The 56,211-nt window shown below is 61.2% G+C and carries 56 protein-coding genes and 1 tRNA gene (2 of these 57 running past the window's edge); 43 read left to right on the forward strand and 14 right to left on the reverse strand.

Going from position 1 to position 56,211, the window contains the following annotated elements:
- The 4 genes from trkA to hflX form a co-directional block, all read left to right on the forward strand.
- Positions 1-1,134 carry the 3' portion of a Trk system potassium transporter TrkA gene (gene trkA / locus JDO7802_RS13455; RefSeq protein WP_055086380.1) on the forward strand. It extends 249 nt beyond the left edge of the window, so the window shows 1,134 of its 1,383 coding nt (coding positions 250-1,383); its start codon lies off the left edge, out of view; the stop codon is at positions 1,132-1,134.
- The gene (locus tag JDO7802_RS13460; RefSeq protein WP_055086383.1) at positions 1,134-2,645 is read left to right on the forward strand and encodes a potassium transporter TrkG; all 1,512 of its coding nucleotides are present in this window, start codon (positions 1,134-1,136) and stop codon (positions 2,643-2,645) included. The genes trkA and JDO7802_RS13460 overlap by 1 nt, the downstream gene beginning before the upstream one ends.
- A gap of 143 nt (positions 2,646-2,788) precedes the next feature.
- On the forward strand, positions 2,789-3,040 hold the full coding sequence (gene hfq, locus JDO7802_RS13465; RefSeq protein ID WP_055086385.1) for an RNA chaperone Hfq: 252 nt from the start codon (positions 2,789-2,791) through the stop codon (positions 3,038-3,040).
- Positions 3,006-4,400 carry a GTPase HflX gene (gene hflX, locus JDO7802_RS13470; protein ID WP_083481167.1) on the forward strand — a complete coding sequence of 465 codons (1,395 nt, stop codon included), beginning with the start codon at positions 3,006-3,008 and terminating at the stop codon, positions 4,398-4,400. Before hfq ends, hflX begins: the two co-directional genes overlap by 35 nt.
- 204 nt (positions 4,401-4,604) lie before the next feature.
- Here hflX and JDO7802_RS13475 read toward each other — a convergent pair whose 3' ends face one another.
- A complete protein-coding gene (locus JDO7802_RS13475; RefSeq protein WP_144430617.1) occupies positions 4,605-5,561 on the reverse strand; it encodes a hypothetical protein in 957 nt (318 codons plus the stop codon).
- Between the two features lie 381 nt (positions 5,562-5,942).
- On the opposite strand from JDO7802_RS13475, the gene JDO7802_RS13480 reads away from it, so the two are divergent.
- From JDO7802_RS13480 to tsf, 3 genes are all read left to right on the forward strand, one after another.
- The gene (locus tag JDO7802_RS13480; RefSeq protein ID WP_055086390.1) at positions 5,943-6,500 is read left to right on the forward strand and encodes a lipid-binding SYLF domain-containing protein; all 558 of its coding nucleotides are present in this window, start codon (positions 5,943-5,945) and stop codon (positions 6,498-6,500) included.
- A gap of 314 nt (positions 6,501-6,814) precedes the next feature.
- Positions 6,815-7,639 (forward strand): 30S ribosomal protein S2, encoded by an 825-nt coding sequence (rpsB, locus tag JDO7802_RS13485; protein ID WP_055086391.1) that lies wholly within the window; start codon positions 6,815-6,817, stop codon positions 7,637-7,639.
- A 77-nt stretch (positions 7,640-7,716) separates the two neighbouring features.
- Entirely contained in the window at positions 7,717-8,592 is an 876-nt protein-coding gene (tsf, locus tag JDO7802_RS13490; protein ID WP_055087256.1) for a translation elongation factor Ts, read from the forward strand.
- Between the two features lie 318 nt (positions 8,593-8,910).
- Here the strand turns inward: tsf and JDO7802_RS13495 are convergent, their stop codons facing one another.
- Positions 8,911-9,636, reverse strand: coding sequence for a LuxR family transcriptional regulator (locus JDO7802_RS13495; protein ID WP_055086392.1), 726 nt, complete (start codon positions 9,634-9,636; stop codon positions 8,911-8,913).
- Between the two features lie 387 nt (positions 9,637-10,023).
- Here JDO7802_RS13495 and JDO7802_RS13500 point away from each other — a divergent pair, with 387 nt between their 5' ends.
- Positions 10,024-11,658 (forward strand): DEAD/DEAH box helicase, encoded by a 1,635-nt coding sequence (locus tag JDO7802_RS13500; RefSeq protein ID WP_187298144.1) that lies wholly within the window; start codon positions 10,024-10,026, stop codon positions 11,656-11,658.
- A gap of 710 nt (positions 11,659-12,368) precedes the next feature.
- Positions 12,369-12,653: a DUF6522 family protein gene (locus JDO7802_RS13505; protein WP_144430618.1), complete on the forward strand. Its 285-nt coding sequence runs from the start codon at positions 12,369-12,371 to the stop codon at positions 12,651-12,653.
- A gap of 23 nt (positions 12,654-12,676) precedes the next feature.
- Here the strand turns inward: JDO7802_RS13505 and JDO7802_RS13510 are convergent.
- Positions 12,677-12,766 (reverse strand) — tRNA-Ser (locus JDO7802_RS13510).
- 329 nt (positions 12,767-13,095) lie between these two features.
- Here JDO7802_RS13510 and rplU point away from each other — a divergent pair.
- The 9 genes from rplU (at position 13,096) to JDO7802_RS13555 (ending at position 20,756) form a co-directional block, all read left to right on the forward strand.
- Positions 13,096-13,932, forward strand: a complete 837-nt coding sequence (rplU, locus tag JDO7802_RS13515; RefSeq protein ID WP_055086397.1) for a 50S ribosomal protein L21 — start codon at positions 13,096-13,098, stop codon at positions 13,930-13,932.
- A 6-nt stretch (positions 13,933-13,938) separates the two neighbouring features.
- Positions 13,939-14,208 (forward strand): 50S ribosomal protein L27, encoded by a 270-nt coding sequence (rpmA, locus tag JDO7802_RS13520; RefSeq protein ID WP_055086399.1) that lies wholly within the window; start codon positions 13,939-13,941, stop codon positions 14,206-14,208.
- Positions 14,209-14,305: 97 nt separating this feature from the next.
- Positions 14,306-14,878 carry a GNAT family N-acetyltransferase gene (locus JDO7802_RS13525; protein ID WP_245624194.1) on the forward strand — a complete coding sequence of 191 codons (573 nt, stop codon included), beginning with the start codon at positions 14,306-14,308 and terminating at the stop codon, positions 14,876-14,878.
- Entirely contained in the window at positions 14,875-15,477 is a 603-nt protein-coding gene (locus JDO7802_RS13530) for a LysE family translocator (RefSeq protein WP_055086400.1), read from the forward strand. The genes JDO7802_RS13525 and JDO7802_RS13530 overlap by 4 nt, the downstream gene beginning before the upstream one ends.
- Positions 15,474-16,040: a GNAT family N-acetyltransferase gene (locus tag JDO7802_RS13535; protein WP_083481169.1), complete on the forward strand. Its 567-nt coding sequence runs from the start codon at positions 15,474-15,476 to the stop codon at positions 16,038-16,040. Before JDO7802_RS13530 ends, JDO7802_RS13535 begins: the two co-directional genes overlap by 4 nt.
- A 79-nt stretch (positions 16,041-16,119) precedes the next feature.
- Positions 16,120-17,178 carry a GTPase ObgE gene (gene obgE / locus JDO7802_RS13540; protein ID WP_055086401.1) on the forward strand — a complete coding sequence of 353 codons (1,059 nt, stop codon included), beginning with the start codon at positions 16,120-16,122 and terminating at the stop codon, positions 17,176-17,178.
- A complete protein-coding gene (gene proB, locus JDO7802_RS13545) occupies positions 17,163-18,260 on the forward strand; it encodes a glutamate 5-kinase (protein WP_055086402.1) in 1,098 nt (365 codons plus the stop codon). The genes obgE and proB overlap by 16 nt, the downstream gene beginning before the upstream one ends.
- An 18-nt stretch (positions 18,261-18,278) precedes the next feature.
- Positions 18,279-19,538 (forward strand): glutamate-5-semialdehyde dehydrogenase, encoded by a 1,260-nt coding sequence (locus tag JDO7802_RS13550; protein WP_055086404.1) that lies wholly within the window; start codon positions 18,279-18,281, stop codon positions 19,536-19,538.
- A 24-nt stretch (positions 19,539-19,562) separates the two neighbouring features.
- Complete coding sequence (locus JDO7802_RS13555) at positions 19,563-20,756, forward strand: trans-sulfuration enzyme family protein (RefSeq protein WP_055086406.1); 1,194 nt, start codon at positions 19,563-19,565, stop codon at positions 20,754-20,756.
- Positions 20,757-20,853: 97 nt separating this feature from the next.
- On the opposite strand, the gene JDO7802_RS18300 is transcribed toward JDO7802_RS13555, so the two are convergent.
- Positions 20,854-21,006, reverse strand: coding sequence for a hypothetical protein (locus JDO7802_RS18300; protein ID WP_187298145.1), 153 nt, complete (start codon positions 21,004-21,006; stop codon positions 20,854-20,856).
- 223 nt (positions 21,007-21,229) lie between these two features.
- Between JDO7802_RS18300 and JDO7802_RS13565 the strand changes: the two genes are divergently transcribed.
- The 9 genes from JDO7802_RS13565 (at position 21,230) to JDO7802_RS13605 (ending at position 31,469) form a co-directional block, all read left to right on the forward strand.
- Complete coding sequence (locus JDO7802_RS13565; protein ID WP_055086409.1) at positions 21,230-22,258, forward strand: sensor histidine kinase; 1,029 nt, start codon at positions 21,230-21,232, stop codon at positions 22,256-22,258.
- A 177-nt stretch (positions 22,259-22,435) separates the two neighbouring features.
- Entirely contained in the window at positions 22,436-23,470 is a 1,035-nt protein-coding gene (locus JDO7802_RS13570; protein WP_055086410.1) for a substrate-binding domain-containing protein, read from the forward strand.
- 75 nt (positions 23,471-23,545) lie between these two features.
- Positions 23,546-25,009 carry a phosphate ABC transporter permease subunit PstC gene (pstC, locus tag JDO7802_RS13575; protein WP_055086411.1) on the forward strand — a complete coding sequence of 488 codons (1,464 nt, stop codon included), beginning with the start codon at positions 23,546-23,548 and terminating at the stop codon, positions 25,007-25,009.
- Complete coding sequence (gene pstA / locus JDO7802_RS13580) at positions 25,006-26,355, forward strand: phosphate ABC transporter permease PstA (RefSeq protein WP_055086413.1); 1,350 nt, start codon at positions 25,006-25,008, stop codon at positions 26,353-26,355. Before pstC ends, pstA begins: the two co-directional genes overlap by 4 nt.
- A 16-nt stretch (positions 26,356-26,371) precedes the next feature.
- Positions 26,372-27,169 (forward strand): phosphate ABC transporter ATP-binding protein PstB, encoded by a 798-nt coding sequence (gene pstB, locus JDO7802_RS13585; RefSeq protein ID WP_055086415.1) that lies wholly within the window; start codon positions 26,372-26,374, stop codon positions 27,167-27,169.
- Between the two features lie 10 nt (positions 27,170-27,179).
- Positions 27,180-27,896: a phosphate signaling complex protein PhoU gene (phoU, locus tag JDO7802_RS13590; RefSeq protein WP_055086417.1), complete on the forward strand. Its 717-nt coding sequence runs from the start codon at positions 27,180-27,182 to the stop codon at positions 27,894-27,896.
- Positions 27,896-28,582, forward strand: coding sequence for a phosphate regulon transcriptional regulator PhoB (phoB, locus tag JDO7802_RS13595; protein ID WP_055086419.1), 687 nt, complete (start codon positions 27,896-27,898; stop codon positions 28,580-28,582). Before phoU ends, phoB begins: the two co-directional genes overlap by 1 nt.
- Before the next feature lie 201 nt (positions 28,583-28,783).
- A complete protein-coding gene (locus JDO7802_RS13600; RefSeq protein ID WP_055086421.1) occupies positions 28,784-29,917 on the forward strand; it encodes an aminotransferase class I/II-fold pyridoxal phosphate-dependent enzyme in 1,134 nt (377 codons plus the stop codon).
- 229 nt (positions 29,918-30,146) lie between these two features.
- Entirely contained in the window at positions 30,147-31,469 is a 1,323-nt protein-coding gene (locus tag JDO7802_RS13605; RefSeq protein WP_055086423.1) for a tyrosine-type recombinase/integrase, read from the forward strand.
- Positions 31,470-31,616: 147 nt separating this feature from the next.
- Here the strand turns inward: JDO7802_RS13605 and JDO7802_RS17705 are convergent, their stop codons facing one another.
- From JDO7802_RS17705 to JDO7802_RS17715, 5 genes are all read right to left on the reverse strand, one after another.
- A complete protein-coding gene (locus tag JDO7802_RS17705; protein ID WP_222836404.1) occupies positions 31,617-32,231 on the reverse strand; it encodes a hypothetical protein in 615 nt (204 codons plus the stop codon).
- A 113-nt stretch (positions 32,232-32,344) separates the two neighbouring features.
- Positions 32,345-35,356 carry an HsdM family class I SAM-dependent methyltransferase gene (locus JDO7802_RS13610; protein WP_055086424.1) on the reverse strand — a complete coding sequence of 1,004 codons (3,012 nt, stop codon included), beginning with the start codon at positions 35,354-35,356 and terminating at the stop codon, positions 32,345-32,347.
- Positions 35,357-35,410: 54 nt separating this feature from the next.
- The gene (locus JDO7802_RS17710) at positions 35,411-35,740 is read right to left on the reverse strand and encodes a hypothetical protein (RefSeq protein ID WP_222836405.1); all 330 of its coding nucleotides are present in this window, start codon (positions 35,738-35,740) and stop codon (positions 35,411-35,413) included.
- 89 nt (positions 35,741-35,829) lie between these two features.
- The gene (locus tag JDO7802_RS13615; protein ID WP_055086426.1) at positions 35,830-36,711 is read right to left on the reverse strand and encodes a nucleotidyl transferase AbiEii/AbiGii toxin family protein; all 882 of its coding nucleotides are present in this window, start codon (positions 36,709-36,711) and stop codon (positions 35,830-35,832) included.
- Positions 36,708-37,532, reverse strand: coding sequence for a type IV toxin-antitoxin system AbiEi family antitoxin domain-containing protein (locus JDO7802_RS17715; protein WP_083481170.1), 825 nt, complete (start codon positions 37,530-37,532; stop codon positions 36,708-36,710). The genes JDO7802_RS13615 and JDO7802_RS17715 overlap by 4 nt, the downstream gene beginning before the upstream one ends.
- A gap of 116 nt (positions 37,533-37,648) precedes the next feature.
- Between JDO7802_RS17715 and JDO7802_RS13625 the strand changes: the two genes are divergently transcribed.
- From JDO7802_RS13625 to JDO7802_RS13635, 3 genes are read left to right on the forward strand one after another with little or no spacing between them, the layout of a single operon-like run.
- Entirely contained in the window at positions 37,649-38,662 is a 1,014-nt protein-coding gene (locus tag JDO7802_RS13625; protein WP_222836406.1) for a hypothetical protein, read from the forward strand.
- A 35-nt stretch (positions 38,663-38,697) separates the two neighbouring features.
- The gene (locus tag JDO7802_RS13630) at positions 38,698-39,270 is read left to right on the forward strand and encodes a hypothetical protein (RefSeq protein ID WP_144430619.1); all 573 of its coding nucleotides are present in this window, start codon (positions 38,698-38,700) and stop codon (positions 39,268-39,270) included.
- 9 nt (positions 39,271-39,279) lie between these two features.
- Complete coding sequence (locus JDO7802_RS13635) at positions 39,280-40,191, forward strand: pPIWI-associating nuclease domain-containing protein (protein WP_222836407.1); 912 nt, start codon at positions 39,280-39,282, stop codon at positions 40,189-40,191.
- Positions 40,192-40,302: 111 nt separating this feature from the next.
- Here the strand turns inward: JDO7802_RS13635 and JDO7802_RS18030 are convergent, their stop codons facing one another.
- From JDO7802_RS18030 to JDO7802_RS13650, 3 genes are all read right to left on the reverse strand, one after another.
- The gene (locus JDO7802_RS18030; RefSeq protein ID WP_144430620.1) at positions 40,303-41,691 is read right to left on the reverse strand and encodes a hypothetical protein; all 1,389 of its coding nucleotides are present in this window, start codon (positions 41,689-41,691) and stop codon (positions 40,303-40,305) included.
- Between the two features lie 82 nt (positions 41,692-41,773).
- Positions 41,774-43,639 carry a hypothetical protein gene (locus tag JDO7802_RS13645; protein WP_055086437.1) on the reverse strand — a complete coding sequence of 622 codons (1,866 nt, stop codon included), beginning with the start codon at positions 43,637-43,639 and terminating at the stop codon, positions 41,774-41,776.
- A gap of 11 nt (positions 43,640-43,650) precedes the next feature.
- Positions 43,651-43,881, reverse strand: a complete 231-nt coding sequence (locus JDO7802_RS13650) for a hypothetical protein (protein ID WP_245624195.1) — start codon at positions 43,879-43,881, stop codon at positions 43,651-43,653.
- A gap of 332 nt (positions 43,882-44,213) precedes the next feature.
- Here JDO7802_RS13650 and JDO7802_RS13655 point away from each other — a divergent pair, with 332 nt between their 5' ends.
- The 6 genes from JDO7802_RS13655 to JDO7802_RS13680 all read left to right on the forward strand — a co-directional run bounded on the left by JDO7802_RS13655 (position 44,214) and on the right by JDO7802_RS13680 (position 51,623).
- On the forward strand, positions 44,214-45,407 hold the full coding sequence (locus tag JDO7802_RS13655) for a hypothetical protein (RefSeq protein ID WP_055086441.1): 1,194 nt from the start codon (positions 44,214-44,216) through the stop codon (positions 45,405-45,407).
- A 135-nt stretch (positions 45,408-45,542) separates the two neighbouring features.
- Positions 45,543-47,594 carry a ParB/RepB/Spo0J family partition protein gene (locus tag JDO7802_RS13660; RefSeq protein WP_055086442.1) on the forward strand — a complete coding sequence of 684 codons (2,052 nt, stop codon included), beginning with the start codon at positions 45,543-45,545 and terminating at the stop codon, positions 47,592-47,594.
- A gap of 207 nt (positions 47,595-47,801) precedes the next feature.
- The gene (locus JDO7802_RS13665) at positions 47,802-48,848 is read left to right on the forward strand and encodes a DUF7146 domain-containing protein (RefSeq protein WP_055086443.1); all 1,047 of its coding nucleotides are present in this window, start codon (positions 47,802-47,804) and stop codon (positions 48,846-48,848) included.
- A gap of 350 nt (positions 48,849-49,198) precedes the next feature.
- The gene (locus tag JDO7802_RS13670; RefSeq protein ID WP_055086445.1) at positions 49,199-50,125 is read left to right on the forward strand and encodes a DUF2493 domain-containing protein; all 927 of its coding nucleotides are present in this window, start codon (positions 49,199-49,201) and stop codon (positions 50,123-50,125) included.
- Between the two features lie 124 nt (positions 50,126-50,249).
- Positions 50,250-50,720 carry a hypothetical protein gene (locus JDO7802_RS13675; RefSeq protein ID WP_187298146.1) on the forward strand — a complete coding sequence of 157 codons (471 nt, stop codon included), beginning with the start codon at positions 50,250-50,252 and terminating at the stop codon, positions 50,718-50,720.
- A gap of 567 nt (positions 50,721-51,287) precedes the next feature.
- Positions 51,288-51,623 carry a DUF736 domain-containing protein gene (locus JDO7802_RS13680; protein ID WP_055086447.1) on the forward strand — a complete coding sequence of 112 codons (336 nt, stop codon included), beginning with the start codon at positions 51,288-51,290 and terminating at the stop codon, positions 51,621-51,623.
- Positions 51,624-51,751: 128 nt separating this feature from the next.
- On the opposite strand, the gene JDO7802_RS13685 is transcribed toward JDO7802_RS13680, so the two are convergent.
- Entirely contained in the window at positions 51,752-52,642 is an 891-nt protein-coding gene (locus JDO7802_RS13685) for an abortive infection family protein (protein ID WP_055086449.1), read from the reverse strand.
- A 118-nt stretch (positions 52,643-52,760) separates the two neighbouring features.
- Positions 52,761-52,994: a helix-turn-helix domain-containing protein gene (locus JDO7802_RS13690; protein WP_055086451.1), complete on the reverse strand. Its 234-nt coding sequence runs from the start codon at positions 52,992-52,994 to the stop codon at positions 52,761-52,763.
- Positions 52,995-53,170: 176 nt separating this feature from the next.
- On the opposite strand from JDO7802_RS13690, the gene JDO7802_RS13695 reads away from it, so the two are divergent.
- The 7 genes from JDO7802_RS13695 to JDO7802_RS13720 form a co-directional block, all read left to right on the forward strand.
- A complete protein-coding gene (locus JDO7802_RS13695) occupies positions 53,171-53,443 on the forward strand; it encodes a DNA -binding domain-containing protein (protein WP_055086453.1) in 273 nt (90 codons plus the stop codon).
- Between the two features lie 138 nt (positions 53,444-53,581).
- A complete protein-coding gene (locus JDO7802_RS18855; RefSeq protein WP_222836408.1) occupies positions 53,582-53,752 on the forward strand; it encodes a transcriptional regulator domain-containing protein in 171 nt (56 codons plus the stop codon).
- 88 nt (positions 53,753-53,840) lie between these two features.
- Positions 53,841-54,314, forward strand: a complete 474-nt coding sequence (locus JDO7802_RS13700; RefSeq protein WP_055086455.1) for a DUF2285 domain-containing protein — start codon at positions 53,841-53,843, stop codon at positions 54,312-54,314.
- Positions 54,315-54,490: 176 nt separating this feature from the next.
- Positions 54,491-54,775, forward strand: coding sequence for a helix-turn-helix transcriptional regulator (locus tag JDO7802_RS13705; RefSeq protein WP_055086457.1), 285 nt, complete (start codon positions 54,491-54,493; stop codon positions 54,773-54,775).
- Positions 54,772-55,236 (forward strand): DUF2840 domain-containing protein, encoded by a 465-nt coding sequence (locus tag JDO7802_RS13710; protein WP_055086459.1) that lies wholly within the window; start codon positions 54,772-54,774, stop codon positions 55,234-55,236. The genes JDO7802_RS13705 and JDO7802_RS13710 overlap by 4 nt, the downstream gene beginning before the upstream one ends.
- Entirely contained in the window at positions 55,233-55,745 is a 513-nt protein-coding gene (locus tag JDO7802_RS13715) for a S26 family signal peptidase (protein WP_055086461.1), read from the forward strand. Before JDO7802_RS13710 ends, JDO7802_RS13715 begins: the two co-directional genes overlap by 4 nt.
- A 4-nt stretch (positions 55,746-55,749) precedes the next feature.
- On the forward strand, positions 55,750-56,211 hold the 5' portion of the coding sequence (locus JDO7802_RS13720) for a lytic transglycosylase domain-containing protein (protein ID WP_055086463.1). 288 nt of this gene lie beyond the right edge of the window; the window shows 462 of its 750 coding nt (coding positions 1-462); it begins with the start codon at positions 55,750-55,752; the stop codon falls past the right edge of the window.

Below are 56,211 nucleotides of genomic sequence, written 5' to 3' on the forward strand. Positions count from 1 at the left end.
CAGGTGGCCCATTCGATCTTTACCGTGCCGCGCAAGATCGCGCGCCTGCGGGCGCAATCCTATCTGGCCGCCGTCCGGTCTGACCTCTACCGCCGCGATCACCTTCCCATCGACGTCGTCATCTCCCCCGAGCGGGAAGTGGCGGAGGCCGCGCTGCGCCGCCTGCGCGCGCCCGAGGCCTTCGACGTGGAGGAATTCATAGAGGGCACGGCCCAATTCCTGGGTCTGCGCCTGGATGCGGAATGCCCGGTCCTCGACACGCCGCTGCGCCAATTATCCGAATTGTTCAGCACCCTGCGGGCGGTCGTCGTGGGGGTGCGTCGTCGGGGCGGTCGGCTGTTTGCGCCCGACCCCGGCGATCAGCTGAAGGCCGGGGATGAGATCTATGTCCTGACCCATTCCGCGGATCTTTCCCGCACGCAGGAAATTTTCGGCAAGAAGGTCAAAAAACAGGAGCGTGTCATCATCATCGGCGGCGGCAACGTCGGTCTGGCCGTGGCCCAGGCGCTGGAAGCCGCGCCCGAGCGGATCCGCGCCAAGATGATCGAACGCAACCGCACCTGCGCCGAACGCGCCGCCGAAGCGTTGGAACGGACGATCGTGCTGTCGGGCGACGGCCTCGACATCGAACTGCTGCGCGAGGCCAGCATCGACCGCGCCGATGCCGTCCTGACCGTGACCGACGACGACAAGACCAACATGCTGGCCGCCGTGCGCGCCAAGGCAATGGGGTGCAACAAGACCATCGCGCTGATCAACGACCCGACGCTGGTGCCGCTGCTGGGCCCGTTGGGCATCGACGCTTACGTCAATCCGCGCCAGACCACCGTGTCGTCCATCCTGCGCCATGTCCGCCACGGACGGGTGCGCAACGTCTATTCCGTCGGCGACGCCGAGGCCGAGGTGATCGAGGCACAGGTCATGTCCACCTCCCCGCTGACCGGCAGCGTGATCCGCGATCTGGACTTCCCCGAAGGCGCCCTGATCGGCGCGATCCGCAAGTCGGACGGAAAATACGTGCGCCCCGAAGGCAAGACCCGGATCGAGGAAGGCGACGTCGTCGTCATCTTTGCCCTTACGGCCGACGTGCCGGAGGTGGAGCGGCTTCTGCAAGTGCAGGTGGACTTCTTCTGATGCCCCTGTCGGTGCGCCGCGTGCCGCTTCTCGTCCTTCTGGCGCTGACATTCGCGGCCAGCATGTATCTCCCGGCGCTCCATGCGCTGGTCCTGGACGCGCACCGCGAGGCGCAGGCGTTCTTCTATTCGGGTACGCTGCTTCTGGTGCTGCTGTCGGCGATCGCGATCGCCACGTCGCGCGACCGATCGCGCAATCTGACGCGCAGCCATCTGATTGCGATGTTCGGGGCCTTCACCCTTCTGCCCGCAATGGCCGTCGTGCCGCTGCTGGAGATTGTGCCGAACACCCGCACCCTCAACCTCTACGTCGAGATGGTCGCGGCGATCACCACCACCGGGGGCAGTCTGTTCGCGCCGGACCGTCTGTCCGACAGCACGCATCTGTGGCGCGCCCTGGTGGCGTGGCAGGGCGGGTTCGTCGTCTGGGTCGCCGCAATTTCGATCCTGGCACCGCTGAACCTCGGCGGATTCGAGGTTGCCGAAAGCCGCACCACCCGGACCGAGGAAATGCGCGGCGGCCCCACGTCCGCGGCCCCCGACACCCGCGTGCGACGGGCGCTGACGACGCTGGGCCCGATCTATCTGGCGCTGACCACGATCCTTTGGTCCGTCCTCGTCATCGCGGGGGAAGATGGCACCACGGCCATCATCCACGCCATGTCCACCATGGCGACGTCGGGCATCAGCGACGGCACCACCATCGCCGGCAGCAGCGCGGGCCTGGTTGGCGAAGTCGCCGTGGCCGCTTTCCTGATCTTCGCGATCACCCGGCAGTCCTTCACCACGGACATGAACCGCGACCACATCCGCCACTTGGCCGACGACCGCGAATTGCGCATCGCGCTGATGATGGTCGCCGCCGTCACCGTTCTTCTGTTCGTTCGCCACTGGATCGGCGCGCTGGAGGTGGGGGCGATTTCCAACAGCGACGCCGCGTTCGGCGCGATCTGGGGGTCGGCCTTCACGGCGCTGTCGTTCCTGACCACCACCGGATTCGAATCCGTTCACTGGCAGCGGGCGCAGGATTGGTCGGGCCTCGGCGCACCATCGGTCCTGCTGCTGGGTCTGGCGATCTTCGGGGGCGGCGTGGCGACGACGGCGGGCGGCGTCAAACTGCTTCGGATTTACACGCTTTACGCCCATGGCCGGCGTGAAATGAACCTGCTGGTCCACCCCAGTTCCGTCGCCACCTCCCGCGGCGCGCTGCGCCGAATCCCCCCCGGCGGGATCGAGGCGGCGTGGATCTTCTTCATGCTGTTCGCGACCTCCATCGCGGGCGTGACGCTGGCCCTGACCTTGACCGGCCTGGGGTTCGAGGGGGCGCTGACCGTCGCCATCGCCTGCCTGACGACGACTGGCCCCCTGGCCGAGGTGGTGCTGGGCAGCAAGGGCGCGCTCAACGCCCTGCCAGACGCGGCCAAGATCATCGCCGCGCTGACCATGGTTCTGGGCCGGTTGGAGGCGCTGGCCCTGATCGCGCTGCTCAATCCCGACTTCTGGCGCGACTGATTTTCTGGCATCTCGGCACGCCGGCAACCCATTGGCGCCAAACCGCCAGCGGGGGGTGGACCCCTGCGATCTATGTCCGCATAACGTCACCAAAGGAAACAGACGCCCACTGCAAGGGCGCGGATAGCAAGGACCAGGACGACATGGCCGACAAACAGAATCTTCAGGACGCTTTCCTCAATCATGTGCGCAAGGCAAAGGTGCCGGTCACGATCTTTCTGATCAACGGCGTGAAGCTTCAGGGCGTCATCACCTGGTTCGACAATTTCTGCGTTCTGCTGCGCCGCGATGGTCAATCGCAACTGGTCTACAAGCACGCCATTTCCACGGTGATGCCCGCCCAGCCCATAAGCCTCTACAATGGTGAGGAAGAAGCCGCTGGCTCAGACACCTGACGCGACCCACTCGACCGAGGCGCGGCCGACCCGCGCCCTGGTTCTGCACCCCGATACCCGCGCCGGCGACCGGTCGGGCCGCGACCCCGAACGCGCCCTCGAAGAATGCATATCGCTCGCCCATGCGCTGCCCGGTCTGGACGTGCTGGGCGGCGACACCGTGCGCCTGCCCAACCCGCATCCCGGCATGCTCTTCGGCAAGGGCAAGGTGGAGGAGTTGCGCCTCCGCATCGAGGCCGAGGAGATCGAGCTGATCCTGATCGACGGCATCGTCACCCCCGTCCAGCAGCGCAATCTGGAAAAGGTCTGGAAGACCAAGCTTCTGGACCGCACCGGCCTGATCCTCGAAATCTTCGCCGACCGCGCCGCCACCCGCGAAGGCGTGCTGCAGGTCGAACTGGCCGCGCTCACCTATCAACGCACCCGCCTGGTCCGCGCCTGGACCCACCTGGAGCGTCAACGCGGCGGCCTCGGCTTCGTCGGCGGCCCCGGCGAGACGCAGATCGAGGCGGACCGCCGCGCCATCGACGAACAGATGGTCAAACTGCGCCGTCAGCTCGACAAGGTGGTCAAAACGCGCGAGCTGCATCGCGCCGCCCGCGCCAAGGTGCCCTATCCGGTCGTCGCGCTGGTCGGGTACACCAACGCGGGTAAATCCACGCTTTTCAACCGTTTGACCGGGGCGGACGTTCTGGCCAAGGATATGCTGTTCGCCACGCTCGACCCGACGATGCGGGCCGTTGATCTGCCGCACGACGTGCATGTCATCCTGTCGGACACGGTGGGCTTCATCTCCGACCTGCCCACACAACTGGTCGCCGCCTTCCGCGCCACGTTGGAGGAGGTGCTGGACGCTGACCTCATCGTCCACGTCCGCGACATCAGCCACCCCGATACGGAGCTTCAGGCCCGCGACGTGGAGGCCATTCTGGAAGCGCTCGGCACCTCCGAAGACATTCCCCGGCTGGAGATGTGGAACAAGGCCGACGCCCTCGATATGGATGCGATGCAGGCCGCCGCGAACCTCGCCGCACGGCGTGACGACGTCTACCTCGGCTCCGCATTGACGGGGCAGGGGCTGCAACGCCTGTTGGAACGTGTCGCGACCGAAGTGACCGAAACGCTCCAGGAAACCGTGCTTCTGCTGCCCTTCGCCGCCGGCAAGGCCCGCGCCTGGCTGCACGACGAAGGTGCCGTGCAGGGGGAGACCGCGACGGAACAAGGCACCGAATTCACCCTGCGCTGGACCACTCGGCAAGCCCAACGCTTCGCCGGTGCCTTCCCCGAACTGGTTCCGGCCGGGCGTGACACACCGGACGAGCCGGAGGAAGAAACGTCTGGCACTGGATGGAGCCCGTAAAGGGCAGGGGCACAGACGCGTGATGGTGAACGTCGGATGTGCGAACTCATGCGGTCATTCGCTGAGGTTGCGTCAATGGCGGCTTTGGGAGGATGGGGCGGCACACAAACGGTCATTTTCGCCGGGGCAATAAACTAGGGAACAACGGTTTTGAATGCAGGGACATGACGTTTTTATTTCAGCATATCTGAAGTCTAATCCGTTTTATGCGAAGTTCTTTCCCTCGATTGCGATCTTGAACTCAAAGTCGAGCCTGTCTGATGCATCTCCTCTACCATCATCATCAATCTCAATAATTTTTGTGGCCGCGTAGATACCATTCGCATTCCGCCATACTACGACTTGCCCCAAACGAGGCGTCCGCGTCCGCGACGAGTAATCATAGGAAGACGCGTCGACGATCTGAGAAATGTCGTCAACGTCTTTCGCGAGCGCAAGCCCATCGATGCTACTCGGGTCTTTGTAAGCATGGATTGACATCTTACCGGCCTTTGACCATTGCGTTTCGAACAAGAAGTGGCCCTCTCCTAGAGCATATCTTCCATTGTTGTTAGAATAATCAAACGAGATCGCCCCAGACAACGTAAAGCAATGATACTCGCTTAGCGCATCTGATAGCAGCGTGCGGGGGACGCTTCGCGCTTCGATTGAGTCGACATACGAGAGACACGCTCCAGGACGCATAACAACTATGCCAAACTTCGCGAGCTCATCTGCGCGACGATTTAGGTGACCATCATCAGTAACAAAAATGTCCCGCTTGTCGCGGGCGTGTGCGACTAAGTGGTCAACGTCGCGAATTTTGTTACCAAAACGTTTTTCTTCTCGCTTTAGGCTGGGAAACAAAATTTTCTGAATCTCGTCAGCCAGTGCGCCAGGTTCACCATCCGCCCATACGTCGCCGCCATCCCATTTTGATTCATCCCACCTCAACACAGAGCCAATGACATCAAACATTGCCAAGTTTCGCTTAATGCGATCGCGTCTAATTCTATCCTTGTCTTGATCTAGGTCAGCTTCCGCTCTAGTGGAGATTACGACCGACACCTTGCCACTGGTTGCATAACGCAAAAGTTGTGCAATTTCTTCGGAGGAAGTCGCGGTTTTACTTTGCGTGTCGAAATGATTTATAAGGCAGTTGGTATCGAAAGTGATTCTCATGCGCCTAGCATAGCAATTCTCGAAGGCCATAGACAATCTCCTTGGATCTTGAAGAGAAAGGTGAATGCGCCAAAAGCGGTCGTTTTAGTCACACGCACCGCTCTAAGCGGAATTATTGAAAAGTCTTGTATCATAAGCTTCGGCGAATCTCGGTTTGGTTTCGTCACGTTTTTGTCCGCAGACTCTAGACCAGACATTCGCCATCCTGCAGAAACTTGGAAGTTTTGGGCTCGAAGCCGACACTTGTCATGATCACCACTGTGACCCCAACCCAACACCCTGCCCATTAGGGGTGACAGGTGCGCGCGCGCTTGCTATGATCGAGGAAGACCGGGGCGAAGACCCCGGCATGGCAGAGCAGACTTTGGACAGGACAATCTCATGACCGCATTTTCGCGTCGTCGTTTTCTTGCGGCGGTTTCCGCACCGCTGGCCCTTGCGGCGTGCGGCAACGGTGTCGGTGGCAACGGGGCCGACCGGATCGACGGTCGCGTCGATGCAGCCTTCAACTTCATGTACAACACGCTTCCGGAAACCCGGACCCTGGCCGACAAGGCCGCGGGCATCCTGATGATGCCCGTCGTGACCGAGGCTGGTTTGGGCATCGGCGGGGCCTACGGGCGCGGCGCACTGCGGGTGAACAACGCGACGGTGGACTACTATTCCACGACCGAAGCGTCCGTCGGGTTCCAGATCGGCGGGCAACAGTACAGCCACGCGTTGTTCTTCATGACCGAACCCGCGCTTGGCAATTTCCGCACGTCGCCCGGCTGGACCGCCGGCGCCGACCTCGAATATGCGGTGCAGGCCAATGCGCGCACCCTGACGACCGACACGACCGCCCTGCTGACGCCCGTGGTCGCGGTGGTCTTCGGGCAGGCCGGGCTGCTGGCCGGCGCATCGCTCGAAGGGGCGAAATACAGCCGCATCATTCCGTAACACGACCGGCGACCTCCAACGCCCGTCGAATGCGCGGCATCCCGGTTCGGGGTGCCGCGTTTTCTGCATTTTCCCGATTTTGCCAAGCATTTGATTCCAGACCATATCCGCTCTGGATCACCCGTGGATCACCCGTCGGTCACCCGTGGATCACCCATCGAATTCCGGCCTTGCGGACCGGGCAAGCATCGCCTATCAGCCACTCACTTCACAGGCGGGGGCGGGCCCTCGGGGGAGACATCCCCGAACGGTCCACCGGTTGAGCATACGCTCTGATCCCCCGCTCAGGTTCAAACCGGAAAGGTATATGAAACATGGCTTTGCCTGATTTCTCCCTGCGTCAGCTCCTTGAAGCGGGCGTTCACTTTGGCCACCAGACCCAGCGCTGGAATCCCCGCATGGGCCCGTACATCTATGGCGCCAAGAACGGGATCCACATTATGGATCTCACGCAGACGGTTCCCTTGCTGGACAACGCCTTGCAAGCCGTCCGCGACACTGTCGCCCGCGGCGGTCGCATCCTGTTCGTTGGCACCAAGCGTCAGGCGCAGAAGCCCGTCGCCGACGCCGCCGAGCGTTGCGCGCAGTATTACATGAATCACCGTTGGCTGGGCGGCACGCTCACCAACTGGAAGACCGTCTCCAACTCGATCAACCGTCTGAAATCCATCGACGAAGCGATGGAAACCGGGTTCGCCGGCCTGACCAAGAAAGAGCGTCTGGGCATGGAGCGTGACCAGCAGAAGCTGCAGGCATCGCTGGGCGGCATCCGCGAAATGGGCGGCCTGCCCGACCTGATCTTCATCATCGACGTCAACAAGGAAGACCTGGCCATCGCCGAAGCCAAGAAGCTTGGAATTCCGGTCGTGGCCGTCGTCGACACCAATTGTTCGCCCGATGGCGTGGATCACATCATTCCTGGCAACGACGACGCGGCCCGTGCGATCGCGCTTTACTGCGATCTGGTGGCCCGCGCCGCCCTGGATGGTATGTCGGCCCAACTGGGCGCCGCCGGTGTCGACATCGGCGAGATGGACGACGCGGCCGAGGCTGTCGATCCGGGTGAAGCCGTCGATCCCGGCGAGGCCGTCGAGCCCGTCGCCGAAGAGACCCCGTCCGAGGCCCCTGCCGAGGCGTAAGCCTCTGACATGGAACGGATACAGGGCGCGGCCACACATGGCTGCGCCCGACCCCTTTTTGAACAGGAGACATGATCATGGCGATTACCGCGAGCATGGTTAAGGAACTGCGCGACACCACCGGCGCAGGCATGATGGACGCCAAAAAGGCGCTGACTGAAAACGACGGCAACATGGAGGCGGCGGTCGATTGGCTGCGCACCAAGGGTCTGGCCAAGGCGGCCAAGAAATCCGGCCGTACCGCAGCCGAGGGCCTGGTGGCCGTCGCCGTCGATGGCAGCACCGCCGTCGCCGTCGAGGTGAACTCGGAAACGGATTTCGTCGCCAAGAACGCCGATTTTCAGGCGATGGTCGCGTCCTTCTCGCAGGCGGCGTTGAACGTGGACGACATCGAAGCGTTGAAGTCCGCCGACGTGAACGGCAAGCCGGTGTCCGAAGTCCTGACAGACAAGATCGCCACCATCGGCGAGAACATGTCGGTGCGCCGGATGGCCAAGCTGACCGGCGCGTCCGTCGTGTCGTACGTCCACAATGCTGCGGCACCCGGCATGGGTAAGATCGGCGTTCTGGTCGCGCTGTCGGGTGAAAACGAAGCCTTCGGCAAGCAGGTCGCGATGCACGTCGCCGCAACCAATCCGGCAGCCCTGAACGAGGCGGAGCTGGATGCGTCCGTCATCGACAAGGAGCGTCAGGTCCAGATCGACATCGCGCGCGAAAGCGGCAAGCCCGAGCAGGTCATCGAGAAGATGATCGAAGGACGCATGAAGAAGTACATGGCCGAGGTCACCCTGGTGAACCAGGCGTTCGTCGTAAACCCCGACCTGACCGTCGCCGCCGCCGCCGCTGAGGCCGGCGTGGAAGTGACCGGCTATGTGCGTCTGGAAGTGGGCGAAGGTATTGAGGTGGTGAAGGAAGATTTTGCCGCCGAAGTCGCTGCCGTCGGCAAGGGCTGATCGCTTACATCACGTCTGGATCTGCGAAGCGGCGCCGGGGGGGAAGTCCCCGGCGCCGCTTTTGTCAGGGGTGAGACTGGGGAAGAGACAGCCCCCTGAAGTGCTCGGGCACCGGGGAAATTCCCGGTGCCGTCGCGGATCCGAAACTCATCGGAAAACCTCCGGTCTTGGCTGAATACGCGCCCTGATCCATCAGCTATTAGTCTTTGGTCGAATTACCGTCACTCACAAGACATCGTCAGACTTGCACTCAAGTTGACGCAGCGGAAGTAAGGGATTCCTTACCTTTTGGTAAAACCCGGTTCGGACCAGATCGGATCAGCCGTGGTACCGGAAGAACAGGTTCTGATTCCCGATCTTCAGGATGGCCTGCGCGGTCGTCTCCACATCCAGGGCCTCGCGCGCCAGGCGCAGGTGTTTTTCGACCGTCGCGGGATTGCGCTCCATCAAGACTGCGACGTCCTGAATGGTCTTACCGTCGGCGACCAACTCCAGCACTTCGCGCTGCCGATCCGTCAGGTGCCGTCCGTGCAGGCCGTGGGGCAGGGACAGAAGCGTTAGATGCGCGACGTTGTTGATCATCTCGATCTCGTTGCCCTTCTTCGACCAAAGCGCGTCGACCTGCGCCTGCGTCATCTGCGTCGATGCAAGGCCGACGCCGTGGCCAGTGCGCGCCGAGACCCGCGGAAAGCTGATGCCGTAGCCCGCCGTCACGCCGTGGGCGAGGTTGTAGGCGACCACGCGCATCACCTCGGGCGACAATCGCCCCTCCCGGGCGTCCCGCGCGATTTCGGACCACGACAGGCAGCCGGTGTTTTCCATCGCCCACCGCACCATCGGTGCGTCGCGGAACAGCCCGCCGTCGAGATATTCTTCCGTGAAGCTCTTGGGGTAGTTGGTCAGTATGAAAGCGTCGCGGATATCCCCGGCGGAGTAATCGGTGCGAAACCGCGTTGCCGCATAGAGGACGCGGTCGAACCCATAGGCGAGCATGCGGTCCTGCAACATCTGCCAGACGACGGCCAGATCGGTTTGCCGTGTCATCTCCAGTAGAAATGCGTCCGTGTCGGTTGATTTTCGTGCCACAATGCCCCCCAGCGTCGCTTTCCCGGAGCCTATGGCAATCGATTGCCACAAGTCGAGCGATGAAGCGGGGAACCGATGAACGATGGGGCAGGGTGCCATGCGCCGCAGGGCCTCTCACGCTTCAACGGAGCCAACGGCATTACGAACACGACAGGCTTTCCCGCGCCACCCAAATGGCCGAATGCGCGGACCTGAGGGCATCGAACTCGCGTCTGGTCTGTTGCCCCGTTTCGACATGGCAGAAGCACATCTGACATCGTTTGATCGGCACGACAGATGCCGCAAAGAGTTTGCGCAGCCGGCGGCAACCATTCGCCGCCTGTCGCGTTCCACACTGCCCGACGCATGGATGGGCCCCACGTGAAGGGTGGCCCGATGACGGATGGTGGATTGAACGACCGGGATCGTGCGCTTTTGTTCGGCGATGAAGGCGTCACCCCCGGCGAGGCGGTCGTGCATTTCGAGCACGGCCTGGCGCGGTACGGTGGCGAGGAAACGGCCGACGTGGCCGGAGAACCGCAGACGCTTCAGGCCTTTATCTATCGCAACGGCGGAAAGCTGATGCTGCCCGCCGAGGCTGGCCGCGATTTCTGGCCCTATGGTGCTCCGGCCGAAGAGGTGACGCTGGACCGGTTGAAGGCCGGCGATTGGGAAACTCGGCGCGATGAAATGATTGCGGAACTGCGCAGCGGCGCGGAGCGCTTGGTGGCCGCCGACCGTGCGCGCCGGTCGCAGGTGGCCCCCAAGCTGTCGCCGAACGGCGCCGCCATGACGAAATTTGCCGCCGGGTTCGGGCACGAACCGACGCCGGATCAGGCGCGCGCCATCGACGCCGTTCTATCCGATCTGGCCCGCGAGGTGCCGATGGACCGGTTGCTGATCGGCGACGTGGGGTTCGGCAAGACTGAAGTCGCGCTGCGGGCCGCCGCCGCCGCGGCCCTGTGCGACCGTCAGGTGGTTCTGGCGGCACCGACCACGGTGCTGGCGCGTCAGCACGCACATACGTTGCGCAAACGCTTCGGACAGAACGCCGTGATCGAGATTTCACGCCTGCTGCCCGATGCCGACCGGGCGGATGCATTGGCCCGCGTCGCGTCCGGTGACGCGAAGGTGGTGGTCGGGACGCAGGCGGTGCTGGCCGAAGACGTGACATTCGCGGATCTTGCCCTCGTCATCATCGACGAGGAGCAGCGGTTCGGCCGCGAGCAGAAACGCGACCTGCGCGCCCTTGCCGAAGGGGTCCACGTGCTGACCATGACCGCGACGCCGATCCCAAGGTCTCTGGCCGCCGCCGAAATCGGGTTGATGGATGTGTCCGTGATTGCCACCGCGCCGGCCACGCGGGTGCCGGTGGAGACGCGCATCTCAGGCTTTGACGCGGACGCCATCGAGGCCGCCATCGAAGAAGAGATCGCACGCGGCGGGCAGGTGTATCTGGTTTGCCCGCGGATCGAAGGAACTGGTCGGATCGAGGCAATGCTGGAGCGGCGCGGGGCCAATTTTTCGCACGTCACCGCGCACGGCCAGATCGACGAGGATACGCTGGAGGCGCGCATGTTGCGCTTCATGGAAGGCGACGTGGACGTGCTTTTGTCGACGACGATCATCGAAAGCGGTCTGGATAATCCGCGCGCCAATACGATGATCGTGGTCGATGCGGATCTGTTCGGTCTGGCACAGCTGCATCAGCTGCGCGGGCGCATCGGGCGCGGCGACGTGGCCGCGAAGATGGTGCTGACTACGGAAGTTGACGCCGGCGCGGATGGCGTGGACGCCGACGACGCGCCGAACGATGCCGTGCGTCGTCTGGAAGCCTTCGCCGAAATGTCCGAAATCGGCGCGGGCTTCCGCATCGCACGCGAAGACCGTCACATGCGCGGATTCGGAGAGATCGACGGCGACGCTCAGTCGGGCCAGACCTCACGCCTCGGGATCGGTCTCTATCGACATATCCTGCGCGATTATATTGCCAGAGCCTGACCGCAGACCCGCGCGTTCACAAGATGCCCGGCCTTCTTGTCGTGTCCAGCGAGACACCGGATCAGCGGAATGCCCGGCGCGCTCGCAGCGGCCCGCCTTCGCATGAGACATAGGTCGAGACGTTGCGTGGATGGCTTCTGGCGGCGACTTCGCCTCGGTCCGCTTTGTAGACTTCGGCGATATGATTGACGCGCAAGCGCTACGTTCGTCCGTATGCCGGCGGGGGCAAGAGTCCTCTCCACGTCGGATGCAAGATTAGTGGAAGCCGCCAAAATTTGCAATCGAGCCGGCATTTCAGGGGGATCCAAAGTCACCTGGAACTGGCCCTGATCGAAATAGCGCCGGCGTTGAACGGCCTGTCCGAGACCCTGATCGTGCGGGTCCTGCTTGCAGACAAGGCCGACGTCGAAGGTTACGGTGCCAAATTGAAGACGCTAGAGGCTGATCCGCAGCGGCGCGACCTTGGGTGGCAACTCAGGCTGAACGACGAAGTGATCGCGCTGCCGCGGTGGCGGGAAATACTAACTTCCTGCACCGGATCGGCAGTTCTGCGGCCTGATCACAGCGAAAGAACTTGGACTCGCCCCGGAAGACGGGCGATATTGTTCCCGAGGGCGCAAAGGACGCCATGCTAGATGCGCGTTCGCATATGGAAGGGGCGGCATTTTCGACGCAGCACCGGGGCCAAATTCGGAGGCGGGAGATCGACGGTGAAACTAGATATTGAAAGTGGACGGATCACCGTTGCGGCGGATGATCTGGCACCGCTTCTGGATCTGACTGCCGCTGAGTTTCGTGACCGGATGCAAAGCGGCAGGATCGCAACCCGTTCTGAGGTCGGCGAGGGCGAGGACGCGGGCCGGCTTCGCCTCACGTTTCAGGATGACCGCTGGAAGGTGCAACTGATCTGCGCCGCCGACGGAACCGTCCTACAACGTCTGCGTGTCCCGGTCGGGCGGGACCCACAGCCCAAGCCGTCCGGCGATCAAAGCTAGAATATCGGTTTCCATGGGAAAGTTGGCGGAGAGACAGGGATTCGAACCCTGGGTAGACGTTAATCCACAACGGTTTTCGAAACCGTCCCGTTCGACCACTCCGGCACCTCTCCGCGCCTGTGGTGTGGCGCGTCTTTAGGCAACGCGCGCGGGGGCCGCAAGTGTGCTGCGGGGTTTTTCCGGCTTGGAGCCTGGACGCGCCGGAAAACCGGCCCGGCAGAAGGTGTCGGGGCGGGGAATGCTGCGGCGCTGCCCTTCTTGACAGTATCCGGACCCCATGCGATTGCCCGCTCTATGGCCGTGAGGATTCTTGCGGCCTTTGCATATTTTGGATGTCCCTTTCGGGGACGCGCCGTCCGAGGTGGCTGGATTTCCTGGAAGTTCCGCCGCGAACGCCCCGATCGGGGGACCGCAGGACGCGGAACAATAAGGAGAGAGCGGAATGTTTGCCGTTCTGAAAACCGGTGGGAAGCAGTACCGGGTCGCCGAAGGCGACGTGCTTCGGGTCGAGCGTCTGGCCGCCGAGGCGGGTGAGACCATTCAATTCAACGACGTGATGATGCTGGGCGGCGACAACGTCACCGTCGGCGCGCCGCTGATCGACGGGGCGGCGGTGCAGGCCGACGTGATCGATCAGATCAAGGGCGAAAAGCTGATCCACTTCGTCAAGCGTCGGCGCAAGCATTCGTCGAAGCGCACCAAGGGCCACCGTCAAAGGCTGACCCTGCTGCGGATCACCTCGATCCTGGCATCGGGCGGCGACAAGTCTGGCGTCAAGGAAGCCAAAGGCGCCGGGTCGATGACCGTCGCCGAGCGCGCCGCCGCATCGCCGGCGTCGAACAAGTCGAAGGTCCGTTCGGGCAACAAGGGCACGTCGGGAATGTCGACGGCTGCCAAGGTTGCCGTGGCCGCTGGTGCCGCTGCCGCGACCGGAGCCGTCGTTGCCGCAGGCGTTGCCGCCTCCAAGAGCGACAAGCCCGCGAAAGCGGCGAAGGCCGTCAAGAAAACTGTCGAAGACGCAGTCGCACCCGGCTCCAAGCCTGGCAACCTGCTGGACGAGGCACGCGGCGGTAAGGCCGACGACCTGAAGAAGATTTCCGGCGTCGGTCCCAAGCTGGAAGGCGTTCTGCACGAGAACGGCGTTTTCCACTTTGACCAGATCTCCGCTTGGGGTCCGGACGAGATTGCCTATATGGATGACCGGCTGTCGTTCAAAGGCCGGATCGAACGTGACGGCTGGATTGATCAGGCGACGAAATTCGCCGCAGAACAGGAGTAAGGACAAATGGCACACAAAAAAGCCGGTGGCTCCTCCCGCAACGGACGCGACTCTGCGGGTCGTCGTCTTGGCGTGAAACTCTTCGGTGGTCAGAAGGCCATCGCGGGCAATATCATCGTGCGCCAGCGCGGCACCAAGTGGTGGCCGGGCGAAGGTGTCGGTATCGGCAAGGATCATACGATCTTCGCCACGACCGACGGCGCGGTGACGTTCCGCAAGGGTTTCAAGGGGCGCACCTTCATCAGCGTCATGCCGATGGCCGAGGCCGCTGAATAAACCGAACCTCAAGGTTTGAAAAATCAAGGGGATCGGCCACGCCGGTCCCCTTTTTCGTTTCTCTTTTCGCCCGATCACCCCAGAACGGGAGGCCATCATGACCCAGACCGTTCCGGTTATGACCGGCCCACCGCCGCTTACGTTGACCGGCCCTCGGGTGACGCTGCGCGCCCCGGTCGACGCGGATGCCCGGGCGCGCATGGCGCTTGGCTATGATCCGGGGATCCTGCAGGCCTACGGCCAGGACATCGCGGCGACGGCGGCCTTCACGCCCGAACGCAGCGAATCTTGGTTGGCGGAACAGCGCGGGGCGGGGGCCTGGATGATCACCGTGGACGACGTGCTGATCGGCACGGTCCGCCTGCATTCGCCGGTGGAGGCGGACCGCAGGGCACAGATCGCCATCGGCCTTCTGGATGCGACCCAATTGGGCCGCGGATTTGGCACGGAAGCCCTGCGGCTCGTCATCGACCACGCATTCGACGGGTTGAATCTGCATCGGTTGTCGTTGCGGGTTCTGGCTGACAACACGCGCGCAATCCGCTGCTACGCCCGGCTTGGCTTCGTGGAGGAGGGGCGGGAGCGTCAGTCGGCCCGCGTGCCGGACGGATGGCAGGACGACCTGATCATGGGTCTGCTGGCCGCCGATTGGGACGGGGGCGCGGCATGAGCGTCGCAGTCCTCAGCTTCGCGGTCTTTGCCGCCAGTCAGGTCGGCACGCCCGGTCCGGCGAATATGGCGCTGATGACCACCGGCGCGGCCCACGGCCTGCGCGCCGCGCTGCCGTTCGTCGCTGGCGTGGCGCTTGGCAAGCAGTTGATCATCTGGCCCGTCGGCTTTGGTTTGATGCAGCTTGCAACCCGCTATCCTTGGGCGTTCGAGGCGCTGAAATGGATATCGGCCGCCTATATCATCTGGTTGGCATGGCGGGTCGCGAACATGCGCTTGGCCGCAAAGGGGGACGCCCGGGCCCCCGGCTTCCTGGCCGGTCTGATCGTGCACCCGCTGAACCCCAAAGCCTGGGCGATGATCACCGGGGGGTTCACCGCCTTCGTCGCGCCCGGAACGCCGGCCCTGACCGCCACGGCCACGATCGCCGCGGTCCTTCTGGCAACCCAGATCGTGCTCCATCCTCTTTGGACCTGGGGCGGTAGCATGATCGCTCACCGCGTCCGCGGCACTTCAGCGGAACGCTATCTTATGTGGACATTGGCGGGTCTGACCGTGGCCAGCGTTCTGTTCGTGCTCTTTGCAGGAGAACCGAAATGACCCCACAATCTGCGCCGCACCGGCTGGACGAGGTGAAGACGCAGGATCAGGTGACCGTACCATCCCGCAGGCTGTCGCTGCGGCCCCTTCGGCGCAGCGACATGGGCCTGATCGAGCTCTATGCGGCCGATGCCCGCGTCGCCCTGCGCACGCCGTCCATCCCGCATCCGCTTCCCCCGGGGGCGACGGATGCCTTCGTCACGCGTGTCATGGCTGGGCAGGGAGAAGACATGGTCTGGGCGATGGACGCATCGGAGGCGGGAATGGACGAGCTTGTCGGCGTCGTCAGCCTCAAGCGGATGGACCGCGCGCAATCGGAAATCGGATATTGGGTCGCACCGATCGTGTGGAACACCGGCCTCGCGTCCGAGGCGGTGACGGCGCTTCTGGCGGCGAACCCGACCGGTGCCCGGCAGATCTTCGGCACGATCTTCCAGGACAATCCCGCGTCGGCCCGCGTCCTGACGAATGCGGGCTTCGACTACATCGGCGACGCCGAGACGTTCTGCGTCGGGCGAGGGGCCGTCGTTCCGACCTGGACATACATCCGCCAGATGGCCTGACCCGCGCGCGCACCGGCTTGAGGACCGCGCGAAAGGCGGCTATCGCACGGACCTGACCCCAACCCGGATAGTCCCGCCCATGAAGTTCCTCGATCTCGCCCGTGTCTACATCCGCTCCGGCGGCGGCGGCTCGGGCGCCGTGTCGTTCCGGCGCGAGAAATACATCGAATACGGCGGACCGGATGGCGGCAACGGCGGGCGCGGCGGCGACGTTATCGTGGAAACGGTCGAGGGGCTGAACACCCTGATCGACTTCCGCTATCAGCAGCATTTCTTCGCCAAATCCGGTCAGGGCGGCATGGGCAAGCAGCGCACCGGCAAGGATGGCGACAGCATCACGCTGCGGGTCCCGGTCGGCACCGAAATCCTGGACGAGGATCAGGAGACAGTGATCGCCGACATGACCGAACCGGGCCAGCGGATCGTGCTGGCCAAGGGTGGCAATGGCGGTTTCGGCAACCAGCATTTCAAGTCGGCCACCAACCAGGCACCGCGCCGTGCGAACCCCGGTCAGCCGGGGGTCGAGCGCGAAATCTGGCTGCGCCTGAAACTGATCGCGGACGTCGGCCTGCTGGGCCTGCCCAATGCGGGCAAATCGACCTTCCTTGCGGCTACGTCGAATGCGCGCCCCAAGATTGCGGATTACCCTTTCACGACACTCGTTCCGAACCTGGGCGTCGTCGGGGTGGATGGCGTGGAATTCGTCGTCGCCGACATCCCCGGCCTGATCGAAGGCGCGCATGACGGGACGGGTCTGGGCGATCGGTTTCTGGGCCACGTCGAACGGTCGGGGGCCTTGCTGCATCTGGTGGACGGCACATCGCCCGACGTGGTCGAGGATTACCGCACCATCATCACCGAGTTGGAGATGTACGGCGAGGGGCTGGTCGACAAGCCGCGCCTGACGGTGCTCAGCAAGATCGACGCCTTGACCGAGGAGGATCTGGACGCGCGCCGCGCCGCGCTGTCCAAGGCGATCGGGACGGATGTTCTGACCATGTCCGCAATCTCGGGCACCGGCACGACGGAGGTGCTGCGGGCGTTGCGCGACATGATCGGGTTGAAGGCCCCTGGTGCCAAACCCTCCGGCGATACGGCGGAGGACGAGGACGGGGGCGCGCCGTGGTCGCCGGTCTGAACGACGCGAAACGGATCGTCGTCAAGATCGGGTCGGCCCTGCTGGTCGATGCCACGACAGGGGCACCGCGGACCGCATGGCTGGCCGGTCTGGCGTCGGATGTCGCGACGCTGCGGGCCGAGGGAAAAGAGGTGATCCTCGTCTCCTCCGGGGCGATCGCCCTGGGGCGCCGCGTCCTCGACCTGACGCCGCCGCTCAGCCTGGAACAGTCGCAGGCCGCCGCTGCCGTCGGTCAGATCCAGCTTTCGGCCGCCTACGAGGCTGCGTTGCAACCACTGCGCTGCGCCCAGGTCCTGCTGACGCTGGACGACAGCGAAGACCGGCGGCGCTATCTCAATCTGCGCAATACGTTTCAGGCGCTGCTGGATCTGGGCGTCGTGCCGATCGTCAACGAAAACGATACCGTCGCCACCGATGAAATCCGCTACGGCGACAACGACCGCCTGGCCGCGCAGGTCGCCGCGATGGCTGGCGCGGATGTCTGCATCCTGCTGTCGGACGTCGACGGGCTTTATACCGCGAACCCGGCGCTTGACCCCTCGGCGGAACACCTGCCGATCGTGACGGACATCACCGAAGACATCGCCGCGATGGCCGGGGAAGGCGTGTCGGGGCTGTCCAAGGGTGGCATGATCACCAAGATCCTGGCGGCCCGGACCGCGACCGGCGCGGGTTGTGCCTTGGTCATCGCGCGTGGGTCCGATGCGCCGCTGTCCGCGCTGCGGGCCGGGGCCCGCGCCACCTGGTTCGTGCCCAAAGATGACCCGCAGCGGGCGCGCAAGCGGTGGATCAACGCGATGAAGACGCGCGGTGTCATCACCGTCGACGCCGGGGCCGCACGTGCGTTGCGCAGCGGCAAATCCCTGCTTCCGGCCGGCGTGCAATCGGTCACAGGCGCCTTTGGCCGCGGGGAGCCGGTGCGGATCGAGGATGCGACCGGCCATGTCATCGCGACGGGGCTGAGCAATTATGACGCGCGCGAGGTCGGCGCGATCAAGGGCCTGAAATCCGACGCCGTCGCGGGTGCCCTTGGCTATGCCGGACGAACCGCGCTGATCCACCGTGACGACATGGCAATCTGACCCACCCGGAGAGACGAGATGCAGGATCCGAGCCCCGATATTCCCGGCCTGATGCGTGATATCGGCCGCGCCGCCCGCGCCGCGACCGTGCCGCTGGCTGCCGCGACGGCCGAGGTTAAAAACGCCGCGCTGATCGGTGCGGCAGACGCCCTGTGGGCCGCGCGAACGGACGTGCTGGCGGCGAATGAACGCGACCTCGCCTACGGCCGCGAAAAGGGCCTGACCGACGCGATGATGGACCGCCTGCGTCTGGACGAGGAGCGAATTCGTGCCATCGAAGGCAGTCTGCGGGCCATCGCAGCGCAGCCCGATCCCGTGGGCCGCGTGCTGGCCGAATGGGACCGCCCGAATGGTCTTCATATTCGACGTGTCGCGACGCCGCTGGGTGTGATCGGTGTGATCTACGAAAGTCGCCCGAACGTGACCGCCGACGCCGGTGCGCTGTGCCTCAAGGCCGGCAACGCCGTCATCCTGCGCGGCGGATCCGAAAGCTTTCATTCCAGCCGCGCCATTCATGCCGCCATGGTGGCGGGTCTGAAATCGGCCGGTCTGCCCGACACCGCGATCCAACTGGTTCCGACCCGCGACCGGGCCGCCGTATCCGAAATGCTGGCTGCGACGGACCACATTGACGTCATCGTCCCGCGCGGCGGCAAGGGCCTTGTGGGTCTTGTCCAGCGGGAAGCACGGGTGCCCGTCTTCGCGCATCTGGAAGGCATCGTGCACATCTACGTCGACGCATCTGCGAACGCCGACATGGCGCGCGCCATCATTCTGAACGCCAAGACCCGACGCACCGGCATCTGCGGCGCCGCCGAATGCCTGTTGATCGACCGGGACATCGCCAAGACCTTGGGTGCGGAGATCATCGCCGACCTGATGCGCGAAGGTGTCGAAGTTCATGCGGGCGAAGGGCTGATCGGCACGATCCCCGCGACGGACGACGATTGGGGCACCGAATTTCTCGACATGACGATCGCGGCCAAGGTCGTCGACGGCATCGACGGTGCCATAGACCACATCCGCCGCCATTCCTCCAACCACACCGATTGCGTCATTGCGGAGGATGGGGCCGTCGTCGCACGCTTTTTCGCGGGGCTCGATTCCGCAATCCTGATGCACAACGCCTCCACCCAGTTCGCGGACGGTGCCGAATTCGGGATGGGGGCGGAGATCGGGATCGCAACGGGCAAGATGCACGCCCGCGGCCCGGTCGGAGCGGAGCAGTTGACCAGCTTCAAATATCTTGTCACCGGTAACGGCGCGATCCGTTCATAATCAATACCCTGGAAGGCGACCTTCATGTCCGAAACCCCCGACGCCCCCCGGCCGAACCTGATCCGTCGCACGGTCTTCCCCGGTTCGATCAGTCGCGCCGTCACGACCCCGCTGCAACCATCGGTCGTCTATGCCTCGCCCGACCCGGACGCGCTGGACGATCAGTACGAGGGGCGGGCCAAAGGGTATACCTATGGGCGAGAAGGGCATCCGAACGCGGACGTCCTGGCGCAGATGATCGACCGGCTGGAGGGCGGCGAAGGCGGCATCGTCACCGGATCGGGCATGTCCGCCGTGACCGCAACGATGCTGGGGCTGCTGTCCGCCGGCGATCACATCGTCGGGGGCAATCAGCTTTACGGGCGGTCCCTGCGAATGTTGACGCAGGATCTGCCGCGGTGGGGCATCACCGCGACGTTGGCCGATCCGACCGATGTGGGGGCCATGGCGGCGGCGATCACGCCGGCGACGAAGCTGCTGCTGGTGGAAGCGGTGTCCAACCCAACCTTGCGGATCGCCGACATGGACGGGATCGAGGCGTTGGCCAAGGATCGGGGCCTGACGCTTGTCGTGGACAACACATTCACCACGCCCTACGGATTTCCGGCTTACACGCGCGGTGCCGACGTCGTCATCCATTCCGTGACCAAGCTGTTGGCCGGACATTCCGACGTGACCCTGGGCTATGTGCTGGCGCGCGACCCCGCGCAGCGCAAGGCGATCTATGACACGAACGTCACGCTGGGTCTGACGCCCAGCCCCTGGGACTGCTGGATGGCGGAGCGGGGGATGTACACCTTCGACATGCGGTTCGAGCGGGCGCAGGCGAACGCGGGCCATCTGGCGCAGGTCTTTGCGGACCACCCGGCGGTGGAGGCAGTGATCTATCCCGGTCGGCCTGACCATCCTGACCACAATCGCGCGAACGCCCTGTTGAACGGTCAATGGGGCAATATGGTCAGCTTCCGCCTGAAGGGCGGTCGTGCGCAGGCCAACGCCCTGACCCGTGCAGCACCCCAGATCGCCTTTGCACCGACGTTGGGCGACGTGGGCACGACCCTGTCGCATCCCGCCTCCAGCAGTCACCGCGCGCTGACCCCCGACGGGCGCGCAGCCCTGGGGATCACCGAAGGGTTCTTCCGGGTATCCGTGGGCTGCGAACCCATCAAGTTGCTAAGCGACGATTTCCGCAATGCCTTGGACGCGACACTGACCTGATCGGATGACCACCCGCATCGGGCGTTGCGCGGACCGTCCCCGGTTTCCGCGATGTCCAACGACAGGTTGGGGGCGACCATCGCAACTTTTCGTCTGATCATCGAATGATCCGGCATATGGGAACAACCGCGATGTAGCGACCGCTGTAGCTGAAGCCGGTCAGACATTCGGCTAGATCAGTCGCGTCGAACTGACCTGCGAATACCGGGGAAAGAACAACCATGGCTTTTGTCAGGCTGACGTCGTTCATGGTGTCGGTGTCGATGCTCTTCCTACTCTCGGCCAAGCCACCGCAGCGACGGTGATCGTTCGCTGGTTATAGGCCCACCCCTGTATCTTATGTGACGTGACCGGACCCCTCCGATCGGCTGTGAAATTTACGACAGTGCCAATCCAGGTTTCGTGGACGCCAAAACACTTGACAGGTGTTGATTTACATCGCAGGCGGCAGTCGAAACACCTCAGGTCCCGCCATGATTGAGTCCATTCTCGACGCCTTGCTGGAGCCGGCGCTACTTTTGGATGGGGCGGGGAGGGTGGTGATCGCCAATGCCTCCGCGCGCGAACGCCTGGGTGTGTGGGTTATCGGGCGATCCTATGTCAGCGTTCTGCGCCAACCGGCACTTTTATCGCCGGTGGAGGACGCTTACGCCAAGAACGACGATGGGGTTGCGCGATTTATCCACAGCTCCGGGGAGGTCGAGACGCCGTTCGAGGTGCGCGTCACACCAATGTCGGGAGGGGACGGAACGCGACACGTCCTTCTGGTTTTCCGCGATCTGTCCGAGGTTCACGCGGGTGAATCGATGCGCCGCGATTTCGTCGCTAACGTCAGCCACGAGTTGAAGACGCCGCTGACGGCCATTTCAGGGTTCATCGAAACGCTGCAGGGCCCGGCCCGCGACGACGCCGACGCGCGCACCCGGTTTCTGGGCATGATGGCGCAGGAGGCGGCGCGGATGAACCGCTTGGTCGGCGATCTTTTGTCCTTGAGCCGGTTGGAAGGCCAATCGCGAAAGCGTCCGACCGATATGGTCGATCTGATCGAAGTGGTGACCGAAACCCTGCGGACCTTGCAGCCGGGTGCCGAGGTCGAGGGGGTGGAGATCGTGTCCGACCTGCCGGATAGGGCGGGCGTTTTGGCGGACCGCGATCAGATCGTGCAAGTCCTGACCAATTTGATTGAGAACGCGGTCAAATACGGACACCAACCGGGCCGGATCGCCCTGACATTGAAACATGTCGCGCGGGAGCCTGTGATCCGGGGGCCGGCCTGGCGGCTGATCATTCGGGACGACGGCGTGGGCATTGCGCCGGAACATATCCCGCGGCTCACCGAACGGTTCTACCGCGTCGACACGGGCCGGTCGCGGGCGCAGGGGGGCACCGGGTTGGGCTTGGCCATCGTCAAGCACATCGTCAATCGCCATCGCGGGCGGATGCGTATCGAAAGCGTTCCGGGGCAGGGGACGACGGTTTCGATCACGCTTCCGGCGGCGTGACCGGCGGAAGGGGTCGATTTTTCGGCCAAGCGCGCCAAGTTTCAAAGCGGGGAAGGGCGCTGTCATAAAACCGTTACGTAACCGTCACAAAAGGCCAACACCCCGGTCCTAGGTCCGGCCCCGGAACGGGACCCAAGGGGGGGCCCGTCTGCCGCTCAATCAAACGAGGAGCATTCCATGTCCATCAACAAGGTCACCGTTTCGGCCCTGGCCATCATCGCCGTGTCGGCCACCGCCGCCGCAGCGCGGGATCAGGTGCAGATCGCCGGGTCCTCCACCGTTCTGCCCTATGCCTCCATCGTCGCCGAAGCTTTTGGCGAAAACTTCGATTTCCCGACCCCGGTCGTTGAATCCGGCGGCTCCTCCGCCGGTCTGAAGCGTTTCTGTGAAGGCGTGGGTGAAAACACCATCGACATCGCCAACGCGTCCCGCCAGATCCGCGATGCGGAGCGCGAGGCTTGCGCCGCCGCCGGCGTAACTGACATCATCGAGGTCCGCATCGGATACGACGGCATCGTCTTCGCGTCGCAGCAGGACGGTCCCGCCTATACCGAGTTCACTCCGTCGCAGTGGTATCTGGCGCTGGCCGAGCAGATCCCGGGCGAAGACGGCACATTGGCCGCAAACCCCAACACAACTTGGGCGGACGTCGACCCGGCCCTGCCGGCAGAAGACATCCTGGCGTTCATTCCGGGCACCAAACACGGCACCCGCGAAGTGTTCGAGGAGAAGGTCATCCTGCAGGGCTGCGAAGACACCGGCGCGATGGAGCGCATGATGGCGGGCGGCATGGACGAGGATGCGGCCGAGGAAGCCTGCATGTCGATCGCGTCCGACGGGCGCAGCGTCGACATCGACGGCGATTATACCGAAACGTTGGCCCGCATCGAAAGCGACGCGAGCGGCGTGGGTGTCTTCGGCCTGTCGTTCTACGAAAACAACACCGACAAGCTCAAGGTCGCGACGATGAACGGCGTGACGCCCTCGACCGAGACGATCTCCTCGGGGGATTATCCGGTGTCGCGCCCGCTCTATTTCTATATCAAGAAGGCGCATATCGCCGCGATCCCCGGTCTCAAGGAATTCGCCGAATTCTTCGTGAATGACGATATCGCGGGCGAAGGCGGCCCGCTCTCGGACTACGGCCTGGTGCCCGATCCCGAGCTGGCCGAAACTCAGGCGACGGTTTCCGACGAAACCACGATGCAGTAAGGCATCGCGGGCCGGGGGAGCGATTCCCCGGTCCACGCCCCGACTGACCTGCCTCGCAGCTGCGGAGACCGCGCTATGCCAACCAGCTGGATCCTTCTGATCCTTGCCGCTCTCGGCATCGTCGCGTTCTACGTCTCCCGTGCACGGGCCATTGGCTCGGTTGACGGGGACGCGCGGCGTCTGCATTCCCTTCCGATTTATTACGGCCTGAATGGTGCGATGACGGCGCTTGTCCCCGCGCTTCTGCTGCTGGCGGTCTGGTTGGTGGTGCAGCCGACGTTGCTCGACCGGTCGATCCTGTCGGATCTGCCTGACAGCGCCATTCCCGAAGGCAGCACACCCGGCCTTGTGATGGGCGACGTGCGCCGCGTGGCCGATGGCGTCGAACAGGGATTTGCCTTCAACCAGTTCGGCACGAGGGATTTGTCGTCACTGAATACCGAAGCGGTGGGCGAAATCCTATCGGCAGGCGGAACGGCCCTTGGTACGCCTCTGACCGCCGATGTGCTTTCGGCCGCTGTCGATTACTGGCAGGCCCGCGTCGTCCTGTCCTGGATCATGGCCGCCGCGGTTATCGGTATCGCGCTGATCGGCACCGCTTGGGCCATCCGCAAGTCGCAAGGTGAATTCCGCGCGCGAAACGTGGTCGAAAAGGGTGTTCTGATCCTGCTGATGGCGGCCGCGTCCATCGCCATCCTGACGACCCTGGGTATCGTGCTCTCGATGCTGTTCGAGACGATGAATTTCTTCCGGCAGTATTCGTGGACGGAATTTTTCTTCAACCTGACGTGGAAGCCCAGCTTCTCGGGCAGGGGCGGCGCGTCGGAGCTGGGGATCCTGCCGCTGCTTTGGGGCACGCTCTACATCTCTTTCATCGCGTTGATCGTCGCCGTGCCGATCGGTCTGTTTGCGGCGATCTATCTGTCCGAATATGCCGGTAAGCGATTTCGCAGCATCGCCAAGCCGCTGATTGAAATTCTCGCTGGCATTCCCACCATCGTTTACGGTCTCTTCGCGCTCGTCACCGTCGGGCCGCTTCTGCGCGATGCCTTTGCCTCGCCGCTGGGGCTTGGCAATTCCGCGTCGTCGGTGATGACCGCGGGGCTGGTCATGGGGATCATGCTCATCCCCTTCGTGTCCTCGCTGTCCGACGACATCATCAACGCGGTGCCGCAGGCCATGCGCGACGGGTCGCTGGGCCTGGGGGCCACGCAATCTGAAACCATCCGTCAGGTCATCGTGCCCGCCGCCCTGCCGGGCATCGTCGGGGCCGTACTGTTGGCCGCGTCGCGCGCCATCGGGGAAACGATGATCGTCGTTCTGGGGGCAGGGGCCGCGGCCCGGCTGGACCTCAACCCGTTCGAGGCGATGACGACCGTCACCGTCAAGATCGTGTCGCAGCTTACCGGGGACACCGACTTCGCCTCGCCCGAGACGCTGGTGGCTTTTGCTCTCGGCCTGACGCTCTTCGTGATTACACTGGGCCTCAATGTCCTCGCGCTCTTCATCGTGCGCAAATATCGGGAGCAGTACGAATGACCGACGTGACCGCCGCAGGCCCGACAGGCGCGGGCAAGGGCAGCCTGCTGAACCAGGACGATCGGACCGGTAAGCGCAACCGCGCCGAGGGGCGGTTCAAGATGTACGGCCTGATCGCCGTTTGCATCGGGATCGGAATGCTCGTCCTTCTGCTGATCTCGATCTTGTCGAACGGGCTGTCGTCGTTTCAGCAGACCACGCTTCGCATTCAGGTGGATCTGCCCGAAGACAAGCTCGACAAATCCGGTGTCCGCGATCCGTCGGTGATGTCCAAGGTCACGACCTTCGGGTATGCGCCGCTTCTGCGCGACGGCCTGGTCGCGACGCTGGCCGCCAACGGGATCGAGACAGAGCTGTCGGACAAGGACGTGGCCGAGCTGATCTCGGACGAAAGCGTGGCGCAACTGCGCAACCGCGTGCTGGCCAACCCCGACGTGATCGGCACCACGATCGAGGTGAACGCCCTCGCGTCCGGTCGGATCGACGGATACTACAAGGACCGCGTGACCATGGCCTCGGCCGAGCGTGACAGCAACATCAGCCCCGAACAATTGCAGTTGGCGGACCGCCTGAAGGAGGCTGGCCTGCTGGGCACGTCGTTCAACTGGCTGTTCTTCACCGCGCCCGACGCGTCGGACACGCGGCCCGAGGCGGCGGGTCTTGGCGTGGCGATCCTTGGCTCGCTTTACATGATGCTGATCGTTCTGGTGCTGGCACTGCCCATCGGCGTTGCCGCCTCGATCTATCTGGAAGAGTTCGCGCCCCAGAACCGCTGGACCGACCTGATCGAGGTGAATATCTCCAACCTAGCCGCGGTGCCGTCCATCGTGTTTGGGATCCTGGGCCTCGCCATCTTCATCAACTTCGCGGGGCTGCCGCAGTCGGCCCCCATCGTCGGCGGCCTTGTCCTGACGCTGATGACCTTGCCCACGATCATCATCGCGACGCGCGCTGCGCTCAAAGCCGTGCCGCCGTCGATCCGCGACGCCGCGCTCGGCCTTGGGGCGTCGAAGATGCAATCGGTGTTCCACCACGTCCTGCCGCTGGCCATGCCCGGCATCCTGACCGGCACTATCATCGGCCTGGCGCAGGCCCTGGGTGAAACCGCCCCGCTTTTGCTGATCGGGATGGTCGCCTTCGTGCGCGAATACCCCGACAGCCCGCTGGACGGCGGGTTCTTCGACCCGGCCACCGCGCTGCCGGTTCAGATCTTTAACTGGACGCAGCGGTCGGACCCGGCTTTCGTGGAGCGGGCCAGCGGTGCGATCATCGTGCTGCTGCTGTTTCTTCTGGTGATGAACCTGACCGCGATCTTCCTGCGCCGGAAGTTCGAGCGGCGGTGGTAAAGGGCAGGGGGCCGACATGAAAGATACAAATATGACGGAGAACGCCGTGACCACCGACACACCCAAGATCACGGCGCGCGGCGTTCAGGTCTATTATGGCGACACCCACGCCATCAAGGACGTCGACGTAGAGATCGCGGCAAACACGGTCACCGCCTTCATCGGCCCGTCCGGATGCGGCAAGTCTACGTTCCTGCGGTGCATCAACCGGATGAACGACACCATTCCCATCGCGCGCGTCGAAGGTGACATCCGCATCGACGGCGAAGACATCTATGACAAGCGGGTCGATCCGGTGCAGCTGCGCGCCAAGGTCGGCATGGTCTTTCAGAAGCCGAACCCGTTTCCCAAGTCAATCTATGACAATGTCGCCTATGGCCCGCGCATCCACGGGCTGTCGAAGAACAAGGCGGATTTGGATGAAATCGTCGAGAACGCACTGCGCCGTGCCGCGCTGTGGGACGAGGCGAAGGATCGCCTGCAACAACCCGGCACTGGTCTGTCGGGCGGTCAGCAGCAACGCCTGTGCATTGCCCGCGCCGTCGCCACCGCGCCCGAGATCCTGCTGATGGACGAGCCGTGTTCCGCCCTCGACCCCATCGCCACCGCGCAGGTGGAGGAGTTGATCGACGAGTTGCGGCAGAATTACTCCGTCGTGATCGTCACGCATTCGATGCAGCAAGCGGCCCGCGTCAGCCAAAAGACGGCCTTCTTCCACTTGGGCCACCTCGTGGAATATGGTGAAACCGGCAAGATCTTCACCTCGCCCGAGGATCCCCGGACCGAAAGCTACATTTCCGGTCGGATCGGCTGAGGAGAGCGACATGATCAACAATACACACATCGCCAGCGCCTTCGATCGCGACCTGGAAACCATTCAGGCCCTGATCATGCGCATGGGTGGCTTGGTCGAGGCGGCGATCGAAAACTCCAGTCAGGCATTGCTCGACGGTGACGTCGAACTGGCGAATGCGACGCGCAAAAGCGACAAGGCGATCGACGCGTTGGAGTTGCAGGTCAACGAGGAGGCGGCAAAGGTCATTGCTTTGCGCCAACCCATCGCAACCGACCTGCGGACCGTTCTGTCGGTCTTTCGCATCTCCGCCGCGTTGGAGCGGGTCGGAGATTACGCGAAGAACATCGCGAAACGCACTGAAATCCTTGCGGATCTTCATACGGTGGACGGCAGTGCCGCGTCGCTCAAACGGATGTCGAAGGCCGTGCAGATCATGCTGAACGATGCGCTCGACGCCTATATCCAGCGCGACGCCGCGTTGGCCTATGACGTGCGCGCCCGCGACGAGGAAGTGGACCAGATGTATAATGGTCTGTTCCGGGAATATCTGACCCATATGATGGAAGACCCGCGCAATATAACGGCCTGCATGCACCTGCATTTCATGGCCAAGAACATCGAACGCATGGGTGATCTGGTGACCGGCATCGCCGAACAGGTGATCTATCTGGTCGACGGCGAACTGCCCGACGAAGATCGCACCAAGGCGGACATCACCAGCACCGCCAAAGGCGGGACGGTCTGATGACCCAGCCCTCGGTTTTGGTGGTCGAGGACGAGGCGCCGCAACGCGAGGTGCTCGTCTATAACCTGGAGGCCGAAGGGTTCGACGTTCTGCAAGCGACATCCGGCGATGCCGCACTGGACCTGGCGCGCGAAGATGCGCCCGATCTGATCCTGCTGGACTGGATGCTGCCCGAGGTTTCGGGCATCGAAGTGTGCCGCCGCCTGAAATCCGCGGCTGACACACGCGCCATTCCCGTCATCATGATCTCGGCCCGATCAGAAGAGGTCGACCGGGTGAGGGGGCTGGAGACGGGCGCGGATGATTATGTGGTCAAGCCGTATTCGGTCGTCGAATTGATGGCGCGCATCCGCACGCAGCTGCGCCGCGTTCGGCCCGCATCCGTCGGCGAAAAGCTGGAGTTCGGCGACGTCATGATAAATACGGCTGAACACCGCGTCTTCCGCGACGGCCAAGAGTTGCACCTCGGCCCGACAGAATTTCGGCTGTTGACGACATTCATGGAGCGTCCAGGCCGGGTTTGGTCCCGTGATCAGCTTCTGGACCGCGTCTGGGGTCGCGATATCTATGTCGACAGCCGGACCGTCGATGTTCACATCGGGCGACTTCGAAAGGCCTTGCGCGCCGCCACGGGGGCAGACGATCCGATCAGAACCGTGCGCGGTGCCGGATACTCGCTGGGCTGAACGCCGTATCTTCAGCGGGTTGCGGACCGATGTTCAGAAATTGGGGGGCACGCCAAATCGACCACCAGTCATCCAATAACCAAGATTATGTAAATGTAACTTATGTATTTACCATGTCACCCGTGAATATAAATCTGCACTTCCGTTCCTGTCGCCGGCCCCGGTAACGTCGAAGTGCCAGACCACATTGCCGGAGACCCCATGCATATCGAACCATTCGGCGTCGAAATGTGGATGAACGCCCACGAAAACAACTGCACGCACAATCTGGCCGAGACCTGCGTGACCAGTCTGACGCTGGAAGAGTTGCTCTACCTGTCGGGCCAGAACGCGCAGGCCCTGTCGGCGCTTCTTCCGATGAAACTGACGTACGGTGCGATCGAAGGCTCCGACCGGCTGCGGCGTGCCATCGCGGTGCTCTATGCTGACCGGCAGCCCGGCGATATCGTCGTCACCCACGGCACCGCCGGGGCGAATGCGCTGGTCTGGGCGGCCATGGTCGGATCCGGCGATCACGTCGTCACGCTGACCCCAACCTATCAGCAACACATCTCGATCCCCGAAAGCCTGGGTGCCCATGTCACGCGTGTCGCATTGAATCCGGATGATCACTGGCTTCCCGACTTCGATGCCATCGCTGCCGCCGTCACGCCGGCCACGCGGATGATCGCGTTGACGAATCCGAACAATCCGACGGGCTCTCTCATCGACCGCGACGGTTTGATGCGGCTGGCCGAAATCGCTCGCGTCGGCAACGATGGCGCGGGGGCCTGGCTGCTGGTGGACGAGGTTTATCGCGGGTCGGCGCAGGACGACGATGGCATGGGGCCGTCCATCGTGGATATCTACGACAGGGGCATTTCCACCGCCAGCATGTCCAAGGTGTTCTCGCTCGCCGGGTTGCGCCTCGGCTGGATCTGCGCCCCCTCCCCCGTGTTGGACGCCGTCAGCCACCATCGCGACTACAACACGATTTCGGTGGGAATGATCGACGACCACCTCGCCACGCTGGCACTGGAGGCGAAGGATCGCATTCTCCACCGCTCTCGCGCGATCACGCGTGGCAATCTCGCGCTTCTGTCCGACTGGGTTGCGGCGGAGCCGGGCCTGTCGTGGGTCAAACCCGCCGCCGGTACCACTGCATTGGTGGCTTATGATCTGGACATCGGATCTGAACGGCTCTGCCTCGACCTGCTGGCCGAAGAAGGCGTGTTGTTCACGCCGGGGTCCGCCATGGGTGTCGAAGGAACGGTCCGCATCGGATTCGCCAACGATCCGGAGGCAATGCGTGCGGGGTTGCCGAAAGTTTCGGATTTCCTGGCCCGTCGACGGTAAAGAAATTGGTGCACCCAGAAGGATTCGAACCTTCGACCTCTGCCTTCGGAGCTGGTTTAAGGACCCATCCGAACTGCACGATAGGGTACGCTAGAGCACGCTAACAGCCTGAAATATATTGCCTTTCAGAAACGAGGCTCCGAAGTCTCTATCCGAGAACACGCCTTGATTTCCTTCCGCGTGCTTGCGTGGTGCTTACTCGAAATCGAGGCTTCCAAGGGATGGGAGCATGACCAAACTGACCAAACGGTTTGTAGAGGCAGTCGAGCCGCAGAGCAAAGGCCACGTTGTCTGGGACGACGAGCTGCCGGGTTTCGGTCTTCGTGTCTATCCCTCAGGGAAGCGTAGCTACCTCATCCAGTATAGAGCGAAAGGTCGCTCGCGGCGCTACACGATTGGAATCCATGGTGTGTGGACACCCGAAACTGCTCGTCGTGAAGCAAAGGCATTGCTTGGCCAGATCGCTCAGGGAGAAGACCCCGCTGCCGAAAGAGAAGAGGAACGCCGTGCGGTGACCGTGCGAGAGCTCTGCGAACAGTACATCGCCGACATGGAAGCGGGCCTTGTTCTCGGGAAAGGAGGCCGCCCAAAGAAGGCGACCACCGTCGCGACCGACGTCGGTCGCATCCGCCGTCACATCATCCCCTTGCTCGGCACGCGGAGGATCAAGGACATCACTAAACCGGACATGAACAATTTGATGAAGGACATCATCGCCGGAAAGACGCGCGTCGTGATGAAGACGGAGAAGCTTCGTGGCAAAGCGATCGTGCGCGGCGGGCGCGGCACTGCCATCCGCACCATGGGCCTCCTTGGCGGCATCTTCACCTACGCGATCGAAGCTGGAATCATAGACCAGAACCCGACCCATGGCCTGAAGAAGCCGCGATACAAGGTGCGGGACCGACGACTGAGTGAAGCGGAGTACCGGACGCTGGGTCGCATTCTTAAGGACGTGCAGCATGACAGACACTTCGGCATCCATGCCGAGATCCTCCGCCTCATCGCCATGACCGGCTGTAGGCGTGGCGAGATCATCAGTCTGCGGTGGAGCGAGGTCGACATCGAAGGCAGTTGCCTGCGTCTGAAAGACAGCAAGGAAGGCGCATCCGTGCGACCGGTCGGCCTTCCGGTTGTCGACTATCTTGAGGCAGCGCGCCTGAAACGGGATGGAACCTATGTCTTCCCCGGCCAAGGTGAGGACAACGCCGTCGGAAACTTTCCGCAGAGCTGGAAGAAACTCTTCGCCGACACGCCGCTCTGGGACGTTACACCCCACGTCCTGCGGCACAGCTTCGCCAGCATCGCCAATGATCTTGGATTTACTGAGATCACCATTGCAGCCCTCATCGGACACGCCAAAGGATCCGTCACAAGCAAATATGTTCACACGTTGGATTCAACCTTGATCATGGCCGCCGACACGGTTTCGGGCTACGTGAAGGCGCTTCTCGAAGGGGTGGAATTCAGACGGAACACCTACACGCTCGATAGGCAGACACGGCGGAGTGCTATCAACGACATGCTGACCGAAGCGCGGCCGTGCACTTAGCCGTGATTCTCGATGCCTGTCACTAACCGTCATATTTGACAGCTATACCAGCATTAAACGTCATATCTGACCGTTAGTATCGTTCGAGCGAAGCGTCCTAGTGTTTCACGCCATTAACAAGGTCGAGACGCCACCCTCATCTGCAAATCACTCATGATTGCATTCTTTCGTGAGCCATAGATGCCAAACGGAAATAGGTCCGGGTTCCGATGGCGACGTGGACGAACTGTCGTATAGAAAGCTGCGTCCATGTTGAGACCATGCCAGATCCACGCCTCCTGGCCCCGCAGCCGAAGGAAGACCTTCAACGAGATACTTCGGAGGCGTTTGCCCCATCGCAAGCGACAAAAATGGCGTCAGCTTGCCATCGATAGACGAACCATCTCGGACGTAGGCAATCATGTATGCCTCACGATTGCCCCAAGCATACTCGCCGTCGACGAAACGACGTAGCCCGTTGTCGCAATACAGGGCCTCGGTTTTCGAGTTTGCTCCATCGATAATCTTTGCCTCAACGACGAGCGGAAAGCCTCGGTGCGCGCCCGATAGGAAGATCGACAGATCGGGTCGTTTTTCCAGATGTGAACCGTCGTAACTGACACTCTCTTTCCCACGCGCCACGCACAGAACCAACTGCCGCCAAAACGGATCCTCTTCGACCATATGGTTGAGACGAGCCTCGAGCAATGCCGTGATCTCAGCCTCACTTCCAGAGGTCACGGTAGCAGGAGATGAAGCGCGGACCTCGTTGAAGGCAGTCAAGATACTCTCCGCGATGATTTCGAGGTGAAGCTCGGATATCTCCGGGAGAGGCAGTTCGAGGTCACGTGTGAGCTCGGCTATCTGGTCGGGTCGCGGCCGGATTGTGCGCAGACTCATGCGCGTGCCACTTTTCGCATAAAATCCGGATGAGACCAGACTATACGTTGGGCCAATAAACGAGCTTGGGTTTCGCTCCAATAACGGCGTTGTGACAGCCGCCCGATGAGCACACTCTCGTCTTCGTCGAAGAGCATGATTTCCGTTGCCGCAGCCCCGTCTGCGGCGCTCAAAAGACCTTCCCAATCGCTTGGCGTCGTGATGACGACATCGCTACCCTTTTTGCGCAACTCCAAGCCATACCAAGGTGAAGCACTTGAATGATCGAGAGATCGAACACTGATTTCAGTGCCCAGTCGCTTGAACCACGGTCCAAGCTCTTCCGACAAAACCTTGCAAAACCGCATCTGTTCTTTTGCTGTTGGTGCGGCCTGAGCCTCCCGCTTATTTCCTGCAAATGGTAAGTTAAAGCGCAGAGTATCGGATATGACCTGAAGATCGCGCGGGCCTAGCCCATATAGATCTGAGACCCATCCATCGACTTCTTCCCATGTGATCCTTTCTGCAACCAGATCATCGTAGAGTGCTTTGATTTCAGAAATTTTATCATGATCGAGTTCCCTGAAGTCGGGCAGAGGAATTCGATCCAATGCAGATTTTTCGACTACGTCTCGTTCAAAGCCAAACTTTCCACTTGTTAGGAGCGCAAACCAAGTTGCGAACTTACTGCCCAGAATGAGGGCAAGATAGCGCACAAAAACGTGCGGATCGTCTATCTCACTCGGGCTATAGCCGTAAAATGTTTCATTGAAGACAAGATCCGAATCCGAAACGCTGATCGAAATGCGTCCGGTGTCCGCAGGTGGTGATTGATGAACAATCACCATTGGCCCGGTGAATAATTCTCGCAGCCTAGGGTCGTGAATTCTATCATGCGAGAAGTTCGGCAAACTCTCTGTGTCGATTTCTATTTCGGTGAACGTCGAAGCCGATAGTTCAGGCAAGCCATGGAGATATCTTGCGTCGACGCCAGGGAGACCATCACCGTTTTTTCTTATCCGACTGCTTGCCTTGAGGGTTTGAAAACCATTGCCGCTTCTATGCAAGCGGCCGCGTGTTCCGGCTCCCATCACTGTTGTCCAGAAGGCTCGCAGGGAGGGATGTCCTTGATTTCGTATCCTCTCAAGTATCCCAAGATCAGCCTTCGTTCCTCGGAATAGTATTTTGAGGATCTCCGGTGTTTCACGAAGCTGGTGTGCAGGAACCACTTCAGCGCTTGTCGCGTCGACACGCATAACACTCGCCTCATTCAACGAGGTCTCGATCCGAGGGCTGATAAAGCGGAAGCCGGCGCTATTCACGGGTGGCCGGTTTTTCGCGAACAACAAGCAGAACGGCGCGGAAATCTCAGGCCATACCTTCGTCTGGCGCAGCTCTGCCCCATTGATGATGGATGTGACGTCGAGTGCGTCAAACACGGCTTGACGTGCCTCAGCCATACCGTCCCCTTGTTGAAACAGCAGTCGCGCATGCAGCGCGAAGGTTATCTGCCCCCCCGGCTTGGCCCATTCCATCGCCCGCCAAACAAACGGGATATCGAGCACTTCGTTAGGTAGAGGCGGCGCTGATGCAATTCCCCGCTCAGCGGCAATCCGGGAAACTGTCGAGCGAACCAAATTCCAGTCCGGTAGCCGGGTGCCACTCGCCCATGGTGGATTACCCACGACCAGATCGTACCGTCCGATGTGATCGTCACTAACCGCTGGCCCAAGGCTCCCCAGCTGTGAACCCTTTTCCTCGCTTTCGGCGAACACGAGGTGGAGAACTTTGCCGCGCAGATTGTTAAAGCCGAGCTTGTCGACAGGTCGAGGGTTCGGATCGAGTTCAATCGACATCAAATATAGACCGAGCGCAGCGAACCTTAGCGCGGCCTCATTGATGTCGAAACCGACGATCTGATCGTCCAGAATTGCGCGGAGTGCCCCCGTATCCGGCCGCCGACCTTCAATGCGCCAGCGCTCCCCCACCAATTCACGAAATGCTGTTAGGAGGAAGACGCCCGCCCCGGCCGCCGGATCGAGAACACGCGCCTCATGACTGATCTCCTGGCGTTCTAGAGATCGAAAGGAAGCCCGGACCAGAAGGTCAGCAATCGATCTGGGTGTATAGTACCCACCTTCACGGCGCTGCCGGGCCGGTGCATGATTGCGCAGGTAGAGTTCATAGGCTTGACTGAGTACACCTACCGGAATGTGCGAAAAATCAAGATTATCCCATTTCTCCTCCCATCCGAGAAAGAGCTGGCTGTCTGGGGCCCGCCGCAGAACATCACCGAGAATCTGGCAGGCTTCGCCCGAGAGACGAGAAAAAATACTGTCAGAAAGAGGAAGGAGGTCGCCATTAAAGGTCTCGTCAAGCCAAATGGATGTTTGCTGCGCGGAATGCGGATTGTCGAACAGATCGGAGGCCGACGCCTCGCCAACCATGCTGGTAGGTAGCAGGTGGCGATCCGCCAGGAAGCGAGTAAACAGCGCACGGCCGACAAGCGAAATCGCGTCTTCGTCCGAAACCTCACCTATCTCAATTAGCCGGTCGATAGAGCCTGTGAGCAGATTAAGGACAACATTCGAAATCCAAGTGCGTTTACTGATCGCAGCTTGTGGACGGATGTTCGCGAGGCGAGCAAAAGCTGTCATGTCTTTCGCGTCGTCATCACCCCAATCGACGCGAGCTTCCGCGGGCGATTTCCCATCGAGTGCAAGCCGGTAGACCTGAAGTTGCCCCGAAGCGACGAGTGCAAGATAGGGCGCGTCACCGCGCATCGAGAGCAAACGTCTGATGCGATGCAACTGGCTTTCATCGGTGACGGAATCGGCCTCCGCCAGAAACATCAGCGGCGCGCCCTGCCACTCGTAGACAGCACGGACAATAGACAGGTCGCCGCCGCCCGCGCGCCGGGCGGTCAGCAATGTCGCATAAGGCAATAAATCGGGACTATCTTCATCGAATAAGTGCAGCGACCTTAGGTCGGCCCCAAACGCACTTGCATTAGCTTTGAGGTCAACCATACCAGCACCTGACGTCCGCATGGCCCACTTCAAGGGACTTCTCAAAAGGCCGGTTCATGAGCCAAGCTCCAAGGTGGCCTGGCGATCTCCCCCAAAACGACCTTTGCGGGCTCCGCCTCGCACCTTCTTTGGAGCTAGCGGCACCTTTGACATCACCTGGCGATAGTCGCCGCCAAGATCATTTACACCCGCTACAAGCACGGCAATGAGCCCCAGATGCGTCGGAAGCTCTCCCGTTCGGGCATAGTTGGAGATCGAATTGGGATTCATGCCGACCAGTTCCGCGAAACCACGGACACTCAGTCCAGCCTTCCCAATTTCTGCTAGGAATTCCGCATACTGCATTTGACCCAATAACACATATTTTAATGTACTTAACCACATTATTTTATGTGGGTAAAGCCTTGTGGTTGACTGCACGACCAGTCGCCTTGGACGCATCGCACACGATGATTGGGTCGTTAAAGACCTAATCATGAAGGCCGCCCGAGAAGTTCTGAGAGGCCTAGCTGCTCAGCAACTTCCCCGGTTCGCGCCCACCGCTGACCGGGCAGACGTTCGATCACTTTGATGAATACCCTGATGAAGGCCGCTCGCCCGGCGGCAGCATCCAGCGCATCGGCACGATCAGGTGTCAGCAGCGCGCGCATGTCACCCAGCAAGTCTGGCCGTGCGAACTTTGCGAGCATCCGCTGCTCTGCTTCTGCGCGAGAGATGGTCTGATCTTGCAGACCAAGATACCGGACAAACAACTCCACAACCCGATCGAGATTGAGATCGGGAAGCGCATCGAGCGCATGGTCAAGATCAAAAAGGTCGCGCCCTTTGTCGCGCTGCAACAAGGCCCGCAGTTTCGTCGCCAGCAGTTCTTCCGCGGAATAGGATGCGATGGTCGTATTTCCTGTGAACCACGGGTTCTCGACAGCGTATGGGACCGAAACCGGCGGGTCGAAAGCCTCGATCTCAGCGATGTTGATTTCTACCTTCAACCGGATCTGCGCTTCAGGATCGTCCTCTGCCGGAACGCGAAAACGCAGCTTCGGTGCGACCTGGCTCGATGCAAAGTTCGCTTGTCCCAACCAAGGCTCAAGCACGGCTCGCATTGCATCAAGGATGGGGCCAATCGGCCCGGTCGTTGTGCGGACGAGATCAATGTCCTCCGAATAACGCAACGGCTCGGGGAAGATGACCTTGTTGAGGGCTGTGCCCCCTCGAAACCTTAGTTCGTCGCCCAGAAAATCGTGATTGAATATCTCGACGAGAGCGCGAGAGATAATCAAGTCCTGCTCGACTTGCCTTGGCTCGGCCCACGGCGCGATCAAGCTCCAAGCTGTGATGTTGGTTTCGGGGATCATTGTTCATCGACTTCAATTGGGCGGCGGACAATGATGTGCCAACGTGCGTTTCGCCCTCGCTCATCGTAGGAGGTGACTGGACTTGCTTCTCCAGGATCAAGTTCGACCCATGGTAGATTGCCGTTTCGGATGTGCCTCTCCAAACCGGACGCAACCTCATTATGTCCCAAATGCTCGAGAATATAGCCAAGGCGTTGGACAACAGACCGCTCAAAGCTCGGCGCGAGGACATCAAACTCGATCGGGTCAATATGGACGGCAAGCTCATTGAGAACGCTCGCCGCGTGATCGACGCCACCGCTAGCATGCGGATAGCGTATCAAATCCAACGCGGTCAGCGCTGGCGAAGACACCCGCATCGAGCCGGTGTCGGTCTTTCGTTGCTTAACGCCTTGCCCTACGCGTTCAATGTCCTTGCGGAAATAGAAAGCGAGCTTTGAACGTCCGGCCCGGATGGGTTTCCACTGCCGATCAGTGACGACTTGAAACTCCATGACCGCTTGATGAGAAGCCCCATGGAGCTCTGCGGCTTTTAGGAGCGCCACATAGTAAGGTCGCCCCGCATCCTTCATCATAGCATCGATGTACCAAGTTGGTGGCGGTGCACCCCACTTCAAATACCGTGTGGGCGTAATGACGTAAAAGCCTCGGCGCGGCGCAAAGATATGACCCCGCTTTTTGAGGCGCGCGGCCGCGTCGAGAAGCGCCCCATGGCTGACGCCCAACGCCTCTACCGCGTCCTCGCGAGTGAAGCAGGTCCGGCCGCTGGATGCGAGCTCTTCTACATAGGTCGCCAAACTGGAGGTGCGCTGAGGTATCATACTTGAAAATCCGCTCTATCCGCCGACTTTCTATTATGATATTACAATTTCAGCAAGCTCAATATGGCTAACTCCGCTTCCGGAGCGGATTTATAAATATGATTCTAGGTACGCAAATGACGGAGACAGACGATAGCGACCGGCTGATCCAAGAGGTTCTCTCAGAGCTCGGTTGGGATGACGACCCGAAGAAAGTCGCAGACAAGGTCAAACGACTGGACCAAGGTCTGCCCGCCGAAGACGAGTTTACAGCCATCTGCAGCTGGCTCGGCAAGGCGCATCTCCTTCATAAGCTCGACCAGCATCAAGCGCCATCAAGTTCGCGCGACCTCTATCAGGTTCCCGACTTGCTGGCCAAGTTTGAACATTCTGGCCCCGTCCTCATCGAAGTGAAATCAAAGGGGAAGCAGACACTTTCCTTCACCCCGCAATATCTTGATCGGCTCCGCGCCTACGCGCAGCTGGTCAAGATGCCCCTGCTCATTGCCTGGAAACACCACGGCATCTGGGTGCTCTTCGACGTTCAGCACCTCACCAAGGCTCAGACAAACCTCAACATCACGTTCGGCGACGCCATGAAAGAGAACCTACTCGGCGTCCTTGCAGGCGACGTCGCATACAAGATCGCCTCCGGTGCGGGTGTGCGTTTCCGCTGCAAAAAAGAAGCACTCGTCGAGCGAGAGGAATCCGAAGGCACCGTAACTGAGCAATGGAAAATGAGGATCGACGAGGTGGGCTTTATGATCTCCGGCGGAGAGACAGCGGATAACCTAGACCCGGACGTCACGACGCTTTTCACAACGTGGGAGCTATCCGAACAGCAATCCAACAGCGCCACACACATCGACCTTCGCTTCGTCGCCGGTGATGATGACGGCATGATGTTCGGCCACATGGCACTGACTCACCTCCTGCATTGGACCTTACCGCAAGGCGAAGCAATCAACTGGCGCCATGCCATTAGACGCGACGCGGTCGTCAGCAACATGAGCAATTTCCGGCGCGCTCTAGAACGCGCCCTAGAACAGAGGGTCGTACACATCATCCTTTATCAACAACCGCATACCTGGCCCGACTTCGTCCCGAAGCCCGGCGGCACCCCAACACCTCGAAGCGCAGCAGAGTCATGAAGCAGCCTGCCAAGCAGTATGGCCGAGCGTCCCTGATGGACAAAACGCTTGGTCTGGACGAGATCACCGCGCCAAAGGTCGCCTCTATCATCGTTCACGCTGGAAACATTGAACATCACCTCGAGCGCGCGATCTGGATCTTAGAGAAAATCGAGCCAAAGGGAATTCGTCCAAAGACGGACTTAAAACCGATAACCAACTTGATCTCAATGTTGGAAAAGTACGCTGAAACTGTGCCTGAAGACGATGTTCGCACCTTTCTGCAAACTTGGTCGAAGGCAACGCGTTCCGGGTTCATCATTCGTCACAACATCGCACACGGCGTCTCATTCAAAATGGAAAAGTCTCTGGTGTTCAGCCGAAATCCGAGATGGCACGGCGAACTGCGAAAACGGGAATTTGGCGACTTGTGGTGTGAGCCATACGTCCTTGATTTAATTCGAGAGTCCTTCGCAACCCTGCTGCGGATCATCGCGGCCATTGCGACGACTGATCGATCATTAGGCGACATCGCGAGCCCGCTCGCTCAAAGTGCTGTGAGAGAAGCTCGCTCAATACTGGGTGAGTTTGCTGACCAGTTTTACAATCCAAGCTTCGAGAAATACTGATGAATCATCATGAATTCAGCGACGGAATTTATAAACCTGATACAGCGAGATGTATACACATTGGCTAGGCAAAAAACTGATTGGCGCGACATCGCGGAACTGCAGGCCGACCTTCTGGAGTTTTTCCTGGACGATCAGTTTTTGAAGAAACTTGTCAAAGGCGTCATGCGGATCGCCCGAGACAAGAAAAACCCGATCAGAGGAAACTTGGTCGCGAGCGGGCTACGCGAAGTCACTGGCCACATTCTGCATAGTCTCGCGCCGGACGACGCCGTGCGAGACTGTGTTTGGTTTGTCCAAGCCAAGGACACCAAGACCGTCACTCGACGTCAAAAGGCACATTACATCGTCCATGCGGGGCTTCCGGAGGATTTCGTCAAAGACGCGCTCAAGCTTGAAATGACAGACTTCACGATACCGCTTTTGGATGCCTTCGAAGCGCTGAACAAATCCACTCATGTTCGCGCTGAGACAATCGTGCGCAAGGGATCTGTGGTCCGCCAAATGATCCTTGAGGTGTTCGAGAGCCTTCTCGATCTTCTTCGCGCCGCTATAGCAGGGAGAGAGGAGATAGTTCGAACGACGGCAAGTGTCATGCATAACGCCGTCTTTGAGAACCTGATCTCAGAGACCATCCAGGAACTCGACGAAATCGCCACACACGCAACTGTAGATGGGCATCACATCGATACGGTCGAAGTTCGGTCTATTTCAGCGTTGGCGCTCGAGTATGTGGTCACCGGAGAAGTTGAGGTGGAATTACAGTACGGCTCAAACTCAGACGTGCGAAATGACATCGGCTTTAGAATGGACGATTCTTATCCCTACAGCGCTGTGATCACCTCAAATCCAGCAATGCCGATGGAGATTCAGCAGAAAGACATCCAGCTTCAAGTGGACAACAGTAGTTTCTACGAGTGATTGGCCGGTCTCAAGAAAGGTGCCAGGTGATTTCCATCCCGCCAAGACGTGACTCTGGTGGCTAGCAACGCACTCGAAATAGCCACTCTGCCGGCATAGTCTCCAGTCGGACTAACGGCGCAAGACTGCGACGCGCACCCGATCCTCATCCTTTTTCAGCGCTTTACCATCGAGGTCGAGGTTTGGATTTAGCAAACTAACGCCATCACCATCGGGATCCGGGTTATGAGGTTTCACGGCAAAAGTGATTGATCGTCCAGACGCAATAATCTCACGCATCCACATCTCAAGAAGGTTCGATTGTGGAATAGTCGTGCCAACCCAAGCTCCCTTAACCATCATGGCAAAAGACGTGTTGTCCAGGTATCGGCTGACGTTCGAATATGCCAGGCGACGTCCCCCCCGAGGCCCTTTCAACCGGTCATCCAGTTCTAAAAGCTTCCAATAGCTATGTGGAATATACATGCCTTTTGTAAGCCCGGTGCTATCTGGATCGAATTGAATACGAGGGCAGAACTTCAGGAAAAAAGGGTTGGCGTTCAGCCGAAAATCATCCGTGGCCGCCTCGGCAACAACCTTCGACAGTTCCTCAAGGAACTCGTCCATACGTTCGATTTCCTCAGTCAACTTTGTGTTTGGAAACCGAAATACGGAACCGAGATCGTCGTCCGGCTCCATCGCTTTGTATTGCACCATTATGAAGGCTTTGAATCTCTGATTATAGTAGATCAGATCAGATCCTGTCTGGGCCTCGAGCGGCTGACGATTGGCCATAATAACTGTCAATCGATCCTTTCCGTCCGCAAAAACAGCTGCTGCAGCGTTGGGAATATCTTGTAAATATTCATAGCCCGGCACTTGCCTCATGTCTTGCATCACCATCGGGTCTTCACGCATTCGTACCTCTGAGAGGCCTTCCAGAAACGAACCTGGAGCGTCATCATCCATCAGTTCCCATTCAGAGAGAGGCGAACGGTCAATTCCTGCCAAGTTGAGCGCGCCCGCAAGCGCTTCCTTCTGATATGCTAGTCCCTCTCGGATCTCGGGACTCAAGCGCGCAATCCGCTGGCGCGTGGTCGTGCTAAATCTCTTGATAAGACGGCGCGTTTCCGGCGCAAGGCGTGCCAGTAGATCGACGGTTTCTTCGAAAGCTCGTGGCGACAGCAGCCCACCGTTTTGGAAACGTTCGCGAACCGCTTTCCTGTTCCTTCCGGGTACCCCGTCGGTGACGAGTACGGCATTGAGAGGGCTGGACAATGCGCTCACATCTTCAATGTTTAGCCGGCTCTGCTTTGTTCCCGCGTTCACGCCGCGTCGGCCACGGGCTATATGGGAAACGTCGCCTGAGGGATCCACGACAAAGCATACAAGTGGGGCGTTTCGACTGTGCGTAAAGGCGGGCACAGCTTCAGCAAACCAGCCGTACTCGTTGATTGCCTCCTCGAAAACCGAGTACCGGTCTTTTGTCAGTCTAACCACATATCCGCCAGGTTTAGCCATCTAGCCTCATCACCTGGCGCAAATGGGGAAAATGGATAACGCGTCCACATGAAGAGCGATCACGGTGACCCCTTTGAGAAAATCAAGCAACGCTCTCCTCCGGAACATCTGCAGCCTTGATCAGTTCTTTTGCGTATCGCTTGGCTGGCGAAATGCTTTGCTTGTAATCGTCAGCAGCCAAGGACAGGGATTCTGGCGAGGTCGCGCGATCCAGATCGTCGCTCGACCAGTCGTCTGACAGTCGCTTGCTGATAGCGTAGCAAGTTGCTTTGCCGACACGAAATGCCATGAATTTTCGGGAGGCCCTCATAACGGCCGACCGGACGACTTCAGGCTCGCCCGAAGCCCGCAACTCAGCATCTAGCTCGACGGCCATGCGCTCCGCAGCCGAATAAAGACCGTTCACGAACAGCGTCTGCGCATCCTTATAAAACCTTCCTGCGCGCCCTTTCAGATTCTTGTCTGCTATCTCCTCCGGATCAGTGAGAATCTTGATTTCCGGCACACGCTCCAAAGACTGAGCCGAACGGGATAATTTGGAGCCATCTGGCGCTTTCCTAACCTTCTTGTGTTTCGCGCGCTGGCTCTTGTCCGGATCGCCTTCGGCTCCGTCTTTGCCGCTAGTCTCGCTCAGCTCCGGAAACTCAGTGTCGAGATCAGTCGGGTCCGATGTATCGGTTCCCTCATCCGCGCCCTCGGTTTGCATGGCCGAAAGGCGTCGTGACGGGCTCAGGGTCACCGTGGGAACGCGGAACTCATCGAGCAGCTTTTGAAGGTCACTTTGTAGATCGTCCAGATTGTCGTCCGACGCCGGAGACTCGGACCGAATGACGTCCTTCACCCAGTCGGGCATCAGTTCGCGTACGAAATCATCAAAGTCTTCGGCAACCATCGGAGACCGATCATCCGGCCAGGTCAGGCCATCCCGATATTGGTTTGGCAACGCCAGTTCGTCAGCGAGTTCGATCTCTACGGTGAGAACCTTCGACCCGAAAGGAATCCCAAAATTTGGAGCCGCCGCTGACCATGCTTTTCGGGATTTGATGTCGTATCGCTCACCTTTATGGACCAAGGCGCAGAAGGTCGTCGAGCTGGTTGCCGGATTGGCGAGCGCACTTAGGGAGTGGCTGTAGCTCTCATGTTTCGGGTCGTGGATATAGTGAATCCGCAGTTCCCCACCCGGGGCATCGACCCATTCGTGGTTGGGGAGCTCTTCCACCACCTCGTCGAGTGTTTTCAGCCGTCGCGTGCGGCCCGTTTCATCTTTACCACCGCCCTTGGTCATGGCGACATCGACCCGCACTTCGGCGCCTTCCGCAAACCGCGCAAACCGCCGGAAGATCGCTGAAGGAATGAAGCTACGATCTTGGGGTTTTCCCTTCCCCAAAGGCTCGGCAACAGTGTCGTGATCTTCGCTCTCGCCCATTAGAACGACTTCCGTCCAATCGAACGCGGTCTCCCGCCCCTCATCGAGGACAGCCTGTGTCACGTCATACACGGTGTCGAAACTGCCATCGGGCAGCTCGACCGGAAAACGGACATAGGTCTGTTCCTCGGCATCGAAGCCGATGACCACTTCGTTGACGACGCCATCCTTGCACGAGCGATAACGAATGCCTTCCCGCGACATGGTCAGGCCGGAGACTTTGGCGCCAATCCCGAAGTTTCCATCGAGCGCCATCTCCTTGTTGATCGACGACGACAACTCGGTCGCCTGTTTCAGCTCTCTATCATCCATGCCGGTCCCGGTGTTCCAGAATGTGAGCTTCCGGACCCCTTCGATGACTGTCGGGTAGATCTCGATCCGACGATTTCCGGGAGCAGCGCTGGCTGCACTTTCATCGGCGTTCTTGAAAAACTCGCGGACCAAGGTGCTGACCGGAGCTTGCTCGATCAGTCGATTGATGAGGAAGCGCTTGTCATGAATGTTGAGTGGTTCTGCCTTCATGCGGCGCGCCCCTACAGTTTGAATTTGTCGGCGCCATCGCCGGAATTGGATCCAAATTTTCGCTCGACATCGCCTGTCGCATCGCGGAGCGCTTTGATGATTTTCTTCACATCATCGTCCGAATATTCATAGGCGCGCCGGTTCGACAGATTGCCAAGCTTGCGAATCGCGTCCAGCGCCGACTGCGTCCTTCCCTCAGCAAGTCGCACAAATTTCTCGCGTTTTTCAGAGCGTTCGGCCACCAATGAACCATCCTTCGCACATTTCACAGAGGTCATTAGATATGGTTCGCGCACGTATTAGTCAATAATCTGATGAAATTCACCAAATTGTGCGGACCATTCACGCAAACTATGAGAGAAATTCACACGTCCAGCTGTCACGAAGGGCGACTGGATGCATTCAGGTTTTGTGGGGAAGGCCTTCCCCTACAGTCGAGCCTGTAGTCTCGCCCGACCCCTTCTGCGGGGAGACCCCGCAACGACCCCTTAGAGTGAGAGGTCTGCGGCTGTCGCCGTGACGGGTTTGGAGGTCGAGAGAGAGGCTCTCCGGCCGCCCGTCCTGGAGATCAGCCATGACTACAATCGAAATCACGAACGGCCGTCCCGCGAGCGGCGGCTACAAGGTGGATGTGTCCCGCGGCGGGCATAATGGGCGCGTGTCGTCCGAATGGTTTTCCCGGCCCGACGATGAGAAGTATCTCTCGCTCTCGGACCTCTACGCCTCGGTGAAGGGCCGCGCCGCGCGGAGCAAGACGCGGACGGTCGAGAGCGCTGCGATCCGCGTCGAAGCCCATCGCGAGGATCCGGAGAAGCTCGCACTCGTCCTCCCGGACGCCGAGGCGCCCGTCGCACCCACCCATTGGAGCTTCGGCCAGCTCGCGAGCCTGGTCAGCGCACCGGCGGCCTATCTGCGCCAGCTTCCCGCGCCGCTCGCCGGCATCAATTTGCAATACGGCCTCACCAACCACCGCGCCGAGCAGGTCAAGACGATGGAGTTCGCCAACGGTCGGACGGAACTGCGCGCCGTGACTGGGCCGGACTATGGCCGCATCTACGACCACGAGCTGGTCTCCGCCGTTCAGCGCATCGCGGGCGACGGCGTCGGCGACACGCGCTGGAAGGTGCCGGGCGTGCTCGACTGGTCGACGGGCCTCTACAACCCGGTGGTCGACGTAACCAAAGACACGACCACGCTCTACGCCTCCGATCGCGACGTGTTCCTCTTCCTGGTCGACGATAGAAACCCGATCGAGGCGGGCACGCTGCCTGACGGATCGCCAGACCTCTACTTCCGGGGCTTTTATTGCTGGAACTCGGCGGTCGGCGCCAAGACGCTCGGCATAGCGAGCTTCTATCTCCGCGCCGTCTGCCAGAACCGCAATCTCTGGGGCGTCGAGGACTTCCAGGAGATCACGATCCGGCATTCCAAATACGCCGCGAACCGCTTCGCGCACGAGGCGGCCCCGGCGCTGGCGAACTTCGCCGACTCCTCGCCGCAGCCCTTCATCCAGGGCATCCGTTCCGCGCGCGAACGGATCGTCGCCCGCAGCGACGAGGATCGCACTGACTTCCTGCGCAAGCGCGGCTTTTCGAAAGCCGAGACAGGCAAGATCGTCGAGACTGTCCTCGCCGAGGAAGGCCGCCCACCCGAAAGCGTTTTCGATTTCGTCCAGGGCATCACCGCCGTCGCCCGATCGAAGCCGCAGCAGGATGCGCGCCTCGCCATGGAGACCCGCGCCAAGAAGCTGCTGGAGGTCGCCGCCTAGACCCGCCGTTCCGCTTCGGTCCTTACCCTCTGTCCACGGTCCATCGCTTCCGGAGAGGAAGAGGTGGGCCGTGGTTTTCGTGACGGGTCTGGAGGTCAGAGAGAGTCTCGTGACCGCCCGTCGCGGAGAAATCCCATGACGAAGTCCAAGAAAATCACCCTCAGCGCCTCGCGCGACATCCCCTTCAACAAGCTGGTACTCAGCCAGTCTAATGTCCGCCAGATCAAGGCCGGCGTCTCGATCGAAGAACTGGCCGAGGATATCGCCCGGCGCACGCTCTTGGCGAGCCTGACCGTCCGGCCCGTGCTCGACGACGATGGCGCGGAGACCGGCATGTTCGAGATCCCGGCGGGAGGGCGCCGCTACCGCGCGCTCGAACTGCTCGTGAAGCAGCGCCGGCTCAACAAGACCGCGCCGGTGCCGTGCATCGTGCGCACAGATGGGCTCGCCGAAGAGGACAGCCTCGCCGAGAACATCCAGCGCGCGCCGCTGCATCCGCTCGACCAGTTTCGCGCCTTCCGGGCGATGCGCGAGAAGGGCAAGAGCGAGGAAGAGATCGCCGCGGCCTTCTTCGTCTCGGTCAGCGTCGTCAAGCAGCGCCTCAAGCTGGCCGCCGTCTCAGCGACACTGCTTGACGCCTATGCCGAGGCGGAAATGACGCTCGACCAACTCATGGCCTTCACAGTCAATCCCGACCACGAACGCCAGCAACAGGTTTGGGAAGCGCTCAGGCAGCACTATTCCAAGCAGCCCTATGAAATCCGCCGAATGCTGACCGAGGGCGCCGTACGCGCCTCCGACCGGCGGGCGCAATTCGTCGGGCTCGACAACTATGTCGAAGCGGGCGGCGAGGTGCTGCGCGACCTCTTCCAGAGCGACGATGGCGGCTGGCTGCAGGATGCAGCGCTGCTCGAAACCATGGTCACCGAGAAGCTGAACGAGGAGGCCCAGGCCATCCGCGCCGAAGGCTGGCACTGGATCGAGGTCGGCACCGACTTTCCTTATGGCCACACCTACGATCTGCGGCGCATTCGCGGCGAGGCCGAGCCGATGAACGATGAGGAAGAGAAGACCTACGAGGCGCTCAAGACCGAATACGACAAGCTCGAAGACGAGTATGCCGAGGCGGATGAACTCCCCGAGGAGGTCGACGAACGGCTCGGCGAGATCGAAACGGCGATGGAAGCGCTTCAGAACCGTCCTATCCGATTCGAGGCGGAGGACTACGCTATTGCGGGCGCCTTCGTCAGCATCGACGGCTCCGGCGGTCTGCGCGTCGAACGTGGCTATGTGCGGCCCGAGGACGAACCGGCAGTCGAAGCTGAGGATGACCCCGACGGCGAGACCGTCAATCCCGATAAGGATGTTGAAGTCGCTGACGCATCAGACCAGGTGACAGATCAAGATGACGAAGACGAGGATGACGACGGCACCAAGCCGCTGTCGGACCGCCTCATCTGCGAACTGACCGTCCATCGCACGATGGCGCTGCGCGATGCCCTCGCGAACGATCCGCAGCTCGCGATGCTCGCTTGCCTGCACGCGATAGTCCTGCAGCTCTTCTACCATTATGGCCAGGACAGCTGTGTCGAGATCAGCCCGCGTTCCACGCAGTTCGGCTCGCAAGCGCCGAACCTCGGCGACGCTGCCTATGTCCAGTCGATCGATCTCGGGATCGAGACCTGGGCAGGTAATCTGCCCAAGCAACCGGAAGACCTGTGGGCCGTGCTGACCGAATGGGACAGCGACAGCCGCGATGCGCTCTTCGCCCATTGCGTGGCGATGACCGTCAACGCGGTGCAGGAACCGCACCACCGCAAGCCGCGTCAGATTGCACATGCCGACATCCTCGCATCGACGCTTGGTTTGGACATGGTGAAGGCGGGCTGGACGCCGACGGCGGACAGCTATCTCGGCCGCGTGACCAAGGCGCAGATCCTCGCCGCAGTGCGCGAGGCGAAGGGCGACAAGGACGCCGACCGCATCGCCGGGTTCAAGAAGCCCGACATGGTCGAAGCAGCCGAGGAGTTGCTTGCGGGCACGGGCTGGCTTCCGCAGCCGCTGCGCACGGCCCCGCTCGCCGAAGAGCCCGACGAGCCGGAGTTCGAAATCGTCGATGACGGTGATGTCACGTCCGACGAACCGGCGGTCGAGGAAGAGGATGCTGCGCTCCAAGCCGCCGAGTGAGAAGTACAAAGACAGGCGTTCGGCGGCCCTCGGCCCATGGTTCGACGCACCCGATTGGGTGATGATTGAACTGTCGCCGAAGCCGCCTTCGCCCACATTCGAGCAGTTGGCGACCACCAACAGAGGGAGACGATCCCCCTACTCCCTCGACCCGGGGCCTGTCGGACGCGGCAGGCCCTTTTTCTGTGCACCACTCAGGAGACCGACATGGACAGCCCCGCCGCAGACCTTTCGCAGAAGCTCGGCCGCAAGGCCGAAGCAGTCTGCCGCCACTATCTGTGCAATGGGCGCAAGCACGGAAATTACTGGGTGGTCGGTGATGTCGATAACAGTCCCGGTCGCAGCCTCTATGTCCGGCTCACTGGGCCGACACGCGGCAAGGGCGCGGCGGGCAAATGGACCGACGCCGCCACCGGCGAGCATGGTGACCTGCTCGATTTGATTGCCGCCAATCTCAACCTCTCAACACTGCGCGACACGCTCGACGAGGCGCGTCGCTTTCTCAGCCTTCCGCGTCCCGAGCCAGCCGCGCCACAGCGGCAAGAACCGGCTCCGCAAGGATCACCCGAAGCGGCCCGACGCCTATGGGCGATGGGCCAGCCGATCAGCTGCACACTGGCGGAGCGTTATCTTTCTGCACGTGGATTGGCAGACTTTCGAAGCGCGACCGCGCTTCGTTTCCACCCGAACTGCTACTACTGGCGAGAGGACGCGGACGCCAATGACCCACCTGAAGCTTGGCCCGCCTTACTCGCCAAGGTCACCGACAGTACCGGCACACTGACCGGGGTGCATCGGACATGGCTTGATCCGCAGACGGCCGAGAAGGCTCCGCTCGATCCCAACCGCAAGGCGATGGGCAATCTGCTCGGTCACGCCGTCAGGATTGGACAGCACTCTGACATCCTCGCCGTCGGCGAAGGCCTGGAGACGATGCTCTCGCTCAGACTGGCACTTGCCGGTTTGCCGATTGCAGCGGCACTGTCTGGCAATCATCTCGCAGCCTTCGATCCGCCATATGATCTTCGCAGGCTCTATGTCGCCATCGACAATGACGGAGCCGGACTGGCGGCATTCGATGCACTGACCGTTCGCTTCGAGGACAGTGACCTGCACCCTCTGCCGCTCCGTCCGATGCTGGACGACTTCAACGGCGATCTCCGGAAACACGGCATCGACGAGATGCGCAGCCATTTGCGTCCCCAGCTCTTGCCGGTCGATGTTCCGACCTTGCTCGCGGTCGAGACCGACTGAAGCAGAGAACCGGTCTCGTCACCTGGACAAGCGGAATGAACCTCACGCCGTAGAGCCGCGCCTGACGGCCTTCCCGAGAGGGGCGAGCCGGAGCGGAACCCGCCCGGTCCGGCAATGGCTGCGGCGACACCGTTTTCCGCCGCCGAACCACAGGTTCGGCTTTGCATCGCGATACAAAACGGCGTCGCATCCGCCATCCTCCGCTGACGCTCCGGCCGACGCAGCCACGGGGTCCCCGCGAAGTACCACTTCGTGGGGAATTGCGTCGGTGCAGGCCCGGTCGCGCCCCGCTTTCCGTCGCCCATGAAGGCCGCGCGAGGCGCGGTCAGCGACAAGGAGGCACAACGCCAATGACCCAGCACGAACCCGAGACACGCTCCGCCACAGCCCTCGTCCTCGACGAACTCCAGCTCTTCGGACATCGCCCCTTCGCCGATGAGCCCGATCCGCGGCCGTTGCCAGACGCCAGCATCGTCGAAGGCGCGATCGCCGACATCTTTGATGCACTTGTCATGGCGCTCGGCGACACGCGGCTCGAACCCGATCTCGAAGACCTGCTCTGGTCGACCACCAATGTCTTCCACCGCATGGCAACCCGCATCGATCGCAAGCTCGACGATAACGAACAGGCGCAGCGACGTGCGCAGCGCAGCCAGGACGGCTCTGAAGTCCGCTCGTTAGAACTGGAACGCCTCATCGCTGAAGGGCTGACGCTCACCGAACAGCGCAACGCCTATGACAGCATGCGTGATCTCGCTGCCGAGCATTTCGAGGCGCATCTCGGCCAGACCTGGCATCCGCGCTCGGGCAGCCACGTCAATCGCAAGCACATGACCGCCGCGATGATCGACAGCCGCGACTATCTCGACGCGAAGCGCAAGACCGAACTCGAACCGCTGGTTCCGACAGGCACCAAGATTGCCTTCACCGGCGGGCAGGACGTAAGTGATACCGGGGCCATCTGGGCCGCCCTCGACAAGGTCCGCGCCAAGCACGACGACATGGTGCTCCTGCATGGTGGGTCGCCCAAAGGCGCGGAACGCATCGCGGCCTGCTGGGCCGGCAATCGCAAGTGCCAACAGATCGTCTTCAAGCCGGACTGGACTCGCCACGGCAAAGCCGCGCCGTTCAAGCGCAACGATCAACTCCTGGAAACCCTGCCGATCGGTATGATCGTGTTCCCGGGTTCGGGCATCACCGACAACCTCGCCGACAAAGCCAAGGTGCTGGGCATCCCGCTCTATGATTTTCGCGCAACGAAAGGCGGATCGTCATGACCCGTGATGCGTATATCGCATCGCGATGCGCCACACGGGAATATTCCGCGAACACCGCGGATATGCTATACTTTATTAGTGCCGTGGCGGTGGTGGAGGCGCATCCCATGAGAGGAGACCGCCCATGTTCGTATCAGCCTTACTAAGTGTCATCGGCCTCGGCTTCCTCGTCTGGGTGTTGTTCGCACTCGCTGTCTACGCGCTGCCCGCATTCGTCGGGGTGAGTGTTGGCATGTATGTCTACGACACCGAAGCGGGCGTGATTGCGGCACTGGTCGCAGGGATGTTTGCCGCCGCTTTCACCTATCTCATCGGCCAGATCGTCTTCGCCAAGGCGCAGTCCGTCCCCATTCGTTTGGCCATCGGCGCGCTCTTCGCTGCCCCTGCCGGCGTCGCCGGGTTCTCTGCGATCAAGGGCCTGTCGCAGATCGGCGGTGCGTCAGAGGGCTGGACGCTGGCCTTCGCCATCATCGGCGGGATCGTCACCGCGGGCACCGCCTGGGTGCGGATCGCAAGCCTCGCTGGTCCCATCGATGAGGATGATGGGCATCACACAGACGCCATGCAGGCGAGTTCGTACGTGAACGATCGCTGAAACCACGCCGCCGAAAACCATGCAGCATCACGGTATAGAGCGAGGCACGTTGAAGCTCCAATATGGGTGTTCGGCTGAGCGCGTCTGATCTCGTTCGAGCGCCCCGACCGAGCAAAGCACATATCGAACACCGCCAGGCCTCAGTGGGAGGGAACATTCTCGCATCGCCGGGAGAGCTTGGCGATGAACATGCTCTGCGCCGTTCTGCACGCCAGAGCCTGTCTTTCTCCGATCGACATTGCCGATGGATTGCCCGGTCCGAGGGTGGCGGTCATTTCTCGTTCCATGCCCTCGCCACCCGCGTCCGTCACGGCCTCTCATTGGGCTGATCTGACTGGGATCGGCTGACGCCTCGACCGCCTCAGCCGCAACGCCGGGTTCGGACTTTCTTCCCCTGGGCTTTGCCCATTCCTCGCGGGACGACCCTGACGGGTCCAAGAAAGTCCGCCCCCGGCGTCCTCCGCGTGCGCTGCGGGCCAAGGGCTGCGTCGGCGGATCGTCCCGGTCCTGACGATCGCCATCGAGACCGCGACGGGCGCGGGATCGAAAGCCAATAGGAGAAATGACATGGCCACCATCGGAACCTTCAAGAAGACCGGCAACGAATACGTCGGAGAAATCGTCACCCTCAACGTGCAGGCGCAGAACGTCCGCATCGTCCCCGAGGACAGCACCTCCGGCGAGAACGCCCCCTCCCACCGGGTCTTCGTCGGCCGCGCCGAGATCGGCGCCGCCTGGTCGAAGCGTTCGAACGAGGACCGCGACTATCTGAGCCTCAAGCTGGACGATCCGAGCTTCACCCAGCCGATCTACGCCAACCTCTTCGATGACACCGTCGTCGAAGGTGGCGAGGAAACCTTCAGCCTCATCTGGTCCCGGGCACGCCGCAAGAACGGTGAGTAAGGCGACAATCGCCCCGTCCGGGAAACCGGGCGGGGCTTTTCATCTAGCAGATTAGCAAATCACGATCGCAGGTAAGGTCAGCCTGAAATTGTTTCCATCACGCCTTTCGGTGCGAAGGAATGCCGCCTCTACTCAGTTTCGATATGCTGTGGCAGAGCCCGCTGTTCCTTACGCTCCCAGGTCTCAATAAGAAACAGCGCGATAGAGCTTGCCGAATTTAGTGCCAGGCGCGCAATCCGGGAGTCGATCCGTCGGAACCCTTTCTCGCGGCCATGTGCGTCGCCACCGTGTGTGCGCAGAGCTCCGACCCCCTTCGCAACAGACGTCAGCCCACCAAGAATCTGACGCACATCCTGCTCAACTTCAGAAGGAAGATCCGTACGGCCAGGAGACAACTCGAGCGGCTCTTGGACAGCCTTGAGCAGCCCGTCGATATCTTTCCTTGCGGGCAAAGGCTGGCCCAACTCCAACAGGATTGATCGGCAAACCGCCTCAATCAAAGAACAGGCCGCCGTAACAGCATCTTCGGGATCTTCCTGTAGAGAAGGAAGTGCACGGGCGATCTCGATTTGCACGGTATCAAAGTCAAGCGTCTCAACTTTGCTGATAAAAGGTTCGACTATGAAGCCTGTCGCCTCGCGCTTGGTGAGATGAGCTTTTCCGCCCACTAGCGTTACTGCTAGGCCGTCTGGCTCTAGTGCGCGGTTAATATGTTCACGGACGGCGGCGGCTTTGTCCGGCTCGGCCAGATACTCCCGGGGATCGCAGATTTTGAGGAGCAGCTGCTTGACACGCTCGTTGCCATCATCTTGGTACGCAACTCGCCGTAGCGCATCCGTCGTTGCTGGAACGCGCGAGCTCGACCCAATGCGCATATCAATGCCGCAGTCTAGAAAGAATTGCTCGATCTTCGGCCCAGACCGGTAAATACCAATCGGGGGCGTCGAGTCGTTGCCGCCCCCACCAGTGATAGTGTCAACGAGCGCCTTAATAACATACGGTGAGAAGGCGCCACTCATTAGTATCCTTTCTTACTTTTGTACCTCGACATTGGCACCGTAGCCGAAATTGGCGGAATTTGGGGAAGTCGTGCCTCTCTCTGCGTCCAGTGTGTTCAACTTATAGCACTCGATCAGGTCAGCGACCGGCAAGTCGGGCCTCATCGCGTTCGTTAAGCAGCGCCGCCGGTGCGATATCAAGCGCCTGCGCAACATGCCAAAGTGTAATGATCGTGACGTTCTGCTGACCGCGCTCCATGGCGCTGACATGAGCTCGATCCACACCCATTTTGACTGCGAGAGCGGCCTGGCTCATGTTCGCTTCGGTGCGGTAGTGCTTGAGATTACTCCCAAATGTATGACGGATATCCATCCGCCGACAAAGGCCTATCGCGTATTTTGATGCGACGCACTATAATACGCGCAGACGCCCGTGCTAGTGTCACCCGAAAGCAGGAAAACGACCGCTAAACTGTCGGATGCTTGCCAGCCAAGGTGACAATCAGGCACTAACCGTTAACGCATCATTGCGCACGGGGGGGGGCAGAAATGACAGGAACGGGTACTGAAGACTTTGCTGATAGACCTCCCGCGGGCAGTTCTGTCACAGAGTATGACCGCCAGCATCTCAAGCTTTATGCGCGCCTGCTCGATGCGGAGGCGGACGGGGCATCCCTATACGAGGTCGTTCGGATCCTGTTCGGGATCGACGCGAGTGATGAGCCTGAGCGCGCCCGACAATTGCATGACAGTCACCTTGGTCGCGCGCATTGGATGGCCGAGAACGGCTATCGAGACCTTCTCCACTCGCAAGCTAACTGACGAGATCCCGCGAGTGTGGTGATGCGGTCGGCGCATCGCCATATGTCTCTGGTCCCCCTACAAATTCCCCTTTAGCGCGAGAATACTCTTCGATGACCGGCGGCTATCACGCGCCGGGTCTTCGTTGGAGGTGCAGTCATGTCTCGGAACTGGCGCAGTGAAACCGACTACGATTACATCAAGGAACTCGATGCATCCGGTCTCGCCTGGGAATGTTTGAGGCGCAATCCGCGCTATTGCGCTGCCTTCCCAACCATGACCGACGCGGAGGCGGTCACTTGGGGGTTGCGATTTCCCGGTCGATCCTGAGCTTTCGGCGACAGATGCAAGGCTCTACTGGACGCCAGCAAGTGCGCCCGCCGTTACTGCTTTCGTCTCCACTATCCCCGATCAGCACATGGCGCCCATCCGGCTTGATCGCATCATCCTCGAAGCGCGGCGCGGGCAAAGGGCCCGACATTGGGCCTGTCTTAAGACCGGCTTGGTCATTGTCTCCGATGACTCTCTGATCTCCGACAAACCGTTCGGAGTGCTCCTCCCGCTCGGTTCCGATTGGTCGATCCGCGTCGACGCCGCGCAGCGGCTAAGAGCCGTCTGGCATGGCCGGAAGCCACGGTCCTGGTTCACAGATCAACGGCGGCATCGCATCGGGTACGCGTTGCGGACGACCGACGCGAAGCAGGGTGGAGCGCGCCTGCGCGACATCGCCGTCACGTATTTTGGGGCACGTCGCGTCGCCGCCGAACCGTGGAAGACGAGCGCCCTGAAAGCGCAGGTGGCGCGTCTTGCAGGTTACGGGCAGGTCCTCACCGGCGACGGGTATCGTCAGTTGTTGCGCGGAAAAACGGCCAGTCAACCGCCTAGGAGATAGCTCGCCACCTTGCCACAGCAGGCGCCCAGGCCTGCCCAATTTCAGACGCTTCTAAGAGGGTGACGATTTCCTCGCGAAACCTTCGTCATCCCTCTGAGGCGCTCTTCTCCGCTTCTCTGTCCATCAGCCGTCCCTCGCATCCCGCGACGGACCCGCGATGACCAGAGGAGCCCCCGATGCCCGATGCCAATGCCGGCCTGCCGCCGCGCTATCTCAGAACCCCCGAAGCCGCCCGCTTTCTCGGACTGTCGGGCAGAACGCTGGAGAAACACCGCACCTACGGAACAGGCCCGCGCTACTCCAAGATCGGCGGACGTGTCGTCTACGCGGTCGAAGATCTGCAAGCCTGGGTCAGTCGCGGAGAGAAGCGTTCAACCTCCGATGACACGGACGACACTGTCCTTCCCGCCAAGCGGCACGCGGCGATCTCGCCTGCCTATAGTGGCGAGAAGCGCTCATGAGCGGGCGGACGACCATCGAACTCACATGGATCAAAGGCCGTATCGAACGCTGGCTGAGCTTCGGTCGGATCGTTCAGGAGACGATCAAAAGTCGTTCGGTTCGCGTTGTCAGTGTCGATCCCGGCAGCGTCTTCGCCTTCGTTCGCTGGGCCGCGAACGACTACGGCACGGTCGAGAGCCGGGTCGACATCTTGCAAGCCGTTAGCCCCGACGAGCGCTACTCAACCGTGCCTTTCGTCACGCCCGGAGGCGCGTCTCTCCTGCGGCTTTCTGGCTGGCCGAAGGTCGAAGCGGTGCTGCTCACCATCGACCAGATCGAGGCCGAAGGCATCGCGCCGGAAGAGGTGTGCCCGGACCATTGGCGGCACGTCCACAACCGCCTCGGCTGCAATCTCGAGGTGCGTCCTTACACGCCGTTTCAGCATGACGCCTGGCTCAAAAGACAGGCGCTGACGGCATGAAACGCGGACGCACCTCACTCCTCATCGGAAGCGCCGGTATCGCCCTGATTGCATTCTCCGCGATCGTCCGCGCCAATCCGATCCTCGTCTGGAACGCCTCGGCCAGCGTGCCCATCGGTTTCTACGCAGTGCAACCGCTCGACACGTCGGATGTCGGCGATCTCGTCGTACTCGAACCGCCTTCGCCGCTCGGGGATTGGCTTCTGGAGCACGGTTATCTCGGCGCCGATGTCCCGCTCATCAAGCATATCGCCGCACTTCCCGGGCAGCGTGTCTGCCGTATCGGCGCCACCGTCAGCATCGACGGCGTGACAGTCGCGACCGCCAAGACACGCGACCGTTTCGACCGCCTGCTGCCCGTCTGGCAGGGCTGCCAGCTGCTCACCGACGATCAGATCTTCTTCCTCAATCCCGACACCGAGGCGAGCCTCGATGGCCGTTATTTCGGGCCGCTTCCGCGCGACACGATCGTCGGTCGCGCTGTGCCGATCTGGACGCGGGAAGGCTAACGCTATGGGCTTCCTTTTCCCTTCCGGTCGTCGCTTCATCGCCGCTTCCGCGATCCTGATCGCGATTTCCGGCTGCGCCGACCCGCCCGCCGCTGACGCACAGGACACGGTCTCACGCTCCACGGAGACCACCGCGCCAATGTCCGATGTCGACGCTCACATTGCCGAAGCTGCGCAACGCTTTCGCATCCCCGAGCGCTGGATACGCGCTGTCATGCAGGCCGAAAGTGCGGGCAATGCGCGCGCCGTCAGCAGCGCCGGTGCGATGGGCCTGATGCAGATCATGCCTCGTACCTGGGCCGAGCTTCGCGCAGCTCATGGCTTTGGGACCGACCCGTTCGACCGCCGCGAGAACATCCTCGCGGGTGCGGCCTATCTGCGCCAGATGTACGATCAGTTCGGCGCGCCAGGATTTCTCGCAGCCTATAATGCTGGCCCCGGACGGTATGCCGAGCACCTGCGGACC

Origin of the sequence: Jannaschia donghaensis, assembly GCF_001403795.1 — a bacterium.
Taxonomy (GTDB): Bacteria; Pseudomonadota; Alphaproteobacteria; order Rhodobacterales; family Rhodobacteraceae; genus Jannaschia; species Jannaschia donghaensis.

Excerpts from the sequence above, each read along its gene's own strand:
- JDO7802_RS13460 (WP_055086383.1), top strand. The coding sequence starts at position 1,134 with ATGCCCCTGTCGGTGCGCCGCGTGCCGCTTCTCGTCCTTCTGGCGCTG.
- hfq (WP_055086385.1), top strand. The coding sequence starts at position 2,789 with ATGGCCGACAAACAGAATCTTCAGGACGCTTTCCTCAATCATGTGCGC.
- hflX (WP_083481167.1), top strand. The coding sequence starts at position 3,006 with ATGGTGAGGAAGAAGCCGCTGGCTCAGACACCTGACGCGACCCACTCG.
- JDO7802_RS13475 (WP_144430617.1), bottom strand. The coding sequence starts at position 5,561 with ATGAGAATCACTTTCGATACCAACTGCCTTATAAATCATTTCGACACG.
- JDO7802_RS13480 (WP_055086390.1), top strand. The coding sequence starts at position 5,943 with ATGACCGCATTTTCGCGTCGTCGTTTTCTTGCGGCGGTTTCCGCACCG.
- rpsB (WP_055086391.1), top strand. The coding sequence starts at position 6,815 with ATGGCTTTGCCTGATTTCTCCCTGCGTCAGCTCCTTGAAGCGGGCGTT.
- tsf (WP_055087256.1), top strand. The coding sequence starts at position 7,717 with ATGGCGATTACCGCGAGCATGGTTAAGGAACTGCGCGACACCACCGGC.
- JDO7802_RS13495 (WP_055086392.1), bottom strand. The coding sequence starts at position 9,636 with ATGACACGGCAAACCGATCTGGCCGTCGTCTGGCAGATGTTGCAGGAC.
- JDO7802_RS13500 (WP_187298144.1), top strand. The coding sequence starts at position 10,024 with ATGGATGGGCCCCACGTGAAGGGTGGCCCGATGACGGATGGTGGATTG.
- rplU (WP_055086397.1), top strand. The coding sequence starts at position 13,096 with ATGTTTGCCGTTCTGAAAACCGGTGGGAAGCAGTACCGGGTCGCCGAA.
- rpmA (WP_055086399.1), top strand. The coding sequence starts at position 13,939 with ATGGCACACAAAAAAGCCGGTGGCTCCTCCCGCAACGGACGCGACTCT.
- JDO7802_RS13525 (WP_245624194.1), top strand. The coding sequence starts at position 14,306 with ATGACCCAGACCGTTCCGGTTATGACCGGCCCACCGCCGCTTACGTTG.
- JDO7802_RS13530 (WP_055086400.1), top strand. The coding sequence starts at position 14,875 with ATGAGCGTCGCAGTCCTCAGCTTCGCGGTCTTTGCCGCCAGTCAGGTC.
- JDO7802_RS13535 (WP_083481169.1), top strand. The coding sequence starts at position 15,474 with ATGACCCCACAATCTGCGCCGCACCGGCTGGACGAGGTGAAGACGCAG.
- obgE (WP_055086401.1), top strand. The coding sequence starts at position 16,120 with ATGAAGTTCCTCGATCTCGCCCGTGTCTACATCCGCTCCGGCGGCGGC.
- JDO7802_RS13550 (WP_055086404.1), top strand. The coding sequence starts at position 18,279 with ATGCAGGATCCGAGCCCCGATATTCCCGGCCTGATGCGTGATATCGGC.
- JDO7802_RS13555 (WP_055086406.1), top strand. The coding sequence starts at position 19,563 with ATGTCCGAAACCCCCGACGCCCCCCGGCCGAACCTGATCCGTCGCACG.
- JDO7802_RS18300 (WP_187298145.1), bottom strand. The coding sequence starts at position 21,006 with ATGAACGACGTCAGCCTGACAAAAGCCATGGTTGTTCTTTCCCCGGTA.
- JDO7802_RS13565 (WP_055086409.1), top strand. The coding sequence starts at position 21,230 with ATGATTGAGTCCATTCTCGACGCCTTGCTGGAGCCGGCGCTACTTTTG.
- JDO7802_RS13570 (WP_055086410.1), top strand. The coding sequence starts at position 22,436 with ATGTCCATCAACAAGGTCACCGTTTCGGCCCTGGCCATCATCGCCGTG.
- pstC (WP_055086411.1), top strand. The coding sequence starts at position 23,546 with ATGCCAACCAGCTGGATCCTTCTGATCCTTGCCGCTCTCGGCATCGTC.
- pstA (WP_055086413.1), top strand. The coding sequence starts at position 25,006 with ATGACCGACGTGACCGCCGCAGGCCCGACAGGCGCGGGCAAGGGCAGC.
- pstB (WP_055086415.1), top strand. The coding sequence starts at position 26,372 with ATGAAAGATACAAATATGACGGAGAACGCCGTGACCACCGACACACCC.
- phoU (WP_055086417.1), top strand. The coding sequence starts at position 27,180 with ATGATCAACAATACACACATCGCCAGCGCCTTCGATCGCGACCTGGAA.
- phoB (WP_055086419.1), top strand. The coding sequence starts at position 27,896 with ATGACCCAGCCCTCGGTTTTGGTGGTCGAGGACGAGGCGCCGCAACGC.
- JDO7802_RS13600 (WP_055086421.1), top strand. The coding sequence starts at position 28,784 with ATGCATATCGAACCATTCGGCGTCGAAATGTGGATGAACGCCCACGAA.
- JDO7802_RS13605 (WP_055086423.1), top strand. The coding sequence starts at position 30,147 with ATGACCAAACTGACCAAACGGTTTGTAGAGGCAGTCGAGCCGCAGAGC.
- JDO7802_RS13610 (WP_055086424.1), bottom strand. The coding sequence starts at position 35,356 with ATGGTTGACCTCAAAGCTAATGCAAGTGCGTTTGGGGCCGACCTAAGG.
- JDO7802_RS17710 (WP_222836405.1), bottom strand. The coding sequence starts at position 35,740 with ATGTGGTTAAGTACATTAAAATATGTGTTATTGGGTCAAATGCAGTAT.
- JDO7802_RS13615 (WP_055086426.1), bottom strand. The coding sequence starts at position 36,711 with ATGATCCCCGAAACCAACATCACAGCTTGGAGCTTGATCGCGCCGTGG.
- JDO7802_RS17715 (WP_083481170.1), bottom strand. The coding sequence starts at position 37,532 with ATGATACCTCAGCGCACCTCCAGTTTGGCGACCTATGTAGAAGAGCTC.
- JDO7802_RS13625 (WP_222836406.1), top strand. The coding sequence starts at position 37,649 with ATGACGGAGACAGACGATAGCGACCGGCTGATCCAAGAGGTTCTCTCA.
- JDO7802_RS13630 (WP_144430619.1), top strand. The coding sequence starts at position 38,698 with ATGGACAAAACGCTTGGTCTGGACGAGATCACCGCGCCAAAGGTCGCC.
- JDO7802_RS13635 (WP_222836407.1), top strand. The coding sequence starts at position 39,280 with ATGAATTCAGCGACGGAATTTATAAACCTGATACAGCGAGATGTATAC.
- JDO7802_RS18030 (WP_144430620.1), bottom strand. The coding sequence starts at position 41,691 with ATGGCTAAACCTGGCGGATATGTGGTTAGACTGACAAAAGACCGGTAC.
- JDO7802_RS13645 (WP_055086437.1), bottom strand. The coding sequence starts at position 43,639 with ATGAAGGCAGAACCACTCAACATTCATGACAAGCGCTTCCTCATCAAT.
- JDO7802_RS13655 (WP_055086441.1), top strand. The coding sequence starts at position 44,214 with ATGACTACAATCGAAATCACGAACGGCCGTCCCGCGAGCGGCGGCTAC.
- JDO7802_RS13660 (WP_055086442.1), top strand. The coding sequence starts at position 45,543 with ATGACGAAGTCCAAGAAAATCACCCTCAGCGCCTCGCGCGACATCCCC.
- JDO7802_RS13665 (WP_055086443.1), top strand. The coding sequence starts at position 47,802 with ATGGACAGCCCCGCCGCAGACCTTTCGCAGAAGCTCGGCCGCAAGGCC.
- JDO7802_RS13670 (WP_055086445.1), top strand. The coding sequence starts at position 49,199 with ATGACCCAGCACGAACCCGAGACACGCTCCGCCACAGCCCTCGTCCTC.
- JDO7802_RS13675 (WP_187298146.1), top strand. The coding sequence starts at position 50,250 with ATGTTCGTATCAGCCTTACTAAGTGTCATCGGCCTCGGCTTCCTCGTC.
- JDO7802_RS13680 (WP_055086447.1), top strand. The coding sequence starts at position 51,288 with ATGGCCACCATCGGAACCTTCAAGAAGACCGGCAACGAATACGTCGGA.
- JDO7802_RS13685 (WP_055086449.1), bottom strand. The coding sequence starts at position 52,642 with ATGAGTGGCGCCTTCTCACCGTATGTTATTAAGGCGCTCGTTGACACT.
- JDO7802_RS13690 (WP_055086451.1), bottom strand. The coding sequence starts at position 52,994 with ATGGATATCCGTCATACATTTGGGAGTAATCTCAAGCACTACCGCACC.
- JDO7802_RS13695 (WP_055086453.1), top strand. The coding sequence starts at position 53,171 with ATGACAGGAACGGGTACTGAAGACTTTGCTGATAGACCTCCCGCGGGC.
- JDO7802_RS18855 (WP_222836408.1), top strand. The coding sequence starts at position 53,582 with ATGTCTCGGAACTGGCGCAGTGAAACCGACTACGATTACATCAAGGAA.
- JDO7802_RS13700 (WP_055086455.1), top strand. The coding sequence starts at position 53,841 with ATGGCGCCCATCCGGCTTGATCGCATCATCCTCGAAGCGCGGCGCGGG.
- JDO7802_RS13705 (WP_055086457.1), top strand. The coding sequence starts at position 54,491 with ATGCCCGATGCCAATGCCGGCCTGCCGCCGCGCTATCTCAGAACCCCC.
- JDO7802_RS13710 (WP_055086459.1), top strand. The coding sequence starts at position 54,772 with ATGAGCGGGCGGACGACCATCGAACTCACATGGATCAAAGGCCGTATC.
- JDO7802_RS13715 (WP_055086461.1), top strand. The coding sequence starts at position 55,233 with ATGAAACGCGGACGCACCTCACTCCTCATCGGAAGCGCCGGTATCGCC.